The 43,981-nt window shown below is 72.1% G+C and carries 39 protein-coding genes and 1 pseudogene (1 of these 40 only partly in view); 20 read left to right on the top strand and 20 right to left on the bottom strand.

The features are described 5' to 3' along the window. From ABEA82_RS36950 to ABEA82_RS36960, 3 genes are all read left to right on the top strand, one after another. Positions 1 to 1,055, top strand: the 3' portion of a protein-coding gene (locus tag ABEA82_RS36950; RefSeq protein WP_345666137.1) for a DUF5685 family protein. The gene continues 178 nt to the left of window position 1, outside the view; 1,055 of the gene's 1,233 nt are visible here — the last part of the coding sequence; its start codon lies off the left edge, out of view; the stop codon is at positions 1,053 to 1,055. Positions 1,056 to 1,296: 241 nt separating this feature from the next. Further along, entirely contained in the window at positions 1,297 to 2,202 is a 906-nt protein-coding gene (locus ABEA82_RS36955) for a S1 family peptidase (RefSeq protein WP_345666138.1), read from the top strand. Between the two features lie 430 nt (positions 2,203 to 2,632). Further along, positions 2,633 to 3,715, top strand: a complete 1,083-nt coding sequence (locus ABEA82_RS36960) for a S1 family peptidase (protein ID WP_345666139.1) — start codon at positions 2,633 to 2,635, stop codon at positions 3,713 to 3,715. 243 nt (positions 3,716 to 3,958) lie between these two features. On the opposite strand, the gene ABEA82_RS36965 is transcribed toward ABEA82_RS36960, so the two are convergent. Next, complete coding sequence (locus tag ABEA82_RS36965) at positions 3,959 to 4,978, bottom strand: ABC transporter permease family protein (protein ID WP_345666140.1); 1,020 nt, start codon at positions 4,976 to 4,978, stop codon at positions 3,959 to 3,961. Between the two features lie 153 nt (positions 4,979 to 5,131). On the opposite strand from ABEA82_RS36965, the gene ABEA82_RS36970 reads away from it, so the two are divergent. Both ABEA82_RS36970 and ABEA82_RS36975 read left to right on the top strand, forming a co-directional pair. Continuing rightward, on the top strand, positions 5,132 to 8,623 hold the full coding sequence (locus tag ABEA82_RS36970; protein ID WP_345666141.1) for a DNA polymerase III subunit alpha: 3,492 nt from the start codon (positions 5,132 to 5,134) through the stop codon (positions 8,621 to 8,623). Beyond that, positions 8,620 to 9,639 (top strand): DNA polymerase Y family protein, encoded by a 1,020-nt coding sequence (locus tag ABEA82_RS36975; RefSeq protein WP_345666142.1) that lies wholly within the window; start codon positions 8,620 to 8,622, stop codon positions 9,637 to 9,639. The genes ABEA82_RS36970 and ABEA82_RS36975 overlap by 4 nt, the downstream gene beginning before the upstream one ends. Positions 9,640 to 9,655: 16 nt before the next feature. Here the strand turns inward: ABEA82_RS36975 and ABEA82_RS36980 are convergent, their stop codons facing one another. Continuing rightward, positions 9,656 to 10,030: a cupin domain-containing protein gene (locus ABEA82_RS36980; protein ID WP_345666143.1), complete on the bottom strand. Its 375-nt coding sequence runs from the start codon at positions 10,028 to 10,030 to the stop codon at positions 9,656 to 9,658. Between the two features lie 97 nt (positions 10,031 to 10,127). Here ABEA82_RS36980 and ABEA82_RS36985 point away from each other — a divergent pair, with 97 nt between their 5' ends. Both ABEA82_RS36985 and ABEA82_RS36990 read left to right on the top strand, forming a co-directional pair. Further along, entirely contained in the window at positions 10,128 to 10,574 is a 447-nt protein-coding gene (locus ABEA82_RS36985; protein WP_345666144.1) for a MarR family winged helix-turn-helix transcriptional regulator, read from the top strand. 172 nt (positions 10,575 to 10,746) lie between these two features. Beyond that, positions 10,747 to 11,607 (top strand): esterase/lipase family protein, encoded by an 861-nt coding sequence (locus tag ABEA82_RS36990; protein ID WP_345666145.1) that lies wholly within the window; start codon positions 10,747 to 10,749, stop codon positions 11,605 to 11,607. Between the two features lie 96 nt (positions 11,608 to 11,703). Here the strand turns inward: ABEA82_RS36990 and ABEA82_RS36995 are convergent, their stop codons facing one another. Further along, positions 11,704 to 12,708, bottom strand: coding sequence for a lytic polysaccharide monooxygenase auxiliary activity family 9 protein (locus ABEA82_RS36995; protein WP_345666146.1), 1,005 nt, complete (start codon positions 12,706 to 12,708; stop codon positions 11,704 to 11,706). Positions 12,709 to 12,890: 182 nt separating this feature from the next. On the opposite strand from ABEA82_RS36995, the gene ABEA82_RS37000 reads away from it, so the two are divergent. After that, positions 12,891 to 13,340 (top strand): GNAT family N-acetyltransferase, encoded by a 450-nt coding sequence (locus ABEA82_RS37000; protein ID WP_345666147.1) that lies wholly within the window; start codon positions 12,891 to 12,893, stop codon positions 13,338 to 13,340. 26 nt (positions 13,341 to 13,366) lie between these two features. Here the strand turns inward: ABEA82_RS37000 and ABEA82_RS37005 are convergent, their stop codons facing one another. Next, the gene (locus ABEA82_RS37005; RefSeq protein ID WP_003989224.1) at positions 13,367 to 13,501 is read right to left on the bottom strand and encodes a hypothetical protein; all 135 of its coding nucleotides are present in this window, start codon (positions 13,499 to 13,501) and stop codon (positions 13,367 to 13,369) included. A 138-nt stretch (positions 13,502 to 13,639) separates the two neighbouring features. Between ABEA82_RS37005 and ABEA82_RS37010 the strand changes: the two genes are divergently transcribed. Continuing rightward, positions 13,640 to 14,311, top strand: coding sequence for a class I SAM-dependent methyltransferase (locus ABEA82_RS37010; protein WP_345666148.1), 672 nt, complete (start codon positions 13,640 to 13,642; stop codon positions 14,309 to 14,311). On the opposite strand, the gene ABEA82_RS37015 is transcribed toward ABEA82_RS37010, so the two are convergent. Together ABEA82_RS37015 and ABEA82_RS37020 are read right to left on the bottom strand one after the other, a co-directional pair. After that, positions 14,270 to 14,788, bottom strand: coding sequence for a ribonuclease FAU-1 family protein (locus ABEA82_RS37015; protein ID WP_345666149.1), 519 nt, complete (start codon positions 14,786 to 14,788; stop codon positions 14,270 to 14,272). The two genes, ABEA82_RS37010 and ABEA82_RS37015, sit on opposite strands and share 42 nt — an antisense overlap. Beyond that, entirely contained in the window at positions 14,769 to 15,698 is a 930-nt protein-coding gene (locus ABEA82_RS37020) for a GNAT family N-acetyltransferase (protein WP_345666150.1), read from the bottom strand. Before ABEA82_RS37020 ends, ABEA82_RS37015 begins: the two co-directional genes overlap by 20 nt. A gap of 79 nt (positions 15,699 to 15,777) precedes the next feature. Here ABEA82_RS37020 and ABEA82_RS37025 point away from each other — a divergent pair, with 79 nt between their 5' ends. Continuing rightward, a complete protein-coding gene (locus ABEA82_RS37025; protein WP_345666151.1) occupies positions 15,778 to 16,146 on the top strand; it encodes a GntR family transcriptional regulator in 369 nt (122 codons plus the stop codon). Positions 16,147 to 16,267: 121 nt separating this feature from the next. On the opposite strand, the gene ABEA82_RS37030 is transcribed toward ABEA82_RS37025, so the two are convergent. The 6 genes from ABEA82_RS37030 to ABEA82_RS37055 all read right to left on the bottom strand — a co-directional run bounded on the left by ABEA82_RS37030 (position 16,268) and on the right by ABEA82_RS37055 (position 22,534). Next, the gene (locus ABEA82_RS37030; RefSeq protein ID WP_345666152.1) at positions 16,268 to 17,041 is read right to left on the bottom strand and encodes a DUF72 domain-containing protein; all 774 of its coding nucleotides are present in this window, start codon (positions 17,039 to 17,041) and stop codon (positions 16,268 to 16,270) included. Positions 17,042 to 17,074: 33 nt separating this feature from the next. Further along, entirely contained in the window at positions 17,075 to 18,169 is a 1,095-nt protein-coding gene (locus ABEA82_RS37035) for a DUF5925 domain-containing protein (protein WP_345666153.1), read from the bottom strand. Between the two features lie 76 nt (positions 18,170 to 18,245). After that, complete coding sequence (locus ABEA82_RS37040; protein WP_345666154.1) at positions 18,246 to 19,046, bottom strand: polysaccharide deacetylase family protein; 801 nt, start codon at positions 19,044 to 19,046, stop codon at positions 18,246 to 18,248. Beyond that, positions 19,039 to 20,037 (bottom strand): glycosyltransferase family 2 protein, encoded by a 999-nt coding sequence (locus ABEA82_RS37045; protein ID WP_345666155.1) that lies wholly within the window; start codon positions 20,035 to 20,037, stop codon positions 19,039 to 19,041. Before ABEA82_RS37045 ends, ABEA82_RS37040 begins: the two co-directional genes overlap by 8 nt. After that, a complete protein-coding gene (locus tag ABEA82_RS37050; RefSeq protein WP_345666156.1) occupies positions 20,034 to 20,852 on the bottom strand; it encodes a glycosyltransferase family 2 protein in 819 nt (272 codons plus the stop codon). The genes ABEA82_RS37045 and ABEA82_RS37050 overlap by 4 nt, the downstream gene beginning before the upstream one ends. Positions 20,853 to 21,328: 476 nt before the next feature. Continuing rightward, positions 21,329 to 22,534: a S8 family peptidase gene (locus ABEA82_RS37055; RefSeq protein ID WP_345666157.1), complete on the bottom strand. Its 1,206-nt coding sequence runs from the start codon at positions 22,532 to 22,534 to the stop codon at positions 21,329 to 21,331. Positions 22,535 to 22,869: 335 nt separating this feature from the next. Here ABEA82_RS37055 and ABEA82_RS37060 point away from each other — a divergent pair, with 335 nt between their 5' ends. Further along, complete coding sequence (locus ABEA82_RS37060; protein ID WP_345666158.1) at positions 22,870 to 23,676, top strand: SGNH/GDSL hydrolase family protein; 807 nt, start codon at positions 22,870 to 22,872, stop codon at positions 23,674 to 23,676. 4 nt (positions 23,677 to 23,680) lie between these two features. Here ABEA82_RS37060 and ABEA82_RS37065 read toward each other — a convergent pair whose 3' ends face one another. The 4 genes from ABEA82_RS37065 to ABEA82_RS37080 form a co-directional block, all read right to left on the bottom strand. Next, complete coding sequence (locus ABEA82_RS37065) at positions 23,681 to 25,300, bottom strand: serine/threonine-protein kinase (RefSeq protein ID WP_345666159.1); 1,620 nt, start codon at positions 25,298 to 25,300, stop codon at positions 23,681 to 23,683. A 106-nt stretch (positions 25,301 to 25,406) separates the two neighbouring features. Further along, complete coding sequence (locus tag ABEA82_RS37070; RefSeq protein ID WP_345666160.1) at positions 25,407 to 27,041, bottom strand: nickel transporter; 1,635 nt, start codon at positions 27,039 to 27,041, stop codon at positions 25,407 to 25,409. Beyond that, entirely contained in the window at positions 27,038 to 28,684 is a 1,647-nt protein-coding gene (locus ABEA82_RS37075; RefSeq protein WP_345666161.1) for a tetratricopeptide repeat protein, read from the bottom strand. The genes ABEA82_RS37070 and ABEA82_RS37075 overlap by 4 nt, the downstream gene beginning before the upstream one ends. A gap of 119 nt (positions 28,685 to 28,803) precedes the next feature. Then, positions 28,804 to 30,336, bottom strand: a complete 1,533-nt coding sequence (locus ABEA82_RS37080; RefSeq protein ID WP_345666162.1) for a DUF4331 domain-containing protein — start codon at positions 30,334 to 30,336, stop codon at positions 28,804 to 28,806. Positions 30,337 to 30,562: 226 nt separating this feature from the next. Between ABEA82_RS37080 and ABEA82_RS37085 the strand changes: the two genes are divergently transcribed. The 3 genes from ABEA82_RS37085 to ABEA82_RS37095 all read left to right on the top strand — a co-directional run bounded on the left by ABEA82_RS37085 (position 30,563) and on the right by ABEA82_RS37095 (position 32,313). Further along, a complete protein-coding gene (locus tag ABEA82_RS37085) occupies positions 30,563 to 31,105 on the top strand; it encodes a sigma-70 family RNA polymerase sigma factor (RefSeq protein ID WP_345666163.1) in 543 nt (180 codons plus the stop codon). After that, on the top strand, positions 31,102 to 31,920 hold the full coding sequence (locus ABEA82_RS37090) for an anti-sigma factor (RefSeq protein WP_345666164.1): 819 nt from the start codon (positions 31,102 to 31,104) through the stop codon (positions 31,918 to 31,920). Before ABEA82_RS37085 ends, ABEA82_RS37090 begins: the two co-directional genes overlap by 4 nt. Before the next feature lie 126 nt (positions 31,921 to 32,046). Further along, positions 32,047 to 32,313 (top strand): hypothetical protein, encoded by a 267-nt coding sequence (locus tag ABEA82_RS37095; protein WP_039932129.1) that lies wholly within the window; start codon positions 32,047 to 32,049, stop codon positions 32,311 to 32,313. 159 nt (positions 32,314 to 32,472) lie between these two features. Here the strand turns inward: ABEA82_RS37095 and ABEA82_RS37100 are convergent. The 4 genes and pseudogenes from ABEA82_RS37100 to hmgA all read right to left on the bottom strand — a co-directional run. Further along, positions 32,473 to 32,601 (bottom strand): annotated as a pseudogene (locus ABEA82_RS37100) (ABC transporter permease); the annotation flags it as partial. A gap of 122 nt (positions 32,602 to 32,723) precedes the next feature. Then, a complete protein-coding gene (locus tag ABEA82_RS37105) occupies positions 32,724 to 33,884 on the bottom strand; it encodes a type ISP restriction/modification enzyme (protein WP_345666165.1) in 1,161 nt (386 codons plus the stop codon). A gap of 26 nt (positions 33,885 to 33,910) precedes the next feature. Then, positions 33,911 to 34,660, bottom strand: coding sequence for a GntR family transcriptional regulator (locus ABEA82_RS37110; RefSeq protein ID WP_345666166.1), 750 nt, complete (start codon positions 34,658 to 34,660; stop codon positions 33,911 to 33,913). A gap of 26 nt (positions 34,661 to 34,686) precedes the next feature. Further along, the gene (hmgA, locus tag ABEA82_RS37115; RefSeq protein ID WP_345666167.1) at positions 34,687 to 36,039 is read right to left on the bottom strand and encodes a homogentisate 1,2-dioxygenase; all 1,353 of its coding nucleotides are present in this window, start codon (positions 36,037 to 36,039) and stop codon (positions 34,687 to 34,689) included. 164 nt (positions 36,040 to 36,203) lie between these two features. On the opposite strand from hmgA, the gene ABEA82_RS37120 reads away from it, so the two are divergent. From ABEA82_RS37120 to ABEA82_RS37145, 6 genes are all read left to right on the top strand, one after another. After that, positions 36,204 to 36,809, top strand: a complete 606-nt coding sequence (locus ABEA82_RS37120; RefSeq protein ID WP_345666168.1) for a hypothetical protein — start codon at positions 36,204 to 36,206, stop codon at positions 36,807 to 36,809. Further along, positions 36,806 to 37,420: a TetR/AcrR family transcriptional regulator gene (locus ABEA82_RS37125; RefSeq protein WP_345666169.1), complete on the top strand. Its 615-nt coding sequence runs from the start codon at positions 36,806 to 36,808 to the stop codon at positions 37,418 to 37,420. Before ABEA82_RS37120 ends, ABEA82_RS37125 begins: the two co-directional genes overlap by 4 nt. 118 nt (positions 37,421 to 37,538) lie before the next feature. Beyond that, the gene (locus ABEA82_RS37130; RefSeq protein ID WP_345666170.1) at positions 37,539 to 39,821 is read left to right on the top strand and encodes a molybdopterin oxidoreductase family protein; all 2,283 of its coding nucleotides are present in this window, start codon (positions 37,539 to 37,541) and stop codon (positions 39,819 to 39,821) included. A 136-nt stretch (positions 39,822 to 39,957) separates the two neighbouring features. Then, on the top strand, positions 39,958 to 41,388 hold the full coding sequence (locus ABEA82_RS37135; protein WP_345666171.1) for a CitMHS family transporter: 1,431 nt from the start codon (positions 39,958 to 39,960) through the stop codon (positions 41,386 to 41,388). Between the two features lie 34 nt (positions 41,389 to 41,422). Next, entirely contained in the window at positions 41,423 to 42,841 is a 1,419-nt protein-coding gene (locus tag ABEA82_RS37140) for an MFS transporter (RefSeq protein WP_345666172.1), read from the top strand. A gap of 94 nt (positions 42,842 to 42,935) precedes the next feature. Continuing rightward, complete coding sequence (locus tag ABEA82_RS37145) at positions 42,936 to 43,526, top strand: hypothetical protein (protein WP_345666173.1); 591 nt, start codon at positions 42,936 to 42,938, stop codon at positions 43,524 to 43,526. Positions 43,527 to 43,981: the final 455 nt, after the last annotated feature.

The raw sequence follows: 43,981 nt of genomic DNA on the forward strand, positions 1-43,981 counted from the left end.
ACGGCGGAACCGGGCGGCGAACGGCCGGGCCGTGCCCGCTGCGCGGCATGCGCACCGCCTCCGTCGCACACGGCGAGGGTGCCCGCCTGGCAGCGGCCGTCTCCCTTGTACTGGCCTCGGCGAAGGTGCGCGACCACGTGACCGACCGTGACGGGCTGTTGGCCCGCAGGCCGGTGGCGCGTGCCGCCCGCCGGGTCGCGGCGAGCTGGGACGCGGCCGGTGCCCGGACCGGCACGGCCGTCGGGTTCGACACCGCCGTCCTGGTCGACGCCGTGGACCGGCAGAGCGGCATCGAGTCGCTCGCCGGGCCCGGGACGCCGCTCCTGACGGTCACCGAACCGACCGAGACCGCCACCGCCGCCGCCTTCGCGCACACGGCCGTCCTGGCCGGCCGGCCGCACAACGCCGGGCCGCTCGCCGAAGCGGGGCGGCTCTTCGGGCGCCTGGCCCACCTGCTGGACGCCGTGGAGGACCTGCACGCTGACGCCGCGTCAGGCGCCTGGAACCCCATCGCCGCGACCGGCACCTCTCTGGTGGAGGCACGGCGGCTCGCCGACGACGCGGTGGCCGGAGTGCGGCTCGCGCTGCGCGACGTGGAGTTCGACGATGCCGCGCTCGTGCATCTGCTCCTCACGCACGAGCTGCGTCGTTCGGTGGACCGGGCGTTCGGCACGGTGCCGGTGTGCGCGTCGCATCAGGGCGGCGGGCCGTACGGGCCGGGTCCGTACGGGCAGCAGCCGCCTCAGGGGCCGTACGCTCACGGGCCCGGCTCCCCGCAGCACCCGTACGCGGGCGGTGGCGGGAATCCGTACGCCGGCGGTGGAGGAGCGTACGGCGGCGGTGGGTTCGGTGGTGGCGTGCCGGCGCCGCAGCCGCCCCGGGGGCGGCGCGGGTTCTGGGCCGGCTGCGGGATGTTCTGGCTGCTGTGCTGCACGTGCAAGCTGTGCTGCGCCGAGGAGTACGAGGGCCCGTGGTCCCGCAAGAAGCGCGAGGGCTGCTGCCGGGACTGTGACTGCGACGGATGCGACTGCTGCTGCCCCTGCGACGGTTGCTGACCCGTTCGCGGCGGGGGTGCGGTAGGGGGCGCGGGTGCGATACGGGCCGTCTGGTAAAGGTCTTTCAAAGGTTGGCGGCCGAAAGGCCCTCTTGCGCCGACCGGCCGTTCGGCCGAATACTCCCCCCAGCGCTTGTCAGGGGCACGGCGTGTTCGGAAACCGGACACGCGGCCCCAGGCTGCGCCTCACGGGCCCGAAAACCCCACGAGGGCCCCCTACTTCCTTTGTGGAGGAACGAAAAGTGAGGATCAAGCGCACCACCCCTCGCAGTGGCATTTCGAGACGGACCCGGCTGATCGCCGTCTCCACCGGCCTCGTGGCCGCTGCCGCGATCGCGATCCCCAGCGCGAACGCGTCCGACACCCCCTCCACCTTCAGCGCCGCGGAGCTCAAGAGCGCCAGCGGATCCTTGCTGAAGGCCGACATCCCGGGCACCGCCTGGGCCGTCGACAGCAAGAACAACCGCGTGCTGCTGACCGTGGACAGCACGGTCACCCAGGCTGAGATAGCGAAGATCAAGCAGCAGGCCGGCGGCAACGCCGACGCGCTCACGATCAAGCGCACCCCCGGCAAGTTCAACAAGCTCATCCAGGGCGGCGACGCCATCTATGCGAGTAGCTGGCGCTGCTCCCTCGGCTTCAACGTCCAGAACAGCAGCGGGCAGCAGTTCTTCCTGACCGCCGGCCACTGCACCGACGGCGCGGGCACCTGGTACTCCAACTCCGGCCGCACCACGGTCATCGGCTCGACCGCCGGCTCCAGCTTCCCGGGCAACGACTACGGGCTCGTGCGCTACAGCGGCTCCGTCAGCCGTCCCGGCACCGCGAACGGCGTGGACATCACCCGCGCGGCCACCCCGAGCGTGGGCACCACCGTCATCCGCGACGGTTCCACGAGCGGTACGCACAGCGGCCGTGTCACCGCCCTCAACGCCACCGTCAACTACGGTGGCGGCGACGTCGTCTCCGGCCTGATCCAGACCACCGTCTGCGCCGAGCCCGGTGACTCCGGCGGTTCGCTCTACGGCAGCAACGGCACCGCGTACGGTCTGACCTCCGGCGGCAGCGGTGACTGCACCTCCGGCGGCACGACGTTCTTCCAGCCCGTCACAGAGGCCCTGAGCGCCTACGGCGTCAGCGTGTACTAGGCCCCGTCGGGCAGTGGTTCGCAGCGTTTTGCGCCCCCGCACGTACTACGTGCGGGGGCCTTCCTGTTTGGTGTGAGTTGTGGGGGATGGTGGAGGTTTCGCGGTGGTGTGGAGATGGTGTGTCAGTGGGCTTTTTGTGGCTACTGGTTGAGGTCGGTCGATGGGCGGTTTTCAGTCATGGGTGGACCTCGCAGAGTGCGCACACATTACTCACGCGTAATGTTTGCAGTGTGAACACCCGGGAGTTGGGTCCGATTTGGCCAGGGGCGGTTCATATGAGGGGGCGTGCGGTCCGTCATCTACGCGCGTCCTGAACTCGACCTTGTGTGCTCCCCGTTGTCCTCGGAATAGTGGGCGCTCGTCAACGAAGCCTTCCGGTTCGCGAGGTCCCCACAACCTCCCGGACCGTCCCCCCACAGGAGGACAGAAGTTGAAGCACCGACGCATATCCAAGCGGCGTGCAGCCGTGGCAGGTGGCGGAATAGTCGCCCTGGTCGCCGCGGGAGTCACCTTGCAGTCTGCGAACGCGAGCGAGACGCCTGAGGTCTCCGCGCCCAAGACCCTGTCGGTCGCGGCGGCCGGAAAGCTCGCCTCGACGCTGGCACAGGACCTGGGCGGCGACGCGGCGGGTACGTACTACGACACCAAGAGCAAGAGCCTTGTGGTGAACGTGCTCGACGAGGCCGCCGCGGATGCGGTCGAGAAGGCCGGCGCCAAGGCGAGAATCGTGGCGAACTCGCTCGCCGAACTGAAGAGCGCCCGCAGCACGCTGAAGGCGGACGCGACGATCCCGGGTACCGCCTGGGTGACCGACCCGACGACCAACAAGGTCGTCGTGACCGCGGACCGTACGGTGTCCGAGGCGGAGTGGTCGACGCTGACCAAGGTCGTCGACGGGCTGGGCGCGAAGGCCGAGCTCCAGCGGACGAAGGGGGAGTACAAGCCCTTCGTCGCCGGTGGGGACGCCATCACCGGTGGCAGTGGTCGCTGCTCGCTCGGCTTCAATGTGGTCAAGGGTGGAGAACCGTTTTTCCTGACCGCCGGGCACTGCACCGAGAGCATCTCGACGTGGTCCGACTCCAGCGGCAAGAAGATCGGGACCAACGCGGACTCCAGCTTCCCGGACAACGACTACGGGCTGGTCAAGTACACCGCGGAGGTGGCTCACCCGAGTGAGGTGAACCTCTACAACGGGTCGGCGCAGAAGATCACGGGTGCGGCCGAGGCGACCGTCGGTATGAAGGTCACGCGGAGCGGGTCTACGACCCAGGTGCACGACGGGAAGGTCACGGGGCTGGACGCCACCGTGAACTACGGCAACGGCGACATCGTGAACGGTCTGATCCAGACCGACGTGTGCGCGGAGCCGGGGGACAGTGGCGGGTCGCTGTTCTCGGGTGACAAGGCGGTCGGGCTCACGTCCGGTGGCAGCGGTGACTGCACCTCGGGTGGGGAGACGTTCTTCCAGCCGGTGACGGAGGCGCTGTCGGCGACCGGGACCGAGATCGGCTGACGCCGCGGCTTTCCGAAGTCCCGCCCCTTGTGTGAGGGGCGGGGCTTTTGCGTGTATCCGCGGCTTTCGTGCTTGCGTCGCCTGCCGGGTTGTGGGTCGGGGGCGTGCCGGGGGGTGTCCGTCCTCGGAACGGCGCGTCGCTGTTACATACCGGCTGACTGGCGTTCTACGCGCCGCCCGCTGCGGGCGGACACCCCCCGGCACGCCCCCTTCCGTGCGTCGACGGCTGCGGGTGCGTGGGTGTCACGGTTGCGTCGGCGCTTGTGCGCGCTTTCGTAGTGCGGCAGCCGCCAGGGTGATCGCGGCTCCCGCCACTGCCCATGCCGAGAGGATCAGGAGGGGGCCGGTCATCGCGTTGTTGTCGAAGTAGGCGATGGAGCGGGTCGACCATGTGCCGGCGCCCGGGGGGAGGGCCGGGCCGATCGCCTTCCAGAAGGGGGGTAGGAGGGGTGGGGGGAGGGGGCCTCCGGAGCTCGGGTTGCCGAGGATCACCACCAGGAGGATGACCAGGCCGATGCCGATGGTGCCGAAGAGGCCCTGGAAGGCGAGGGTGGCCGCGCCCACGGCGAAGATGATCAGGGTGCCGAGGCCCCAGAGGGCGGCTGTGCTGCCGGAGAGGGCGTCGAGGATCGGGCCGGCGATGAGGGCTCCGCCCAGGCCGCCGAGGACGGCGACCAGGGCAATGACCGCCAAGCGGATCGCGGCGCGGGTGGGGTTCGAGGGTTTCGCTCCGGCGCTCAGGGCCAGGGCCGCGGCGCCCAGGTAGCCGCCCACGCACCAGCCGACCACCAGGTAGAAGGACGAGAGTCCGTTGGGGTCGTGGGTGGCGGACGGGATCACGTCGATCGTCCGGAGCGTGCGTCGTTCCGCTCTCTCCAGCGTGGTGACGAGGGCGGTCAGTGTGGCGGAGAGGGATCTGCCGCCGCCGGAGGCGACCAGGAGGGTGTCGGTGCCGGTCGGGTCGATGATCAGGGCGGCGTCGATGTCCCGCTCGTTGATCTGCTTCCGGGCGGTGGCCGCGTCGGGCAGGGCGCGGGGGTCCAGGGGGGTGCCGGGCAGCTGTTCCAGTCGGGTCACCGCCTGGGCGGAGGCGGCTCGTGGGGCGACCACTCCGAAGGGCACGTCCTTGGGTTCGGGGTCGTGCAGCGCCCCCACGTAGGAGGCGATGAACAGTAGCTGGAGGGCGAGCACGCCGACGATGAGGAGGGTGGCCCGGGGGGTGACGGCGTCTCTCACCTCGCTGGGGAACAAGCTGTGCGGCATGCCTCCACGGTCGGGGGCTACCCGGTGTTTTCGCAGGTGGGGTGGGGCCGAACGGATGTCGCACACATATTCGAAATTTGGTCTATGGTGGGGGTGAGGTAGCTGGGAACAGACGTTCGATAGCCGAGTTGCTCACGAGTGCGGGAGGTGCGTGTGCCGGGGTTCACGCATCTGCACACCGTCTCCGGATTCTCCTTGCGGTATGGAGCCTCACACCCGGAGCGGCTGGCCGAGCGTGCCTCCGGGCGGGGTATGGATGCCCTGGCTCTCACTGATCGCGACACACTGGCCGGTACCGTCCGGTTCGCGAAGGCCTGTGCGAAGGCGGGGGTCCGTCCGGTGTTCGGGGCGGATCTGGCGGTGGCGGGAGTGGAGCCACCCGAGTCCGGGCCGTGGAGCCGGCGTCGGACCCCGGTGCGGGGTGGTGCCTTTGTCGATGAATCGGCTCCTCGAGTGACCTTTCTCGCCCGGGACGGTGGCCGTGGGTGGGGTGAGCTGTGCCGACTCGTGTCCGCGGCGCACGAGGCGGAGGGAACGCCCCTGCTGTCCTGGGAGCGCAACCGTGCCGAGGGGCTGACCGTGCTGCTCGGGCCCGATTCGGAGGTCGGACGCGCCCTGGCCGCCGGGCGCCCCGACCGGGCCGCGAGGCTGCTCGCGCCCTGGCGGGAGGTCTACGGCGACGCCCTGCGGTTGGAGACCGTCTGGCACGGCCGGAAGGGAACGGGGCCCGGCTCCCTGCGGCTGGCCGCCCGTACCGTCGGTTTCGCCGCCGAGCAGCGGATCCGGCCCGTGCTCAGCAACGCCGTACGGTACGCCGACCCGGGGCTGGGGCCGGTCGCCGACGTGCTGGACGCCGCCCGCCGGCTGGTGCCCGTCGACCCGGCCAAGGAACTGGACTCCGGTGAGGCCTGGCTCAAGGGCGCGGAGGCCATGTTCGGGGTGGCGGAGCGGATCGTGGAGGCCGCGGGGTTCCGGCGGGACACCGCTCATCGGCTGGTGGAGCAGACCGAGGCCGCTGCCGCCGAGTGTCTGGTCGATCCCGAGGACGACCTGGGGATCGGGACCGTCCACTTTCCCGAGCCGCATCTGGTCGGCGCCGGGCGCCGCAGCGCCCAGCGGGCGCTGGCCTCGCGGGCGGTGGCGGGGATGGTGCTGCGCGGGTACGACAGGCGGCGGGAGTACTGGGAGCGGATGCACCATGAGCTGGACATCATCGCCCATCATGGTTTCGCCTCCTACTTCCTGACCGTTGCCCAGGTTGTCGACGACGTGCGGGAGATGGGCGTCCGGGTCGCCGCCCGGGGGTCCGGAGCGGGGTCGCTCGTCAACCATCTGCTCGGGATCGCGCACGCCGATCCGATCGAGCACCGGCTGCTGATGGAGCGCTTCCTGTCGAAGGAGCGCGTGGTGCTGCCCGACATCGACATCGACGTGGAGTCCGCGCGCCGGCTGGAGGTCTACCGCGCGATCATCGACCGGTTCGGCACCGAGCGGGTCGCGACGGTCGCGATGCCGGAGACGTATCGCGTGCGGCACGCGATCCGCGATGTGGGGGCCGCTCTGTCCATGGACCCGGCCGAGATCGACCGGGTGGCCAAGTCCTTTCCCCACATCCGGGCGCGGGACGCACGCGCGGCGCTGGAGGAACTGCCCGAGCTGCGCGCGCTGGCCGGGGAGAAGGAGAGGTACGGGAAGCTGTGGGAGCTGGTCGAGGCACTGGACGCCCTGCCGCGCGGGGTGGCCATGCACCCGTGCGGAGTGCTGCTTTCGGATGCCTCGCTGCTCGCGCGTACGCCGGTCATGCCGACCAGCGGCGAGGGCTTTCCGATGTCGCAGTTCGACAAGGACGACGTCGAGGACCTCGGGCTGCTGAAGCTGGACGTGCTGGGTGTGCGGATGCAGTCGGCCATGGCGCACGCGGTGGAGGAAGTGGAACGGGTGTCGGGTGTCCGGGTCGATCTGGACGCCCTGCCGCCGGGGGATCCGGAGACGTACCGGCTGGTTCAGTCCACCGAGACGCTCGGCTGCTTCCAGATCGAGTCGCCGGGTCAGCGGGACCTGGTCGGGCGGCTCCAGCCGGCCACCTTTCACGACCTCGTCGTCGACATCTCGCTGTTCCGGCCCGGGCCGGTCGCCGCCGACATGGTGCGGCCCTTCATCGAGGCGCGGCACGGGCGGGCGCCGGTGCGGTATCCGCACCCGGATCTCGAGGAGCCGCTGCGGGACACGTACGGGGTCGTCGTCTTCCACGAGCAGATCATCGACATCGTCGACATCATGACCGGCTGCGGGCGTGGTGAGGCGGACCGGGTGCGGCGCGGGTTGTCGGACCCGGAGTCGCAGGCGCGGATCAAGGTGTGGTTCGCGCAGCACACGGCGGCCCGGGGCTATGACGCGGAAACGATTCAGCGGACCTGGGAGATCGTCGAGGCCTTCGGCTCGTACGGCTTCTGCAAGGCGCACGCGGTCGCCTTCGCCGTGCCGACGTACCAGTCGGCGTGGCTGAAAGCGCATCACCCCGCCGCTTTCTACGCCGGGCTGCTCACGCACGACCCCGGGATGTACCCCAAGCGGCTGCTGCTGGCGGACGCGCGGCGGCGCGGGGTGCCGGTGCTGCCGTTGGACGTGAACAAGTCGGGGGTCGCACACCGTATCGAACTGGTGTCCGGTACTTGGGGTCTGAGGTTGGCTCTCTCCGACGTGCACGGCATCAGCGAGGCCGAGGCGGCGCGGATCGCCGAGGGCCAGCCGTACGCCTCACTGGTCGACTTCTGGGAACGGGGCCGGCCCAGCCGTCCGCTGGCGCAGCGGCTCGCGCAGGTGGGAGCGCTGGACGCGTTCGGCGCCAACCGCCGTGATCTGCAACTGCATCTGACCGAACTGCACCGGGGCGCCCGGGGCGGCGGCGGTGGTCAGTTGCCGTTGGCCGGGGGACGGAAGACCGCACCGGCCGGGCTGCCCGACCTCACCTCCTCGGAGCGGCTCAGCGCCGAGCTGGGCGTGCTGTCCATGGACGCCTCGCGCAATCTGATGGACGACCACCGGGCGTTCCTCGACGAGCTGGGCGTGGTGTCGGCGCGTCGGCTGCGCGAGGCCCGGCACGGGGAGACGGTGCTGGTCGCCGGTGCCAAGGCGGCCACCCAGACACCGCCGATCCGGTCCGGCAAGCGCGTCATCTTCTCCACCCTGGACGACGGCACGGGCCTGGTCGACCTGGCCTTCTTCGACGACTCCCACGACGCCTGCGCCCACACCGTCTTCCACTCCTGGCTGCTGCTGGTGCGCGGGGTGGTGCAGCGGCGCGGCCCGCGCAGCCTCAGCGTGGTGGGCGCCGCCGCCTGGAACCTCGCCGACCTGCTGGAAGTGCGCCGGGACGAGGGGCTGGAGGGGGTCGCGGCCCGGCTGGCCGGGGCCGGTGACGGCGAGGTCGGTGACGACGGCGAGGGAGCCGCGCGCCGACGGCTCGCCGGCTCGGAGGGGGCGCCCGCACCGGCGGGCTCCGCGGCCCAGGACCCGATGGAGCAGCGGAGGATCCGCATGTCCACGGGGTACGAGATGCACCCCTGGGCCGATCTGCGTCCCGCGGGCGAGGGGCCCGCGGTGGGAAGGAAGTTGTGGCACCAGAGTCCGGGGAGTGCGGGATGACCATCCTCTGCGTACGTTTCCAGCTGCCTCCGGCGAGCGAGGCGGATCTGCCCCAGCTGCTCGGGATGCTGGAGGAGTTCACGCCCGTCGTCCAGGCCCTGCCACCGGACGGGGCGCTGGCGGACCTGCGGGGCGCCGAGCGGTACTTCGGCCGGGACGCCGTCGACCTGGCCTCGGTGATCCGGGTGCGCTCGCTCGCGCTGTACGGCGTCGACTGCGTGATCGGTGCCGGGCCCGGCCCGATGCTGGCCCGGGTCGCGCTGCGCGACGCCGTGCCCGGGACGACGTGTGCGGTGCCCGACGAGCCGGACGCCGTCGTGGAGTTCCTCGCGGAGAAGCCCGTCGCCGCGCTGCCGGGCGTGGGTGCCGCGACCGCCCGCACACTGGACGACTACGGCCTCGACACCCTCGGCAGGGTCGCCGCCGCGCCGCTGTCCACGCTCCAGCGGCTGGTCGGCGCGAAGACCGGCCGCGAGCTGCACGAGAAGGCGAACGGTGTCGATCGCGGCCGGGTCGTACCGAACGCTGTCTCCCGGTCCCTCGCCACGGAACGCCCCTTCGGGCGCGACGAACTGGACCCGGACCGGCACCGCCGGGCGCTGCTGTCGGCAGCCGAGGAGATCGGCGCCCGGCTGCGCGCCCTGGACAAGGTCTGCCGCACGCTCACCCTCACCGTGCGCTACGCCGACCTCCCCCACTCTCGAACAGGCTCGAGCGGGGGGACCCCCATCGCCACGACCCGCAGCCGCAAGCTGAACGAACCGACCGCGCACTCGCCGGCGCTGACCCGGGCCGCGTACGGCATGTACGAGGGGCTCGGTCTGCAACGCGCCCGGGTGCGGGCGATCGCCCTGCGCGCCGAGGGGCTCGACCCCGCCGACCAGGCCTCCTACCAGCTGACCTTCGATCCCGTGGACGAGCGGGTCCGCCGTATCGAGGAGGTCGCGGACCGCGCGCGAGCCAAGTTCGGGCCGCGGGCGGTGATGCCCGGGGGGTTGGCGGGGCGGGCGGCGTAGACCCTCCCGCCTGACGTCAGTTGGCCCACGGCGGCACGATGCGGGTGCCGTCGGCCAGTCGTGCCTCCAGGCCGACGGAGGTGGTGACCCACGAGTGGGCGGTCCGGTCGGTCGGGTTCTCGACGGTCAGGGTGGCACCGGTGTTGATGATCACGGTGTCACCGGCCGTGATCCGGTCGGTGCGGCCGTCGAGGGTGATCAGCAGTTCGCCGTCGAGCAGATGGAAGATCTCCTCACGGCTGACCGTGTGTGCCGGCGCCTTGAGGCCGGCGGGAAACTCGCCGCGCCAGGCGCAGAGCTCCTCGCTGCCGCTCCGTGGCGTGGCGTACGAGACGAAACGGGCGCCGTGGATCTCGTGGGTGACGGCTTCGGACGCGCGGATGACCGGCATGACTGCCTCCAGGCTGAGCGAACGGGCAAGTGGTCAAGTGCCTTGACTATATGGTCAAGCTGCTTGACCGTCACGTCAAGGGTGTTTCAATGCGGGGGTGCAGAACTCCGAGGCCATGACCCTGTCCTTCGCCCTGCTCGCCGCCGCCGGCGGGCTCACCCAGCGCATCCACGAGGGCGTGGTCGCCCGCGGCTTCGAGGGGGTGCGGCCCGCGCACGGCTTCGCCTTCGCCCGGCTCGCTCCGGACGGCGCGACGGTCACCGACCTCGCCGTCCACCTGGGTGTGACCAAGCAGGCGGCCAGTCAGCTCGTCGACGAGATGGTCCGCAAGGGGTACGCCGAGCGGCGGGCACACCCCGAGGACGCGCGGGCGCGGCTGGTCGTGCTGACCGGGCAGGGGTGGGCCTGTACGCGGGCGGCCGAGGAGGCCGCCGCCGAGGCCGTACGGGAGTGGGGTGCGGTGCTGGGGGAGAGGGAGGTGCGGGTGCTGCGGGAGCAGTTGCTGCGCATCGCGCCCCACGGGCCCGTCCGGCCCGCCTGGTGAGGGAGTGCCGGAGGGACCGGCCGGTGGCGGTTACCGCTGGAAGTTTTTACTGACGCGTAACTTCCCAGTTTGACTACTCGCCCGTAACTTGACGAGTGAACAGCATCCTCGTGATCCGGATCACAGGGCGTCGTGCCGTCGCACCTCCCTTGACCCGCAAGGAGATCACTCGATGCTGCCCTGGAAACGAGTGCTCAGACCCCTGGCCGCGCTGCTGCTGGCCGCCGCGGTCGCCACCGTCCCCGCCACCACCGCAACGGCGGCCGCCGCCCCGAGCGCAGGCTGGAACGACTACTCCTGCAAGCCCTCCCCCGCCCATCCCCGCCCTGTCGTCCTGGTCCACGGCACCCTCGGCAACTCCGTCGACAACTGGCTGGGCCTCGCCCCCTACCTCAAGGACCGCGGCTACTGCGTCTTCTCCCTCGACTACGGCCAACTCGAGGGCGTGCCCTTCTTCCACGGTCTCGGGCCCGTCGAGAAGTCCGCCGGACAGCTGGACGACTTCGTCGACAGGGTGCTCGCCGCGACCGGCGCCGCCGAGACCGACCTCGTCGGGCACTCGCAGGGCGGCATGATGTCCCGCTACTACCTGCGGTTCCTCGACGGCGCCGGCAAGGTGAACGCCCTGGTCGGCATCGCGCCCAGCAACCACGGCACCGATGTGAACGGCTTCACCCGCCTGCTGCCCTACTTCCCGGGCGCCGCCGACCTGTTGACGAAGGCCACGCCCGCCCTGGCCGACCAGGTCATCGGCTCCGACCTCCTCAAGCGGCTCAACGCCGGCGGCGACACCGTGCCCGGCGTGCGCTACACCGTCATCGCCACCAAGTACGACGAGGTGGTCACGCCCTGGCGCAGCCAGTACCTGAGCGGGCCCGATGTGCGCAACGTCCTGCTCCAGGACCTGTGTCCGGTCGATCTGTCCGAGCACGTGGCCATCGGGCTGTTCGACCGGATCGCCTTCCATGAGGTGGCCAACGCGCTGGATCCGGGGCGGGCCACGCCCACCACCTGCGCGTCGGCGTTCGACTGACACGTGTAAGGCCGACACGTGCTGAGCTGACACGTGTAGAGAAAACGTTTCGGGGCCTGTCCGGCCTGAGCCGCCGGACAGGCCCCGAGTCCTGGGTCAGCGGCCCTGCCGGCCGCCGCTCACCGCCCGGCGCCGGGCCGACAGGAACAGGGCGGACGAGCCGAGCGCCAGCGCCGCCGCGCCACCGGCCGCGAGGTAGGTGGTGCTGCTGTCACCGCCGGTCTCGGCGAGGCTCTCGGTGGTCCCGGCCGCCTTCGGCCGGTTGGGGGCGGACGCAGCCGCCTTCGGCCGGTCCGGGGTGTCCCCGGCGGGGGCCGCGGCGGGCGCCGCGGACGTGCGGGGGTCGTTGTCGCCGTGCCCGTGGTGCTCGATCGTCGACTTGGCGTTGCCCTCCTCGATCTGCTTCTCGCTGGGCGCGGAGGCGGACGGGGCCGGGGCCGGTGCGGCGCCCCCGCCCGCCGCACCGCCGCCGAAGGTGACGTCCGAGCAGGAGTAGAACGCCTCCGGGCTGTCCGACCGCTGCCAGACCGCGTACAGCAGGTGCTTGCCGGAGCGCTTCGGCAGGCTGCCGGAGAAGGTGTAGAAGCCGCCCTCGGCGGCCGGGTCGGTGGACGTCGCCACCGGGTTCTTCAGGTCCAGGTCTTTCCAGGCGAGCGGCTTGGCCGGGTCGTAGCCGGGCTTGGTGAGGTACACCTTGAAGGTGCCCTTGTGGGGGGCCGTCACGCGGTACTTGAAGGTGTGCGAGCCACTCCGCACCGAGGTCGCGGGCCAGTCGGCGCGGGCCAGGTCGAGGCCCTTGAACTCCGCGTTGCCCGCGCTGCACAGCTTGCCGTCCGGGATGAGCTGCTGGTGCCGCCCGCCCGCGTCCCCGATGCGGATGCCGTTCCAGTCGTAGAGGGCCTGCGTGCCGCCCGCGGCGACCGCCGCCTTGCACGCGGCCGACTTCGGGCTCTCGGGGCCCTCGGCGTAGCACTGCGAGACCCGGCTGACCGGGTCGCCCATCGAACCGTGCGCGGCCGCCGGTGTGGCGGTCAGCGCGGTCAGGGCGAGCGGGGCGGCGCCGAGGGCGGCGACGGCGACTGCCTTACGGCGTGCGGGCATGCGGGAACTCCTCGAAACGGTACGGGGAACAGGGCCGGGCCCGAGCGGGCCGGCTCCCGTGGGGTGATCCGAAGCTAGCCCCAGGAAAACGTGAAATCGCCTGCTGAGGGCGGGTGGAGGAGATCCTTATGGCCGCGTTAAGGAAGTGCTCAGACTGACATCAGGTAGGTAGCGTGCGCGGCATGGAGGACGAGGAGATCCGGCCGGCCGGCGCAGCCGACGTACCGGTCGTCAGGGACGTGATCGACGCGGCCTTCCGCCCCTACGTCGAGCGCATCGGCCAGGTGCCGCAGCCCATGAGGGAGGACCACGCGGCGAACGTGGCGGCGGGAAAGGTGTTCGTGACGGGCGAGCCCGTGATCGGCCTCGTCGTGGTCGAGGCGTTCGCGGACCACCTCTTCCTCGACACCGTCGCCGTCCACCCCTCCGCGCACGGCAGGGGAGTGGGGCGACGTCTGCTGCGGTTCGTGGACGCACACGCGCGTGCGCTCGGTCTGCCCGAGGTCAGGCTCTACACGAACGCGATGATGTGGGAGAACCAGCGGATCTACCCGAGATACGGCTACGCACTCGTGGAGCGTCGCGGGGACGGGCCCTACGAGCGCCTCCATTACCGCAAGCGGTTGCTCTGACGCGTCGTGTGACCGGCACCGGACGCTCAGCTGTCCGGCCACCAGGTGCGGGCGATGTCCTTGCGGACCTCCGGGCGCCCGGCGGGGCGCTCGTCGGCCTCGTCGCGGACCCGGCGGACGTCCGACTTCTTCAGGGGCTTCTGCACGGTCACACGGCGCATGGCTGCCTCCTTGGGGGCTACCGGGTTCCGCGTTCTCACGGAGGTAGACCTTTCGGGGGAGGGTGACTCATCGCTGCCGTTCTGTCAGTGGCGGCTGTCACGATTCGATTGTCAGTGGCGGCTGTCACTCTTGGGCGCATGGCCAACGACAGGGACCACGTGACCTCGGCGAACACCGGCGGCGACATGGACTGGGACGCGCGGGCCGCGACCTTCGACGAGGAGCCGGATCACGGGCTGCGCGACCCCGGGGTGCGTCGCGCCTGGGCCGGGCGGCTGCGCGGCTGGCTGCCCGGACGCGCGGGTGACGTCCTCGATCTGGGCTGCGGCACCGGCAGTCTGTCGCTCCTCGCGTCCGAGCAGGGACACCGGGTGACGGGCGTGGACCTCTCTTCGGCGATGGTGGCGCTCGCCCGGCGGAAACTGGCCGGGCGTGACGCGGTGTTCCTCGTCGGTGACGCGGCGCGGCCCCCGGTCGGCGAGCAGCGCTTCGACGCCGTGCTCGTGCGCCATGTCCTGTGGGCCCTGCCCGAGCCCGGCCGCGTGCTGCGGCACTGGGCCGGGCTGCTGCGGCCGGGAGGGCGGCTCGTGCTGGTCGAGGGCGTGTGGGGGACGACCGAGCCGACGGGCATACCGGCGGAGCGGCTCACCGGGCTCCTCGCCCCGATCGCCGGACAGGTGCGCGTGGAGCGGCTGTCGGACGATCCGCTGCTGTGGGGCGGGGAGGTGACGGACGAGCGGTACGCGGTGGTCGCGACGAGCGGGACCTCAGACCAGGAGGGCGGCGAAGCCGCCCCCGCGGGCCAGTGACTCCAGTTCGTCGAGCGCGGACCGCGCGGCCGCCGCCGCCTCGGGGTCGGTCCGCGCGAGCCCGCTGTCGTCGAACTCGTCCTCGTCCAGGCGGCGGACGTCCGTGCCGTCCGCGGACACCCACAGGTCCAGGTCGAGATCCTCCACGACCAGCTCAGGGCCGATGGGGGTCCCCCCGGTTCGAGCGTGGGGGAGGACGGCCGGGCGGGTGATGTCGCAGTACCAGCCCTTCAGCGCGCCGGTGGCCGAGCGGACCTCCTTGATCGCGTACCAGCGGTCGCGCCAGTAGTACTCCGTGAAGACGTCCCCGGGCTCGAAACGGACGAAGCCGAAGTCGCGGACACCGTCGCCCGCCCACGCGGCGCGCACCGCGACCCGGGTGCCGTCGTCGGCCAGGAGCTCACCGGTGTAGCGGATCTTCAGGCGTCCCGCCTTGAGCAGGACGACGTCCAGCCGGTCAGCCGAGCTCTCGGACATAGCGCACCTCCTTCGCGCAGATCTCGTAGCCGAGCCACTTGTTGATGGCGATCATCGGATCGTTCCCGGTGTCGTTGCCCGTGAACGCCTCCGTGTACCCCGCGGCCCGGGCACGGTGCAGGGAGTCGGTCTTGGCGAGCTTGGCCAGGCCCCGGCCGCGGTGGGCACGGGCGGTGCCGGTCATGGCGGTGCCGTAGCGGGTGCCGCCGTCGGTGTACGCCACGCTGAAGGCGGCGGGGCGGCCGTCGACGACCGCGATCGTCGTCAGTTCACGGTCGAGGAGCGGATGCTTCCAGTGCTCCTCGAGCCAGACCTCGTAGTCCGTGAACTCGACCGCGATGTCGCTCGGTTCGTCCACCGACGTCATCGCGTCCAGTTCGAAGACCGGGCGCGGGTCGTCCGCGTAGTCGGCGGCTGTGCGCAGCTCGACGCCCGGCGGCGGGTCCTGACGGGGCGGCAGCGTGCCGGCCGCCAGGTCCAGACGCAGGAAGTAGGCGGAACGGCTGGCGCGGAAGCCCTTCCGCTCGGCGAAGGCGCGGTTGTCCGGCTCGTCCAGCACCCACGCGAACAGCTTCCTGACGCCCAGCGCGGCCAGGCGCTCCTCGGCGGTGCGCAGCAGGAGCGAACCGGCGCCGCGGTGCACGCGGTCGGGGCGCACGTAGATGTTGGCCGAGCCCTGGCCGGGCTCCGGGCTGTCGTGGGCGACGCTGATCTGGGCCGTGCCGATGATCTCGCCGTCCTCCTCGGCCACGAGCTGCCCGAAGTGGGCGTCCGGATGGGCGTGGGTCACGGTGTGCACCACGGACTCGGGCGTGGACAGCATGAAGGGAAGGGCGAGCCGGCGGGTGGTGGAGAACCCCTCGGCGTCGGCTCGGACCTCGGGTCGCAGGTCGCGCACGATCACGGTCATGGAGGCGCACGTTACGTGGGGGCGCGCCCGGGGTGCCTCCCATTTTCCGTGGGACAGAGGGGTACGGGACAATCGCCCCGTGACCTTGAGGATCGACATCGACGACAGTGCCCCGCCGTACGAGCAGGTACGGGCACGGATCTCCGAGCAGGCGCGGTCGGGGGAGCTGCCGGTGGGGTACCGGCTGCCGACCGTACGGGGGCTGGCCGAGACGCTGGGCCTCGCCGCGAACACCGTCGCCAAGGCGTACCGGGCGCTGGAGGCGGACGGGGTGATCGAGACGCGGGGGCGCAACGGCACGTTCGTGGCCGCCGCCGGCGCGGCGGCGGATCGCGAGCTGGCGGTCGCCGCCCAGGCCTATGCGGAGCGGGCCCGGCGGCTGGGACTCACCGAGGCCGACGCGCTCGCCGCGGTGCGGGACGCCCTGCGGGCGGGGTACGGGGAGTAGGGCGTCGCCCTGGGGGCGCGGGGAACTGCGCGACCGGCCACAACGGCGCCGCAGCCGACGTACGGCCTTCCCCCGCACACCGTCGTGGCGAGCGCCGTCGCGGCGGAGAAGAAAGCCCGGTTCAGCCGGCCCGCGCCAGACGCTCCGGCGTCCGTGTGATGTCCAGGCCCGCCGACCTCCCCAACCGGGCGAACGTCCTCGCGTCCTCCACCGCCGCGCCGCCCGGGTCGTTGTTGAAGTACGTGTGGACGTCCTCGCCGTCGGGCCAGGTCGTGGCGATGCGGTCGAGCCAGGTGGCGAGGGAGCGGCGGCCGTAGCGCGGCCAGGGGTGGGCGCGGCCCTGGTGGAAGCGGACGTAGCCCCAGTCGGCGGTGCGCCACAGGGGCGTCGCGGGGCGGGCCAGGACATCGGCCCAGCACACGGCCGCGCGCCGGGAGCGCAGCACCGCGCGGACCTCCGGCGTCCACCAGGAGTCGTGGCGGGGCTCGACGGCGACCCGTGTCGAGGCGGGGAAGCAGGCCAGACAGGCGTCCAGGAGGCCCGGGTCGGCGCGCAGGTTGGGCGGCAGCTGGAGCAGGACCGGGCCGAGGCGGTCGCCGAGGCCCGCGGCATGGCTCATCAGGCGCCGCACCGGCTCCTCGGGGTCCTTGAGCCGCTTGATGTGGGTCAGATAGCGGCTCGCCTTGACCGCGACCACGAAGTCCGCCGGTACCCGTCCGCGCCAGTCCTCGAAGGTCTCCCGGGCCGGCAACCGGTAGAAGGCGTTGTTGATCTCGACGGTGGCGAAGTGTGCCGCGTACTCCTCCAGCCAGAGCCGCATCGGCAGCCCGGACGGGTACAGGACGTCCCGCCAGTCCTTGTACTGCCACCCGGATGTGCCGACGAACAGGGTCATAGACCCATCAAAACACCGGCAAGCACCGACCTCCTACAGATACAGCCCGGCGTCCACGCCCCCGCGCGGCTCCGGCAGGGCCGTCGGGGAGGTGCCCCGGCGCAGCGCGTACAGCTCCGCCAGTGTCGCGCCCTCGCGGCCGACGCCCTCCTCCCGGCCCAGCCAGCTCACCGCCTCCGGCCGGGTCAGCGGGCCCACCTCGATCCGGGCGAGGCAGCGGCCGGGGCGGACCACGGCCGGGTGCAGGCGCTCCAGGTCCTCGTTGGTCGTGACCCCGACCAGGACGTTGCGGCCCTGGCCGAGCAGCCCGTCCGTCAGGTTCAGCAGCCTCGACAGCGCCTGGCCCGCCGTGTGCTTGGCCTCGCCGCGGATCAGTTCGTCGCAGTCCTCCAGGAGCAGCAGCCGCCAGCGGCCCTTGCCCGCCGAGTCCTCCTCGCCGATCGCGATGTCCATCAGATAGCCGACGTCGCTGAACAGCCGCTCGGGGTCGAGGACGCAGTCCACCTGGCACCAGTCCCGCCAGGAGCGGGCCAGGGTGCGCAGCGCCGACGTCTTGCCCGTGCCCGGCGGGCCGTGCAGGAGGAGGAGACGGCCCGAGATGTCCTCGGGGGTGGTCTTCATCAGGCGGTCCATCGCATCCGCCACCGGCGCGGTGTAGTTGGGCCGGACCTCGTCCCAGGTGCCCGCCGCGATCTGGCGGGTCGTGCGGTGCGGGCCACGGCGCGGGGAGACGTACCAGAAGCCCATCGTCACGTTGTCCGGCTGCGGTTCGGGCTCGTCCGCCGCGCCGTCCGTGGCCTGGTCGAGCACCTTCTCCGCCAGCTCCGCGCTGGTCGCCGTCACCGTGACGTCCGCGCCCCGGTTCCAGCGGGAGACCAGCAGCGTCCAGCCGTCGCCCTCCGCCAGCGTCGCGCTGCGGTCGTCGTCCCGGGCGACGCGCAGCACCCGGGCACCGGACGGCATCAGCGTCGCCCCGGACCGGACGCGGTCGATGTTGGCCGCGTGGGAGTACGGCTGCTCGCCCGTCGCGAAGCGGCCGAGGAACAGCGCGTCGACGACGTCGGACGGGGAGTCGGAGTCGTCGACGTTGAGCCGGATCGGCAGTGCCTCGTGCGGGTTTCCAGACATAGCCGCCATGATCCGGCACGGGGACGCCGCGTGCACCCCGTTTCCCGGTGCACGCGGCATGTCGCCCGGACGCGGGTCAGGCCGCGGAGCGCGACACCACCCGGCGGGTCCGCCGCGCCCCGCGGACCACGGCGTACCCCTTGGTCAGGGCACGGTCCCCGGCGAACGTACGGGCGATCGCACGGCCCTGCACCACCCGCTCGAACTCGGCGAGGTCCGTACTGCGGCGCACCGTCACGCGCCGCAGGGCGTACGGCCCCTGCGCGCGGCGCGCGAGGCCGTTGCCGACGGCGAGGGCCTGGGCGTACCCCGTCGCGCGCACCGCCTGCCGGACCCGGCGGCTGGAGTAGCCGTAGGGATAGGCGAACGAGGCCGGCACGGCGCCCAGTTGGTCCGTGACGATCTCCTTGCAGTGGATCAGCTCGAAACGCAGGGCGGCGTCGGAGACCTGGTCCAGCTGCGGGTGGCTGTGGCTGTGCCCGCCGATCTCGACGCCCGCCGCCGCGAGCTCGCGGACCTGGCCCCAGTCCAGCATGGTGTCCAGGCCGCCCCCGGTGTCGTACGGCCCCCGGAGCCACCCGGTCGAGACGAACAGGGTGGCCGGGAAGCCGTGCTCGGCGAGTGCGGGCAGGGCGTGCCGGTGCACGCCCTCGTAGCCGTCGTCGAAGGTGATGAGGACCGGCCGCTCGGGCAGCGGGCGGCCGGAGCGCCAGCACGTCGCCAGTTCGGCCGTGGTGACCGGGGTGAGACCCAGCCCGGCGATCACCGCCATCTGCTCGGCGAACGCCCGCGGGGTCACCGACAGGGCGCGGGTCGCCTCGTTCGGATCGGCCGCGACCGCGTGGTACATGAGGATCGGCACGCGCGCGTCACTCACGGGCCGCCACCTCCACCTCGGGCACCTGGAACGTCGTCCCGCCCCGGCGCGCCCGGACGCTGCCGACGACGTACCCTCCCGCCGCCGTCAGCACCCCGGCCACGATCGCGCCCGCGCGCCCGGCACCGCCCGGCCGGGCCAGCAGGGCGTCCCGCAGGCCCCGGGCCACCCCGGCGGGCAGGACCCGGGTCGTGTACCGGCGTTCGGACTCCAGTCCCTTGCCGGCGCCGACACTTCGGGCCACCAGGGCTTTGGACAGGCCCTCGGCGTAGGTGCGCGTACGGAAGTAGCGGAAGTGCTCGCGCGCCTCCGGCACCCGGTGGTGGATCACCGCCCGGTCGTCGATCAGCAGGACCGCGTCCGGCCGGGCGCGGCTGAGGCGGATGCACAGTTCCGTCTCCTCGCAGCCCAGCGGGCGTTTGTCGCCGTCCCTGCCGATGCCGGTGGCGAAGCCGCCCGCCGCGTCGAAGACGCTGCGGCGGAACGAGGCGTTGCCGCCGAGCACGTTGCGCACCCGGACCCGGCCGCGCGGCAGGCCCCGGTAGGTGCAGCCCACCACCCAGTCGAACTCCTCGGGGAACCAGCCGGGCCGCCGCCCGGACGCCCAGACCGGCTCCGTGCGCCCGCCGACCGCCATCACGCGCGGGTCGGTGTACGCCTCGGCGAAGTGCCGCAGCCAGTCTCGCTCGGCGACGGCGTCGTCGTCGAGGAAGGCGACGACCTCGCCGCGGGCGGCCGCGATGCCGGTGTTGCGCCCGGCGGACAGGCCGCGGGGGCCCGCGTTAGCGAGCACCCGCACCACGGCGCCGCCGGAGGTCTCCTTGTACTCCTTGGCCAGCCGATCCCGGAGCGTCTCGTTGTGGTCGACGACCAGCAGCGTCTCCAGGGCCGGCCGCGACTGCGCCCGCACCGAGGAGACCGCCGCGAGGATGTCCTCCCAGCGGTCCTCGGTGTACGCGCAGATCACGACGGAGATGCCGGGACCGCTCAAGACACCTCTCCCCGCAGGGTGGCCGGCATCGGCGACCGGGACGCACGGCGCAGCGCGCGCCGGTTGGAGCGCTCCTGGAGGATCACCCGGAGGACGCGCAGTCCGTCGCGCACGGCCCGCAGGTTGCTGGTGCCGTGGATGCGCAGGTACTCGTGGCTCGGTATCTCCTGCACCCTCAGCCCGGCCTTGACGACCCGGATGTTCATCAGGGTCTCGACCTCGAAGCCGGTGCAGTCGAGGTCGATCTTGTCGAGGCAGTGCCGCCAGAACGCGTTGTACCCGTAGCACAGGTCGGTGTACCGGGCGCCGAACTTGCGGTTGACGACCGTGCACAGCGCCCAGTTGCCGAGCTTGCGGATGAAGGTCATGTCGTCGGTGCCGCCGCCGTTGGCGAAGCGGGAGCCCTTGGCGAAGTCAGCGCCGGAGACCAGGGCCGACACGTACGACACGATCTCGTTGCCGTCGGCCGAGCCGTCCGCGTCGACCATCACGATGATGTCGCCGGTGCAGGCCTGGAACCCGGTGATCAGGGCGTCGCCCTTGCCCTTGCCGCGCTGCTCGACGACCTTGACGTCGGGCCACAGCGCGCGGGCCACCTGGATGGTGTCGTCGGTGGAGTTGCCGTCGACCAGGACCACTTCGTGTATCCAGTCGGGCAGGGTCTTGAAGACGTAGGGCAGGTTCTCCGCCTCGTTCATGGCCGGGATGACCACGCTCACCGGCGGCGCGATGGCCAGGTGAGAGGAGACGGGTCGGTACTTGGCGGCAGTCGGCGGATGCTGCTCCGTCGCGGCCGGCTGCAGGACTGAGCTCATGAGTCTGGTCCCTCTCGTCCGGTGGACCGCCCCCCCAGGGCAGTCCGGATCCAGTCCGGTTCGAAAGGGGGGTTCTCACCCGTGGCACGCCGAGATGGATCTTCGGGCACGCCGGGTGAGCTGGCAAAGCTGGCCGGCCGCGAAAAACGGCAGCCGACCGCGCGGCACGGCCCGGTCACCACATGCGGTCACCGAGCACGGCACCCCCCTACCGCGCCCCGCGCCGGTTCGTCGCGGTCCTGAGCCCTCCCCTGGAGCCGCGTACTGACGGACCGATGCGGGTGAGATGTATGACGGTATTGACGATTGAACCCGTATGGCAAGACCTGGAACGGCCGCTCACGTTTTTGTTGGTTTTGTCGTTGCCGTATGCGAGTTTTGGGGCGCAGGTTGAAGGTTCCGGTCGTATAACGAGTCGTTCCCCGGAGGCGATCGGGGCCTCCGGGGAACGCTTGTTCAGGGGTGCGGGTCTGCTGTCACTGCACGATCTGGAGCAGTCGGTTCGGCGAGCCCGAACCCGCGCTGGTGACCTTGCCGGTGGCGGCGCCGTTCACCAGGGCCGCGGCGACCTGGGCCGGGGTGGACGAGGTGTGGCCCGCCAGGTAGACCGCCGCCGCGCCCGCGACGTGCGGGGTCGCCATCGAGGTGCCGGAGATGGTGTTGGTCGCGGTGTCGCTGGTGTTCCAGCCGGCCGTGATGGAGGAGCCGGGCGCGAAGATGTCCAGGGCCGAGCCGTAGTTGGAGTAGCTCGCCTTGGCGTCCGTGCTGGTGGTGGCGCCGACCGTGATCGCCTCGGCGACCCGGGCCGGGGAGGACGAGGAGGCGGTGGTGCTGCTGTTGCCCGCCGCGACGGCGTACGTGACGCCGCTGGCTATGGAGTTGCGGACCGCCGTGTCCAGCGAGGCCGAGGCGCCGCCGCCGAGCGACATGTTGGCGACCGAGGGGCCGGAGTGGTTCCGCGTCACCCAGTCGATGCCCGCGATCACACCGGCCGTGGTGCCGGAGCCACTGTTGTTCAGCACCCGCACGCCCACGATCTTCGCCTTCTTGGCGACGCCGTAGGTCGAGCCCGCGATCGTGGTGGCCACGTGGGTGCCGTGGCCGTTGCCGTCGGAGGCGTCGTTGTCGCCGTCGACGGCGTCGTAGCCGTGCGCGGCCCGGCCGCTGATCTGCTGGTGGGTGATGCGCACCCCGGTGTCGATGACGTAGACTGTCACCCCGCTGCCCGCGCTGTCCGGGTAGGTGTAGGTGCCCGAGAGCGGGAGCGAGGACTGGTCGACGCGGTCCAGGCCCCAAGGGGCGTTGGTCTGGGTGGCGGCCAGCCGGACGCGCTGGTTCTGCTCTACGGAGGCCACCGCCGGGTCGGCGGCGAGCCGCCTGGCCTCGGTGGCGGAGAGGGCGGCCGAGTAGCCGTTCAGCGCCTTGCCGAAGGTCTTCTCGACGGTGCCTCCGTACTCCTTCACGAGGCCCTTGCCGGCGGCCGAGGACGCCCTCAGGCCCGCGCTCTGCTTGAGCGTGACGATGTAGCTGTCCTTGACGGCGGTCGGTGAGTCCGCGGCGAGCACCCGGCCCTCGGCGGGAGCGGCCTGGGCGGGGAGGGTGGTGAGCCCGCCCACGAGGGCGGCGGTCGCCGAGAGGGTGATCGCGGCGAACCCGAGTCTCTTGCTGCGCAGTTGTGCCATTACGAGGGAGTCCTCCTCTAGGCGGCGCGCGCCTGGGTGGGGCGCGCGTCATGTGGGGGGTGTGCGCGTGCTCGCGCACACGGACCGGGAGCGTCGCGTTCCGCTCCCGGCCGGAGTAAAGCGTCGACCATCTACCGGCGTAGAACAAGGGAGTTGAGCGCCCGTCAACAAATTTGTCATGGTCACGCAACAAGCGAGGTCGGTTGCGTGACAAGAGGCGTGGTGAACGCGCCACGTGCCGTGAAAAGGGCCGAAAAGACTTGGCATGGACACTTCCTGTCAACACGCGTAGCTGCTACCACGGTTAAGGCAGAGATCCTGCTAAAGGAGGTTCCATGAGACGTTCCCGACTTGTCGTCTTCGTGAGCTCACTCCTCCTCGCCGTCGGCACCGCCCTCACCGGGGCGGCGACGGCGCAGGCGTCCTCACTCGCCGCAACTGGCGGCTATGTGGCGCTCGGTGACTCCTACTCCTCCGGAGTGGGGGCCGGCAGTTACATCAGCTCCAGTGGCGACTGCAAGCGCAGCACGAAGGCCTTCCCCTACCTCTGGGCCACCGCCCACTCACCCTCGACGTTCGACTTCACGGCCTGCTCGGGCGCCCGAACGGGTGACGTTCTGTCCGGTCAGCTCGGCCCGTTGAGCAGCGCCACCACCCTCGTCTCCGTCAGCGTCGGCGGCAACGACGCGGGATTCTCCGACGTCATGACGACCTGCGTGACCCAGTCGGACAGCGCCTGTGTCTCCCGCATCAACACCGCCCGCTCGTACGTCGACTCCACGCTGCCCGGCAAGCTCGACAGCGTCTACTCGTCGATCCGCTCCAAGGCACCCGGCGCCCGCGTCGTGGTGCTCGGCTATCCCCGCTTCTACCAGCTCGGCACCGCCTGCCTCGGCCTGTCCGAGACCAAGCGCAAGGCCATCAACGACGCCTCCGACCACCTGAACACCGCCATCGCCAAGCGCGCCGCCGACCACGGATTCGTCTTCGGTGACGTCCGCACCGCCTTCTCCGGCCACGAGATCTGCTCCGGCGACTCCTGGCTGCACAGCGTCAACTGGCTCAACATCGGCGAGTCGTACCACCCGAAGGCCCCCGGCCAGTCCGGCGGCTATCTGCCCGTGTTCAACGCCAACGACTGACCGCTCAGCCGGAGTCCGTGTCCGAATCCGTGTCAGAGGGAGAAGGGGAGGCCCCGTCCGGCGGGGTCTCCGTCTCACACGTCACCGAGAACGACACCGGCTCGGACGTCGTGCGCACCGGCTCCCGCACCTCGACGCTGATCTGGTTCTCGAACGTCCCGGTCTTCGCGTTCGTCGTCAGGGTCACCGTGTCCTGCTTCGAACGCCCGCCGCCCTCCGGGAAGGACAACGTCTTCCAGCTCCGGTCGGTCAGCGAGCCGTCCTTTGAGACCCAGCGGTAGCGCACCTCGGCCGGCAGCCGGCCCACCGTGAACGTCGCCGTGAACCGGGGCGCCCGGGCGCTCGGCGGCGGACACTCGCCCGCGTAGTCCGTCCGCCTGCCCTCCAGGGACACCCGCACCGACTGCGGCGGCGGAGAGCTCTTCTCGCTCTCGGTCTCGCTCGGCGTCGGGGAAGGGCTGGACTTCTCGCTTTCGGTGTTCCGCGACGGGGTACCGGTCGCGGCCGGCGTGGTCAGCCCGCCGCCCCGGTCGGTGTTTCCGGAGTCCCCGCCGCCGTCGCCGCGGTTCAGCAACGCGTACGTCAGCCCGCCCACCGCGAGGGCCAGCACGGCCACGCCCGCGACCAGCACCCGTCCGGCCCGGCGGTCGCGTTCCGGACGGGTGGCCGTCGTCGTACCCGAGCCGGCCGGTGCCGGCCCGCCCGGGAACGGCATCGGTGGCGTGGGGGAGGGCTCGGGGTGGCCCGCGACCGTCGGCGGGAAGGGGACTGCCCGCGGGGAGTCGGCGCGCGGCGAGCCGCCCGCGCCGACGACCCGCAGATCCTGCTCGGCCCGCTCGGCCGGCAGCCGCTGCGCCGGATCCTTGCGCAGCAGCCCCTCGATGACAGGCGCCAGCGGACCGGCCCGCTGTGGCGGCGGCAGCTCCTCGTCGACGATCGCGCGCAGCGTGCTCAGCGGGGTGTCGTGACGGAAGGGGGAGTAGCCCTCGACCGCCGCGTACAGCAGCACACCGAGCGACCACAGGTCGGACTCCGGGCCGGGCGTGCGGCCGAGCGCCCGCTCCGGCGCGAGGAACTCGGGCGAACCGATGACCTCCCCGGTCATGGTCAGCGCGGAGCTGCCCTCGACCATGGCGATCCCGAAGTCGGTGAGCACGATCCGGCCGTCGTTCGCGATCAGCACGTTGGCCGGTTTCACGTCCCGGTGCAGCACCCCGGCCTCGTGCGCGGCGCGCAGCGCGGCCAGCACCTCGGCGCCGATGTGCGCGGCACGCTGCGGGGGCATCGGGCCCTCGGAGTCCAGGACCTCGGCCAGGGACAGCCCCCGGACCAGTTCCATGACGATCCACGGCCGGCCGTCGTCCGTCGCCACGTCGTACACCGTGACCACGTTCCGGTTGGCGACCCGGGCCGCCGCCCACGCCTCCCGCTCCAGCCGGGCGTACATCCGCTGCACGTCGTCGGTTCCCAGCCCCGCCGGGGCACGCACCTCCTTGACGGCGACCTCGCGGTGCAGCAACTCGTCGCGGGCGCGCCACACCGTCCCCATACCGCCCTCGCCGAGCGGTGCCAGGAGCCGGTAGCGGCCCGCGATCACACGCTCATGGCCCGGTTCTTCGGACACGGCGCCCCCATTCGCAGCCGGGCGAACTCTCCACGAGGTCTCTTTTCCCCATGAGGCAGGAATTCCTCACGACGTCCCATTCCCACGGCCTTCTCTCGAAAGTAACTCAGCCCAGTGCCGATGCCGCCCCCTTGAACACCAGTCCGGCACCGAGCACCACCACGGCGAAGGCCGACCCCAGCGGGGCGGTCCGGCGCACCAGGGCCGCCATCGGGCCGGCGGTCCAGCGGGGGCGCCGGCCCAGGAGCCGGGTCATCCCGCTGCCCGCCTTGACGACGGCGTACCCGGCGGCGGTCAGGGTGAGCGCCAGCCCGACGCCGTAGGCGACGACGAGCAGCAGACCGAACCAGGCCTGCCCGAGGGCGGCGGCGCCGACCAGCACGACGACGGCGGACGGGCTGGGCACGAGACCGCCCGCGAAGCCCATGAGGATCGTGCCGCGGAGGGTGGGGGCGACGGGATGGGAGTGGGTGGAGCCGCCGTGGGTGTGCTCGATCGTGTGGGGGTGGGAGTGCGGGTGGGCGTGGTCGTGCGGGTGGTGGCTGTGGTCGTGCTTGTGGTCATGGTCGTGCTTGTGGTCGTGGTCGTGCTTGTGGTCATGGTCGGGCGCGTGGCTGTGGCTGGGGCTGTCGTCGTCGTGGGTGTGCGTGTGGCCGCCGTGGGAGTGCCCGTGCGTGTGTCCGTGCCCGTGTCCGTGGGTGTGCGCGCGGTTGCGCAGGGCGCGGCGGAGCAGGCTCGCGCCCGCCAGGGTCACCAGGATGCCGCTGGCGACGCCGAGCCAGGCGATCACCGAGGGGGCCGCCGCCGAGCCGGCGGTGACCAGCAGGCCCAGGGCGACCACGCCCAGCGTGTGGGTGATCGTCACCGAGGCGGCCATGGGCAGGACGTCCTTCATCCGGGCCTGACCGCCCCGGGCCGCCGCGGTCGCCGCCATGATGGTCTTGCCGTGGCCCGGGGCGAGCGCGTGCATCGCGCCGAGGACGACGGCGATGAGGAGGGCCAGCGCGGCGAAGCCGACAGTGAGGTCGTGCCGGGCGACCAGGTCGTCCAGGGCGCGCGTCCAGCGGTCGGCGCCGCGGGGGAGCACGGAGGCGGCGGGGGCGTCCGACTCCTTCTCCGCCAGGGCCGGGCCACCGGGGCGCACGCGCAGGGCGGCGGCCGCGGTGTCGGCCGGTGAGGAGAGCAGCTCCTCGGGATAGCGGGTCAGTTCGGCCGACACCGACTTCTCCGGTACGTCCGACGCGGCGAGCGTCATACGGTCGCCGCGCGCCGTGATCTCCCGCCAGCCCGGGCCGGAGGAGGCACCGGCGCCCCGGAAGCCGAGGGCCACGGTCTCCTCGTCCGAGGGGAGCGGAGCGGTCAGTTCGCACTCCACACGGAGGGTGTCGAGACCGGCCTGCCCGGGCCGCACGCGCGCGTGGCTGCGCTCGGCGGTGAGGACGGCGGTACGGCCGTCGACGGTGACCTTGCTGTCCGTGGCGGCGGTGGCACACCGCTCACGGGCCCACATGGCGATGCCCAGCCGCTCGATGTCCGGCCCGGCCTGGGTGGCCGGGATCTCGGCGAGGTCCTCCACGTGGTGGACGCGGAGTTCGCCGGGAGCGGCGACCAGGCCGTCGTAGCGGTTGACGGTGAAGTTGCCCAACGGGTGGGCGCTCGCCGAGCCGGCGGGCACGAGGACGATCGCGCAGGCGGCCGTCAGGACGGCGGCGCCGGAGGCGAACAGTCGGCGCAGGGTCACCGGGTGCCCTCCAGGTCCTTGAGCGCGGTACGGGCCTCGCGGGCGCCCAGGGGCGAGAAGCCGGAGTTCAGTTCCAGGGCGGCCTTCAGGTGGGTGCGCGCCTCGCGGTCGTCGCCGGTGGCACGCTCGATGACGCCGCGGTGGTAGAGGAAGGCCGCGTTGCGGTAGCCGGTGGCCGTGGCCCGGCGGGCGTACGGCAGGGCCTCCTCGTCGCGGCCGTTGACGTGCAGGGCCCAGGCGAGGGCGTCGGCGGTGTGCACACTGTGCCGGCGGTTCCACTCGGCACGGGCGGCGCGCAGGGCCTCCTTCTTGTCGCCGTGGTCGGCGGCGGCCATGGCCGTGTCGAGGTCGGCGTTGACACCGCCCGCGCGGGCGAGGGCCGTCCAGGCGTCGACGAGGGCGTACTGGTCGCCGGCCTTCGCCCGGTCGCCGTCGGCGCCGCGGTCCTCGTACAGCTCGCCGAGGGCGACGAGCGGGCCGGGCAGCGGGAAGCGGGCGACGACCCGCTCAAGGCCCTCGACGGCGGCCGTCCGGTCGCCGCTCGCGGCCTGGGCGCGGGCACGGCCCTCCAGGGCCGGGAGGTACTCCTCGTCGGCGGCGAGGGCACGGGCGTAGTGGCCGAGGGCTGTCTTGTACTCGCCCTGGTTCCAGGCGAGCTGGCCGAGGGCGGTGGCGACGTACGCGACGTCGGCGGGGGAGTCGGCCTGGCTCAGGGCGCGTTCCAGGACGGCACGCGCGGTGCGGACGTCGCCGCGCAGCTCGTGCACGTAGGCGTACCGCGTGAAGACGGGGACGCCGGGCCTCCGGTCGTCGGCGGTCCGCGCGGCCTCGGCGGCGTCGTCGTACCGCCCGAGCTCGACGAGCGCGTCGACCCGGCTGCACAGGGCGCGCTCGTTGTACGGGTTCTGCTTCAGCGCCCGGTCGGCGTGCTTCAGGGCGCCGGTGAAGTCGTGCCGCGCGGCGGCGAGGGCGGCCCGGCCGGCCAGGGCCTGGTCGTTGTCCGGCTCCAGTTCCAGGGACCGCTTCAGTGCGCGTTCGGCCTGCGGGTACCGCGAGGGATCGCCCTTCGTTCGGGCCTGCTCGACGTAGGCGACCCCGAGCGTGGCCCAACTGCCGAAGTCCCTGGGCTGGGTCCGGAGATGCTTCTGCAGGGACACGATCCCCGAGTCGAGATCGCCGCGGGCCAGCGCGCCGGGCGTCAGGGCCCCGGCCGCCGACACGGTATCGACACCGGTCCCCGTGGTCCCGCCTCCTGCACCCCCGAAGGCAACGGCCCCACCGGTCAGCGCGACGGCCAGCAGCGCGGCACACCCCGCCAGTTGGGCAGTCCGCCACCGCCGCCCACCCTCGGCGGCACGCCGCACGGCGGCGACGCGCCGGTCGACGCCGGGGTCGCCGGTGTCGGCGGTATCGGCGGTGTCGTCCGAGGGAGCGCCACCACTCCCTGTCGCACCGTCAGCCGAGCCTCCACCCTGCCCGGTGTCCGGATCTTCGGTCGAGTGCGGAGCCTGCCCCACCCGCGCCCCCGTGCCCGCACCCGCCTCGGGGTCCGGTACGGACCGCTCCCGGCCCGGCTCCTGGTCCGGGTGGGGGCGGTCGGTGTCGCGCCTCTCCGGTGAGCTGTCCGTCGTACGCGGAGGCATGGCCTCTCCTCAGTCGGCTGTGCAAGTGCGGGTGCGGAACTGCGGGAGTCGAAGGCGCGGCCCGTGCCGTGGGGGATGGTGGGGAACGGGCCGCGCCAGTAGGTGGGAGCGGGAGCGGGTCAGTACGCCCGGTTCCGCATCCGGCGCCACCACATCAGGGCCGCGCCGATCAGGACGATGCCGCCCGCCCCGGCCCCGGCGGACGCGGCGATCAGGCGCATGTCGTCGGAGCCCTGCGCGGCGGCCGGCTGGAGCGCGTCGCCCAGCTGGCTGCGGACGTCGTTGCCACCGTCCACGCCCTTGGCGAGCGGGCCGCGCGACCCCTCGGTCGGGTTGGCGAGGTACGGGAAGGACTTGCCGAACTTCTTGTCGTTCTCGTTGACCGCGTCACCGAGGTCGTTCTTCGCGCCCAGCAGCTCACCCTCGACGACCTGGAGCGACGCGTCGATCACGTCGTCGGTGAGGCGACGGCCGTTCGGGAAGCCCGCGTTGTCACCGTCCAGGACACCGAGCCGCTTGGGCTTGGCGGCCGGCTTGATGGAGGTGTTGAGGCGCAGCTGCTCCGACGGCGTCACGTGCGGCGGCTGGTTGAGATCCTTGACGCCCTTCAGGAACACGTCGACCAGGTCGTTGCGCGGCTCGTCGGGCGCCGGGATCTTGTAGATCGCCTCGATGAGCTTGGGCAGCTCCGGGTTGGTGACGTTCTCCAGGAACTGGGCGTCGTCACGCGGCGCGGACGCGTTGAACTTGTCCTTGTCCTTCAGCGGGTTGACGACCTCGTTCACCAGCGGGTTGCCGAGGCGCGAGACCTGCGCGTAGTAGCCCTGGGCGTTCTTGCGCTGCGTCGTCGACCAGACACCGACGACCGGCTGCTCGTGCGACTCGGTGAGGAAGCTGTTCGGGACCTGGAGGGCGATCGAGTTGACGTTGTAGCCCTTGAGGGTGTCGTTGCCGACCTCGGACAGGTTCCCGCCGTACAGCAGGTCGAAGACGCGCAGGTCCAGGAAGAAGGGGTCGTCGGCCTGCCCGGCGAACGTCTGGGCGCCCCCGGCGAGCTTGTGGACCGCCTGCTTGCGCAGGGTGTTGTAGTCCGGCATCGACGCCTTGCCGACGTTCGACGGCGCCACCGGCACGTCGTCGGCGACCTTGGTCTTCGACACGGCCTTCAGGTGCTTCAGCTTGATCAGCTCGAGGTCGTAGGTCTGCGTGATGTTGAGGTCGGGGTCGTCGAGGCTCTCGACCGGACCCGTGTTGTAGAGGAACGTCTTGTCGTTCTTCGTGTGCGTCTTGAACGTGTACCGGAAGAGCAGGTCCTCCTGCGCGTCACCGTCGCTGTCGATGCGCAGGTCGTACTGCGCGTCCTCGGCGAACGTGAAGAAGTTGGGCCCGCCGGCCGGGTCCTCCATCGGGATCCAGTTGGCGATGATGGTCGTCGTGTCCGGCTTGTCCGGGCTGACGAACGCGTACACGTCGGTGTTGTCGTACTGCGGGGTCCCCGAGATCAGCGGGGCTTCCCGGTGGCTGGAGGCGGAGGCCTCCTCAGGTGCCAGCGCGGTCACGCCGGCGGCGGCGAGCCCGCCGGCGGCCAGCGCACCACAGATCACGGTCGCGATGCTCCGGCGCCCCGCGCCGGTCCTGAAGGTAGGTGTCATGCCGTCCGTCCTCGGTGCCAACTTGCCTGACACACGCCATTCGGAGTGGTCGGCAGAGCGGATTGGTCGAATCTCAAACGTTCTTACGGCGGATCTGAAAAGTTGTTTCATCGTCGGCGACCCGCGTTTTCGGCGCGCTGATCCGTAACCCCATCCGGAGGTGTGTGCGTTGCGAATGCCTCGTGTGAGGGGACAGGCCCCATGCGGCCTTGGAGAGGGGGACCGAGTGGAGGCGGACGAGCTGCTGCTGCTCGTGGCGGGCGGGAACCAGAAGGCCTTCGAGGAGTTGTACGGGCTGGTGTCCGGCCCGGTCTTCGGACTCGTACGGCGTGTGGTGCGCGACCCGGCCCAGTCGGAGGAGGTGGCTCAGGAGGTGCTGCTCGAACTGTGGCGTTCGGCCGCGAAGTTCGACCCGGGACGGGGCAGCGCGATGTCCTGGATCCTCACCCTCGCCCACCGCCGCGCCGTCGACCGGGTGCGCAGCGCCCGCGCGGCCGGCGAGCGCGAGCAGCGCGAGGCGCTCCGCGCGAACCAGCCCGCCTTCGACCACGTCACCGAGGAGGTCGAGGCCGGCCTGGAACGCGAGTGGGTGCGCCGCTGCCTGGACCGGCTCACGGTCCTCCAGCGCCAGTCGGTCACCCTCGCCTACTACGAGGGCTACACCTACCGTGAGGTGGCCGAGCAGCTCTCCCTGCCGCTGGGGACCGTCAAGACCCGGATGCGTGACGGGCTGACCCGGATGCGCGAGTGCCTGGGAGGCGTGGCATGAGCCTCTTCCGCCGCGAGGACCTGCACTCGCTCGCCGCGCCCTACGCGCTCGACGCCCTCGGGCCCCCGGAGCGGGTCCGCTTCGAGAAGCACCTGCGGGACTGCGACCGCTGCGCCGCGGAGGTGCGCGCCCTGTCCGAGGACGCCGTCCGGCTGGCCTGGTCCACGGCCGCCCCGGCCCCGGCCGCGATGCGCGACCGGGTCATGGCCGCCGTACGGGCCACGCCGCAGGACCCGGTACCGCAGGAGAGCGTGCGCGAACCGTCCCGCGCGCGGGCGACGCAGTTGCCGCCGCACGTGTGGGGCACCCAGCCGCCGCCGCGGCAACGGCAGCGGCGCCGGATCCCGCTGTTCGTGCCCTTCGCGACGGCCACCGCCGCCGCGGCCCTCGTCGTCGCGTCACTGTTCGCCGTACAGGCGAACCGGACCCAGGACCGGCTGACCGCCGAGCAAGATCGGTCACGTGAGATCGCCCACGTTCTGTCCGCCCCGGACGCGCGCGCGAGCAGCGGCCGGGACGCCAGAGGCCGGACGATCGGAGTGATCGCTTCCGCCACGGAGGGGAACGCCGTCGTCACCCTCGGCGGATACGGCGCCCCGTCGGGCGGCCGCGTGCACCAGTTGTGGCTCATGCGCCCGGGCGCGCAACCACGCTCCCTGGGGCTCTTCGCGGGCGACACGCCCCTGGTCGCGACGGGTCTCGGCGCCTCGGCGACGTCACTGGCCGTGACCGTCGAGCCCGCCGGCGGCTCGCCGCAGCCCACCACCCAGCCCATCGTCCAACTCGCCCTGAAATCTGTTGGATTCGGAGAGTAATCGGAGATACATCGTCAACCCCCTTATGGGGAAGGTGAATCCTGTGACCGCGATACACGTGTGCCCGGCCGGGGCGATAGGGTTAACCTGCCCGGGCCGGGTGGACTCGTACGGGTGGGGAGTGACATGGAACAGATAACAGTGCGCAGCAGGGCCAGGGTCCCTGCGATCACCTGCGGAAGCAGCGCGAGCAGTTCGCGCCTTGACCGCCACCTCTCGGTGCTGGGAGGACCCGCGGTCCCTCAGCGGGAGACGGTCGAGGCGACCTCGCTGATGCGTGAACTGACCGCGCGTCAGCCGCACGACCGCAACGGCAGGGGCGCGCGCGTGCGCCGCGTCTCGCTCTTCGCGCCGCTGCGCCGGCTGCGTCGTTCGCTGTTCGGCGGCAGGTAGGGGCCCGCGCTCGGGCGGTCACACCGTCCTGGTGCAGCGCTGCGCACTCGTCGTCCGTCATCCCCGCGGCACGCAGCGGCGCCAGGTGTGTTCCCGAGCGCGGCACGCCCCCTGTCGGTGCCTCATCCCCGCCCGGCAGCGACCGGGGGCCCGCTCATCTCGCTCCCCGTGCGCGTAGCGGCGCACGGCCAGCGGTACGAAGATCCCGAGCAGCACGGCGCACCACAGCAGTGACCCCGCCACGGGGTGGGCCACCGGCCAGGCCGCCCCGTCGGGCACGGGTGCGTCAGCAGCAACAGCTTCAGCCCCCACACCCTGCGCTCCTGGAGCATTGCCTGGCCCGTGTGTTCAGACGGGCACTCGAACGCACTGGGCGCCTTCGACCCCGGCCTGCGCCAGGCCGGCAGGGCCTAAAGCAGCGCGAGTTGCCCCTCCGGGCCCTCCTCGGGGCCGTCGAGGACCGAGGCCGGGCGGCGGGCCGACGCCGGGGCGGGGAGGACGCCCGCCTCGCGCAGCTCGGTCGCCGTGACGGGGTCGGGGGGCGCTGACTCGTCCCGCTCGGGCTCGTCCCGCTCGGGCCGGTCTTCGGCCAGCAGGGCCAGGACGGTGATCAGCTCCAGGAGTTCCGACGTCCAGGCTTGCGGCCAGGTGGCGGGGCGGATCGCCGCGAGGGTGCCCGGCTCGGGGTCAGGGACCCGTGCCGCGAACCACTGTTCCAGGACGCGGACTCCGCCCACCTCGAAGTCCCAGGCCTCCGGTGGCACGGGGGAGATGCGGCCCTCGTCCAGCAGCAGGGACTCCTCGTCCCGGTCGTAGCGCAGGGCCACGGGCCGGGAGGGCAGGGGAGCGCGGACGTAGGGGCGGCGGCCGCCGGGGAGCTTCGGCCGCTCACCGTCGCGGCGCATCAGCCACAGCAGCCGGTGGCCCCGCTCCACGCCCCGAGCCCACGCGCCGGCGTCGCCCGTGAGCGGGACGGTGAGGTCCGGTCGGGCCGTGGCGGTGATCCAGGCCAGCACGTCCAGCGGTGTGGGGGCGCTGCCCAGGCGCGTGTGCAGGAGCTCCAGCAGACCGGGGGCCAGGTTGGGCTCCAGGCCGCCCGGGCGCCGGAACAGCGGGCGGACGCGGCCGGGGCGGAGCAACGGCAGCAGCGATGTGACGACGAGCGATTCGGGCGTCTCCACCAGGAAGACCTGCCGCTCGTCCGCCACCCGCCACAGCTCCGGCCGGGCCGCGTCGATCAGCCGCTGGTCGGGGATCAGCCACTGCTCGTCGAAGGGCGCGAGCAGCACCCGCACCGGCTCCGGGCACGGCCCCGAGGCGCGGACCAGCTTCTCCGTACCGCCCGCCCGGCCGGGCAACTGGCCGACCGCCGAGTGCAGGGTGCGCGAACGGCTCGGCTCGAACAGGGTCTCGCGATCGGGGCCCTCGGCCTTCACCAAGGCGTCCCACCGGGCCTTCAGGGACGCCGGGTCGGGGCCCGCCGGCCACCCCCGGCCGAGTCGCGGCGGTGCGACGGACCACGGCATGAGGTCCGCCAGCAGCGGAGCGTCGTCGTGCGTCACGCTGGGCATCGTAATGTGTGGCTCCGGCCCGCGGGTCAGGTGGCGTCCAGCGTCACCGTGAAGGAGAAGCGGTCCCCCCGGTACTGGATGACGGCCACGTCCAGGGGCCGTCCCGCCGGGTCGTAGGTCACGCCCGTGTAGTGCAGGATCGGGCTCAACAGCGGTACTTGGAGCAGCTTCGCGGTCTCCGGGTCGGCCAGCCGGGCCTCCACGGTGTCCGTGATGCGGCTGATGTCCGCCCCGACGACGTCCCGCAGCACCTTGGTCATCGGCCACCGCACCAGATCGTCCAGGTCGATCCGCGCGGCCAGTTCGGGACGCACGTAGTTGCGGGCGTGGTTCGTCGGCTCACCCGTCTTCTCGTCGCTCCGCAGCCGGTGGTACGTCGAGACCTCCGGCACGTCCGGGAAGAACTCGGCCAGTTCGCCCGGCACGGGGGCGGTGCCGTGGTCCAGCAGTTCGGTCGTCATGCCGGACTGCTGGGCCACGATCGCGTCCACCGAGCCGAGCAGCCGGACCGGGGAACCCCGGCGCGCGTGCGGCTCGATGAAGGTGCCGCGGCGCCGGTGGCGCGTGATCAGCCCCTCGTCCTCCAGCTCCTTCAGCGCCTGCCGCATGGTCAGCACGCTCACCCCGTAGTGCCCGGCCAGCTGCTCCTCGGTGGGCAGGCGCAGCGGGTCCCGCGGCGAGCGGCCGAGGATCGAGGCGCGCAGGGACTGCGACACCTGGTACCAGAGCGGCAGCTTGCGGTTCAGGACGATCGAGTCCGGGGCGAAGGAGGTCACGGGCCATCCGTACCGGTAGGAAATGATCAGTGCAAGGGGCTGAAGTGCCGCTCCATGCCCTGCCAGACGTCGTCGTAGCGCTGTTGCAGGTGTTCCGCCCGGGCCGCGTGCGGGGTGAGGGTCAGCGGCCAGCGGGTCTCGAACATGAACGCCAGGCCGTCGTCGATCTTCTGCGGCTTCAGCTCGGCGGAGCTCGCGCGGTCGAACGTCTCCCGGTCGGGGCCGTGCGCCGACATCATGTTGTGCAGCGAGCCGCCGCCCGGCACGAAACCCTCCGCCTTCGCGTCGTACGCACCCTCGATCAGGCCCATGTACTCACTCATCACGTTCCGGTGGAAGTAGGGCGGCCGGAAGGTGTCCTCGCCCACCAGCCAGCGCGGCGCGAACACCACGAAGTCCGCGCCGGCCAGGCCCGGGGTGTCCGACGGAGACGTCAGTACCGTGAAGATCGACGGATCCGGGTGGTCGTAGGTGATGGTGCCGAGCACATTGAAACGGCGCAGGTCGTAGACGTACGGCACATGGTTGCCGTGCCAGGCGACGACATCGAGCGGTGAGTGGTCGTACGTGGCCGCCCACAGGTTGCCGCAGAACTTGTTCACCACCTCCACCGGGCCCTCGACGTCCTCGTACGCCGCGACCGGGGCGCGGAAATCCCGGGGGTTGGCGAGCCCGTTGGCGCCGATCGGGCCCAGATCGGGGAGCCGGAAGGGTGCGCCGTAGTTCTCGCACACATAACCGCGGGCGGACTCGTCGAGGAGCTCCACACGGAAGCGGACCCCACGCGGGACGAGCGCCACATGGCCCGGCTCCACATGGAGCAGGCCGAACTCCGTGCGGAGCAGCAGCCCGCCGCGCTCCGGGACGATCAGCAGCTCGCCGTCGGCGTCGCTGAACACCCGGTCCATCGAGGCGTTGGCCGCGTACAGGTGCACGGCGATGCCGGTGCGCTGGGTGGCGTCCCCGTTGCCGCCGAGGGTCCACAGGCCGGCCAGGAAGTCGGTCTCGGGTGCCGGGTCCGGCAGGGGGTTCCAGCGCAGGCGGTTGGGGTCGGGCACGGTCTGGGTGAAAGGAGCGGTGCGGACCGTGCCGTTGTGGATGCGGGTGAACGCCGGGTGGGCCGCCGACGGGCGGATCCGGTACAGCCAGGAGCGGCGGTTGTGGGCCCGCGGCTCGGTGAACGCCGTACCGCTCAGCTGTTCCGCGTACAGCCCGAGCGGGGCTCGCTGGGGCGAGTTGCGGCCCTCGGGCAGCGCGCCCGGGACGGCCTCGGAGCTGTGCTCGTTGCCGAAGCCGGAGAGGTAGGTCAGCCCTTCGGCGGTCTTCCGTGCTCCCTCACGCTCGACCTCGCTCGCGCGGGAGGTACCCCCATCGCCCATGATCGCTGCTCCCTCGGGTTCGATTCCTATGTAACACCGTAGGATTGCGATTTCCCCGACGCAAGGGGGACGCGCGGGCCCGCGCGCCCTCCTCTCGACGGACGATGCGGAACCCGACTCCAGGACGATCCGCCGTGCCGGACGTGTGTTCTACGCTCCCCGGCATGTCGTGCACACGGGGGTTTCTCGCCATGCTCGCGGTCTGTGCCCTCCTGGCCGGAACCGCGGGCTGTGGCTCCGGTGGCGCCGCGGGGGACGGGGTGTCGCCCACGCCGGTGGGCCGGGTCCTGGACGGCCGGGACCAGGAGGGGCGCCCCTACCGTGAGGTGGAGCGCAAGGACGCCCCCGGCGTGGGCATCGAGGTGCAGCCCGACGCGGTCGGCGGCTGGGACGTACGGCTGACCGTGCGGAGGTTCCGCTTCTCCCCGGCCGGGGCGGCGGCCCGGCCGGTGGCCGGGCGCGGTGTCGCGCACCTCTACGTGGACGGCCGCCTCGTCGCCCGGCTCCGCGCCCGCGATCACCGTCTCGCCGACGAGCTCGTGCCGCGCGGCACGCACCACGTCACCGTCCGTCTCTACGCCGACGACGGCACGGTGTGGGCGGTGGACGGCGCCCCCGTGGAGAGCACGGCCGACATCACCGCGTCGAAGCCCGGCCCGGACCCGGTGCCGAGCGCGGACGCCCGGCGCGGGACGCCGCCGGACACGGCGGGCGACCGGCCACGGACCAGGGGGCGAGGTTCACCGGACCGCGCCGGAAAGGCATCATGAAGCCCGTGCCCCACGCGACATCGCTCCGTCGTGCGCCCGTGCAGCGGCGCAGTGCCGAACGCCTGACCAGGATCCTCGACGCCTGTGCCGACCTCCTCGACGAGGTCGGCTACGACGCGCTGAGCACCCGTGCCGTCGCCCAGCGGGCCGGGGTGCCCATCGGCTCGGTCTACCGCTTCTTCGGCAACAAGCGCCAGATGGTCGACGCGCTGGGCCAGCGCAACCTCGAGCGGTACTCCGCGCGCGTCACCGAGCGTCTGGAGGCGGCCGGCGAGGGCGGCTGGCGCCTGGCCATGGACGCCGTGCTCGACGAGTACCTGGAGATGAAGCGCTCCGCGCCCGGCTTCTCCCTCGTCGACTTCGGCAACCAGATCCCGGTCGGGGCCCGCACCGAACCCAACCACCGCGTCGCCGACCGGCTCACCGAACTCCTCTCCGGCTATCTAGACCGCGAGCCCGACGACGAGCTGCGCCGGGTCTTCCTCGTCGCCGTGGAGACCGCCGACACCCTGGTGCACCTGGCGTTCCGGGTCGCGCCGGAAGGGGACGAGAAGATCATCAAGGAGATGCGGGAGATGCTGCGGGCGTATCTGGCCCGGGTGCTCGACTGACGGCTCCGGCCGGTACGCGGCCGACCTCCTGCCCGACAGGGACTCCCCTCCGTGCATACCGGTCGGTATGCTCGGCGCGTCCGCGCGTCACCGCTGCCGCCGCCTCCCGGGAGGACCCGTGTCCCGCACCGCCCTGCGTATCTGTCCCTTGTGCGAGGCCACCTGCGGCCTGACCCTCACCATCGAGGGCACACGCGTCACCCACGCCCGAGGTGACCGCGACGACGTGTTCAGCAAGGGCTTCATCTGCCCCAAGGGTGCCTCCTTCGGGGCCGTCGACGCCGACCCCGACCGGCTGCGCACCCCGCTCGTGCGCCGGGACGGTGAGCTGCGCGAGGCCACCTGGGAGGAGGCCTTCGACGCTGTCGCCGCAGGCATCCGGCCCGTCGTGGAGCGGTACGGACCGCACTCCGTCGGCGTCGTCCTCGGCAACCCCAACGTGCACACCATGGCCGGCGGCCTCTACCCACCGGTGCTGCTCGCCGGGCTCGGCACCCGCAGCGTCTTCACCGCCTCCACGGTCGACCAGATGCCCAAGCACGTCTCCAGCGGACTGCTCTACGGCGACGCGAACGCCATCCCCGTGCCCGACCTCGACCACACCGACCACCTGATCCTCATCGGTGCCAACCCGCTGGAGTCCAACGGCAGTCTGTGCACCGCCCCGGACTTCCCGGGCAGGCTCAAGGCGCTCAAGGCCCGGGGCGGCACCCTCGTCGTGATCGACCCGCGGCGCACCCGCACCGCGAAGCTCGCCGACCGGCACATCGCCGTGCGGCCCGGCACCGACGCCCTGCTGCTGGCGGCCATGGCCCGGGTGCTGTACGACGAAGGCCTCGTCGAGCCGACCCCGCACGTCCAGGGCGTCGAGGAAGTGGCCGAGGCTCTGCGGGAGTTCACCCCGGAAGCCGTCGCCGAGGCCTGTGACGTCGAGGCCGACGTCATCCGCACCCTCGCCCGCGAGCTCGCCGCCGCACCCACCGCCGCCGTATACGGTCGCATCGGCAGCTGCACCGTCCCGCACGGCACCCTGGCCAGCTGGCTCGTCGACGTCCTGAACATCCTCACCGGCAACCTCGACCGGCCCGGCGGCGCGCTCTTCCCGCAGGCCGCCACCGACAAGACCCCACGCCCCGCGGGCCCCGGCCGGGGCTTCGCCCTCGGGCGCTGGCACTCCCGGGTGAGCCGGCATCCGGAAGCCAAGGGCGAGCTCCCCCTCTCCGCCCTCGCCGAGGAGATCGACACCGCCACCGAGGAGGGCGAGCCGGTCCGCGCGCTCCTTGCCGTCGCCGCCAACCCCGTGCTGTCCGCGCCCGACGGCGACCGGCTCGACAAGGCACTCGACTCGCTCGACTTCATGGTCAGCGTCGACCCCTACCTCAACGAGACCTCGCGCCACGCCGACGTCGTCCTGCCCCCGCCCCCGCCCTCCCAGAGCCCCCACCACGACTTCGCCTTCAACACCCTCGCCGTCCGCAACCAGGTCCGCTACACGCGCCCCGCGGTCCCGCTGGAACCCGGGCGCATGGCGGAGACGGAGATCCTGGCCCGGTTGATCCTCGCCGTGACGGATTGGGGTCTCCCCTGCTCGAGCGAAGCCGAGAGCTTGGGGAAGCAGGGGGTGGACCCCGACGCCGTCGACCGGATGGTCATCGACCAGACCCTCGGCAAGGCCGTCAAGGAACCGCACTCGCCGGTGCACGGCCGCGACCCCCGCGAACTCGCCGCCCAGCTCACCGGCGACAACGGCCCCGAGCGACGGCTGGACATGATGCTCCGACTCGGCCCCTACGGCGACGGCTTCGGCGCACGACCCGACGGACTCGGCCTGGAGAAGCTGCTCGCGCACCCGCACGGCATCGACCTCGGGCCACTGCGGTCCCGGCTCCCGCAGCCGCTGAAGACCGAAAGCGGCAAGGTGGAGCTGCTGCCCGGCCCGATCGCGGACGACCTGCCCCGCCTGCGCGCGGCCCTGGCCGCACGCCCCGAGGGCCTCGTCCTGGTCGGCCGACGGCACCTGCGGTCCAACAACAGCTGGATGCACAACGTGCCCGCCCTCACCGGCGGCTCCAACCGCTGCACCCTGCACCTCCACCCCGAGGACGCCGAACGGCTGGGCATACGGGACGGGGAGCCGGTCCGGGTGAAGGGCGCCGGGGGAGAGGTGACCGCACCGGCCGAGGTCACCGACGCCATCCGGCGGGGCGTGGTGAGCCTGCCGCACGGCTGGGGCCACGACCGCCCCGGCACCCGCCTCAGCCACGCCTCGACCGACCCGGGCGTCAACGTCAACCAGCTCCTCGACGGCCGGCTGCTCGACCCGCTGTCGGGCAACGCGGTCCTCAACGGAGTGCCCGTCGAATGCGCCCCGGCGGCCGAAAAGCTCATGCCCCTGACCTGAGCAAAGCTGTGACCAGCAGTTTTGCGCTTATTGCTCGCACGTCAACGTCTTGTTAACGCTGCTTGACGGCGCCTAACGTCTCGGACACCGCCGGCCCTGGTGGGATGTTCAAGGGCGAACGTTAGGTAATCCACTCATGTTGACCATCCTCGGCTTCGCCATGATCGCGACCTTCCTGGTCCTGATCATGATGAAGAAGATGTCGCCGATCGCGGCGCTCGTGCTGATTCCCGCGCTGTTCTGCGTGTTCGTCGGCAAGGGCGCCAAGCTCGGCGACTACGTCCTCGACGGCGTGACCGACCTCGCCCCCACCGCGGCGATGCTCATGTTCGCGATCGTCTACTTCGGTGTGATGATCGACGTCGGTCTCTTCGACCCGATCGTCCGCGGCATCCTCAAATTCTGTAAAGCGGACCCGATGCGGATCGTCGTGGGTACCGCTCTGCTGGCCGCGATCGTGTCGCTGGACGGCGACGGCTCCACCACCTTCATGATCACCGTCTCGGCGATGTACCCGCTGTACAAGCGCCTGAAGATGAGCCTGGTCGTGATGACCGGTGTGGCCGCCATGGCCAACGGCGTGATGAACACCCTCCCCTGGGGCGGCCCGACCGCCCGTGCCGCGACCGCGCTCAAGCTCGACGCCAGCGAGATCTTCGTCCCGATGATCCCGGCGCTCCTGGTGGGCCTGCTCTTCGTCTTCGGGCTCTCCTACGTCCTCGGCGTGCGTGAGCGCCGGCGGCTGGGCGTGCTGACGCTGGACGAGGTCCTGGAGGAGGAGAAGGAGAGCGAGACGGTCCTCGTGGGTGCCGGCGGCTCCGGCGAGGACAAGGTCTCCATGCGCAAGGGCGCCACGGGCGGCGAGGCCGCCACCGGCGGTACCGGCTCCGGTACGGACACCCCCGAGGGCTCCGACGACGACGGCTTCCAGGGCCTCGACCCGAACCGGGCCACCCTGCGCCCCAAGCTCTACTGGTTCAACGCGCTGCTCACGGTCGTCCTGCTCACCGCCATGATCATGGAGTGGCTGCCGATCCCGGTACTGTTCCTGCTCGGCGCCGCGCTCGCCCTCACCGTGAACTTCCCGAACATCCCCGACCAGAAGGCCCGCCTGGCCGCCCACGCCGACAACGTCCTGAACGTGGCCGGCATGGTCTTCGCCGCCGCCGTCTTCACCGGCGTCCTGCAGGGCACCGGCATGGTCGACCAGATGGCCAAGTGGATGGTGGACGTCATCCCCGCGGGCATGGGCCCCCACATGGCGCTCGTGACCGGTGTGCTGAGCCTGCCGCTGACGTACTTCATGTCGAACGACGGCTTCTACTTCGGTGTCCTCCCCGTCCTCGCCGAGGCGGGCGCCGCGCATGGTGTCTCCCCGGTGGAGATGGCCCGCGCCTCGCTGGTCGGCCAGCCGCTGCACATGTCCAGCCCGCTCGTCCCGGCCGTCTACGTCCTGGTCGGCATGGCCAAGGTGGAGTTCGGCGACCACACGAAGTTCGTGGTGAAGTGGGCCGCCCTCACCTGCCTCGTCATCCTCGGGGCCGGCATGCTCTTCGGAATCATCTGACCGCAGTCCAGACTGTCGTAGGGAGAACGTCATCGTGAGGCCCGGTGGGAACCGCGGCTGGCTGCTCCGCCTCGTCATCGCCTTCAGCTTCGCGCAGGGGGCGGTGTCGATGGCCCGGCCCGCCGTCTCCTACCGGGCCCTCGCGCTGGGTGCGGACGAGCGTGCGGTCGGTGTGATCGCCGGTGTGTACGCGCTGCTGCCGCTGTTCGCCGCCGTCCCCCTGGGGCGCCGTACCGACCACGGACGCTGCGCGCCGCTGCTGCCGTTCGGAGTGGTCCTCATAGCCGGCGGCTGCGCGCTCAGCGGCGTCGCCGGCTCCCTGTGGGCGATGGCCCTGTGGAGCGGGGTGATGGGCCTCGGCCACCTCTGCTTCGTCATCGGCTCGCAGTCCCTCGTCGCCCGTCAGTCCGCGCCGCACGAACAGGACCGCAACTTCGGTCACTTCACCATCGGGGCCGCGCTCGGCCAGCTGGTCGGGCCCGTGGCCGCGGGTGCGCTGATCGGCGGCGAGGACATGACGGGCACCAGCACGCTCGCGCTGGTCGTGGCGGGCGGGGTCGCGGCGGTCGCGTTCACCTCGCTCTGGCGCATCGAGCACCGCCGTACGGCATCCGTGTCAGGGGCCGGGAAGGGCGACCGCGTCCCCGTCCGGGGCATCCTGCGCACCCGGGGCGTGCCGGCCGGCATCTTCGTCAGCCTCGCCGTGCTGTCCGCGACCGACATCCTCACGGCCTACCTCCCGGTGGTCGGCGAGGACCGGGGCATCGCGCCGTCCGTGATCGGCGTCCTGCTCAGCCTGCGCGCGGCCGCCACCATCGCCTGCCGCCTGGTGCTGACGCCCCTGCTGCGGCTGCTCGGCCGGACCCTGCTGCTCACGGTGACCTGTCTGCTGGCCGCCCTGCTCTGCGCGGGCATCGCCCTGCCGGTGCCGGTGTGGGCGCTCGGCGTGGTGCTGGTCCTGCTCGGCTTCTGCCTCGGGGTCGGGCAGCCGCTGTCCATGACGACGGTCGTCCAGGCCGCTCCGGACGACGCCCGGTCCACGGCCCTGGCCCTGCGCCTGACCGGCAACCGGCTCGGCCAGGTCGCGGCGCCCGCGGCGGCGGGGCTGATCGCCGGGGTCGCGGGGGTGGCGGCGCCGTTCGTGATGCTGGGGGTGCTCCTGCTGGTCTCCTCGGGGGTCGCCGTGCGGTCGCCGGGGCAGCGGGGCGCGGAGGGACGGTCGGACGAGGAGGAGGCGCCGGGCGCGGAGGGGGTGCCGGGCGTGGAAGGGGTCCCGGGCCCGGAGGAGCCGCCGGGTGCGCAGGAGGCACCAGGCGCGGAAGAGGCGCCGGGCGAGGAGAAGCAGCCGGGTGAGGTGGAGCCGCCGGGCGAGGTGGAGCCGCCGGGCGAGGGCGGAGTGCAGACCGAACCCCGCCGGGGTCGGATGCCGTTGCGCCGGAAGAGCGACATCTGACGCGTCGTGGGCGCTGCTCCGGCGTTTCCGGGTGACATGTGACAGATAGTCAGGTGAAGAGATGTTTGTATGACAATCATCTGACTTGGAGGATATGTCCATGCCCCTCGTACCCCTCGCGCGCCGTGCCGGCACCCGCAACGCCGTCCTCGCTGCCCTCACTCTCGCCGGGACCACCCTGAGCGGGGTGCCCGCTGCCGCCGCACCGGGGGACAACGGGGACGTCAAGATCCACTCCGCCGAGACGGCCGCCGGTGATCGCCGCAACGATCCCAAGGTGTGCGACTTCTACCTCGCCGCGTTCGACTTCGAGGGAGGCGAGACGGTCAACTGGACCATCCAGACCCTGCCCGAGGTTCCGGCCGAGAGCGGCTCCGTCACCCTCGACGCGGCCGGCGCGGGCCGCTCTCCGCTCATCGACCTGCCCAACGGGCAGTACAAGCTGACCTGGCTCACCGACCGGGCCCACGGCGCGGGCAAGTTCAAGGTGTTCCAGGTCGACTGCCCGGCCTCCAAGGCCACACCCACCGCCATCACCCCGGCCGGCGGCCCGCCGGCGGGTGGCGGCGGCATCGCCCGTACCGAGGCCTTCACGCCGGTCGCCGGGGCCGCCGCCGTCGGGTTGGCCGCCGTCGCCGGGACGGTGTGGTTCCGGCTCCGCCGCCGCCCCGATGGCGCGGCGTAGGGCGGCTTCCGTGGATCGCGCCGCTCCGGTGGGACGGCGCGCATCCTCCGGCCCGGGCGCCCGTGCCGGTTCAAGTCCCGTGGCCCCGCGCCGGGGTGAGAACCCCTCTGCCGCCGCGCCGGGGGGTGGGTGGGCCGGTGGATCCGGCGCGGGGCCGGCCGGGCGGCGTGGAGCGGGTTCTGCGGCTGGGGCGGTGGCTCGGCGTGGAGCGGGTTCTGAGGCTGGAGCGGCGGCCCGGCGCGGGGCGGGTCCTGGTGAGGGGAGCGGGGCGCGGCGTGGGGACGGGCGCGGGGCTGGCGCTGCTCCGGGCGTGCGGCGTGGGGGCGAGGCAGTTGCCGGGGCGTCGGATTGGCGTGGGACGGGTTCTGGGGGCTGGGTGGAACTCGCGTGCGCGCTGGGCTTCCTGGGCGAGGCGGGCCGTGCCGTGAAGGTGTGCGAGGACGCGTTGGCGCTCT

This window comes from Streptomyces venetus (genome assembly GCF_039540295.1).
Classification (GTDB): Bacteria; Actinomycetota; Actinomycetes; order Streptomycetales; family Streptomycetaceae; genus Streptomyces; species Streptomyces venetus.

What these genes read in the sequence shown, in the direction of transcription:
- ABEA82_RS36965 (WP_345666140.1), bottom strand. Translation starts at nt 4,978, where the DNA reads ATGCCGCACAGCTTGTTCCCCAGCGAGGTGAGAGACGCCGTCACCCCC.
- ABEA82_RS36975 (WP_345666142.1), top strand. Translation starts at nt 8,620, where the DNA reads ATGACCATCCTCTGCGTACGTTTCCAGCTGCCTCCGGCGAGCGAGGCG.
- ABEA82_RS36980 (WP_345666143.1), bottom strand. Translation starts at nt 10,030, where the DNA reads ATGCCGGTCATCCGCGCGTCCGAAGCCGTCACCCACGAGATCCACGGC.
- ABEA82_RS36990 (WP_345666145.1), top strand. Translation starts at nt 10,747, where the DNA reads ATGCTGCCCTGGAAACGAGTGCTCAGACCCCTGGCCGCGCTGCTGCTG.
- ABEA82_RS36995 (WP_345666146.1), bottom strand. Translation starts at nt 12,708, where the DNA reads ATGCCCGCACGCCGTAAGGCAGTCGCCGTCGCCGCCCTCGGCGCCGCC.
- ABEA82_RS37000 (WP_345666147.1), top strand. Translation starts at nt 12,891, where the DNA reads ATGGAGGACGAGGAGATCCGGCCGGCCGGCGCAGCCGACGTACCGGTC.
- ABEA82_RS37005 (WP_003989224.1), bottom strand. Translation starts at nt 13,501, where the DNA reads ATGCGCCGTGTGACCGTGCAGAAGCCCCTGAAGAAGTCGGACGTCCGC.
- ABEA82_RS37010 (WP_345666148.1), top strand. Translation starts at nt 13,640, where the DNA reads ATGGCCAACGACAGGGACCACGTGACCTCGGCGAACACCGGCGGCGAC.
- ABEA82_RS37015 (WP_345666149.1), bottom strand. Translation starts at nt 14,788, where the DNA reads ATGTCCGAGAGCTCGGCTGACCGGCTGGACGTCGTCCTGCTCAAGGCG.
- ABEA82_RS37020 (WP_345666150.1), bottom strand. Translation starts at nt 15,698, where the DNA reads ATGACCGTGATCGTGCGCGACCTGCGACCCGAGGTCCGAGCCGACGCC.
- ABEA82_RS37030 (WP_345666152.1), bottom strand. Translation starts at nt 17,041, where the DNA reads ATGACCCTGTTCGTCGGCACATCCGGGTGGCAGTACAAGGACTGGCGG.
- ABEA82_RS37035 (WP_345666153.1), bottom strand. Translation starts at nt 18,169, where the DNA reads ATGTCTGGAAACCCGCACGAGGCACTGCCGATCCGGCTCAACGTCGAC.
- ABEA82_RS37050 (WP_345666156.1), bottom strand. Translation starts at nt 20,852, where the DNA reads ATGAGCTCAGTCCTGCAGCCGGCCGCGACGGAGCAGCATCCGCCGACT.
- ABEA82_RS37055 (WP_345666157.1), bottom strand. Translation starts at nt 22,534, where the DNA reads ATGGCACAACTGCGCAGCAAGAGACTCGGGTTCGCCGCGATCACCCTC.
- ABEA82_RS37060 (WP_345666158.1), top strand. Translation starts at nt 22,870, where the DNA reads ATGAGACGTTCCCGACTTGTCGTCTTCGTGAGCTCACTCCTCCTCGCC.
- ABEA82_RS37075 (WP_345666161.1), bottom strand. Translation starts at nt 28,684, where the DNA reads ATGCCTCCGCGTACGACGGACAGCTCACCGGAGAGGCGCGACACCGAC.
- ABEA82_RS37080 (WP_345666162.1), bottom strand. Translation starts at nt 30,336, where the DNA reads ATGACACCTACCTTCAGGACCGGCGCGGGGCGCCGGAGCATCGCGACC.
- ABEA82_RS37090 (WP_345666164.1), top strand. Translation starts at nt 31,102, where the DNA reads ATGAGCCTCTTCCGCCGCGAGGACCTGCACTCGCTCGCCGCGCCCTAC.
- ABEA82_RS37095 (WP_039932129.1), top strand. Translation starts at nt 32,047, where the DNA reads ATGGAACAGATAACAGTGCGCAGCAGGGCCAGGGTCCCTGCGATCACC.
- ABEA82_RS37105 (WP_345666165.1), bottom strand. Translation starts at nt 33,884, where the DNA reads ATGCCCAGCGTGACGCACGACGACGCTCCGCTGCTGGCGGACCTCATG.
- hmgA (WP_345666167.1), bottom strand. Translation starts at nt 36,039, where the DNA reads ATGGGCGATGGGGGTACCTCCCGCGCGAGCGAGGTCGAGCGTGAGGGA.
- ABEA82_RS37120 (WP_345666168.1), top strand. Translation starts at nt 36,204, where the DNA reads ATGTCGTGCACACGGGGGTTTCTCGCCATGCTCGCGGTCTGTGCCCTC.
- ABEA82_RS37125 (WP_345666169.1), top strand. Translation starts at nt 36,806, where the DNA reads ATGAAGCCCGTGCCCCACGCGACATCGCTCCGTCGTGCGCCCGTGCAG.
- ABEA82_RS37135 (WP_345666171.1), top strand. Translation starts at nt 39,958, where the DNA reads ATGTTGACCATCCTCGGCTTCGCCATGATCGCGACCTTCCTGGTCCTG.
- ABEA82_RS37145 (WP_345666173.1), top strand. Translation starts at nt 42,936, where the DNA reads ATGTCCATGCCCCTCGTACCCCTCGCGCGCCGTGCCGGCACCCGCAAC.